At 65.2% G+C, this 56,941-nt stretch carries 54 protein-coding genes (2 of these 54 running past the window's edge); 42 read left to right on the forward strand and 12 right to left on the reverse strand.

The window, feature by feature from the left end:
* The 5 genes from zwf to C9F12_RS04665 form a co-directional block, all read left to right on the forward strand.
* Positions 1-1,353 carry the 3' portion of a glucose-6-phosphate dehydrogenase gene (gene zwf / locus C9F12_RS04645; protein ID WP_108448130.1) on the forward strand. 147 nt of this gene lie to the left of the window's left edge, so the window shows 1,353 of its 1,500 coding nt (coding positions 148-1,500); the start codon falls outside the window, past its left edge; it ends in the stop codon at positions 1,351-1,353.
* A 1-nt stretch (position 1,354) separates the two neighbouring features.
* Positions 1,355-2,038 carry a 6-phosphogluconolactonase gene (pgl, locus tag C9F12_RS04650; protein ID WP_108448131.1) on the forward strand — a complete coding sequence of 228 codons (684 nt, stop codon included), beginning with the start codon at positions 1,355-1,357 and terminating at the stop codon, positions 2,036-2,038.
* Positions 2,039-2,056: 18 nt separating this feature from the next.
* The gene (locus C9F12_RS04655) at positions 2,057-2,719 is read left to right on the forward strand and encodes a bifunctional 4-hydroxy-2-oxoglutarate aldolase/2-dehydro-3-deoxy-phosphogluconate aldolase (RefSeq protein ID WP_045991018.1); all 663 of its coding nucleotides are present in this window, start codon (positions 2,057-2,059) and stop codon (positions 2,717-2,719) included.
* 197 nt (positions 2,720-2,916) lie between these two features.
* Entirely contained in the window at positions 2,917-3,597 is a 681-nt protein-coding gene (locus tag C9F12_RS04660; RefSeq protein ID WP_108448132.1) for an NAD(P)H-binding protein, read from the forward strand.
* A 36-nt stretch (positions 3,598-3,633) separates the two neighbouring features.
* Positions 3,634-4,056 carry a hypothetical protein gene (locus tag C9F12_RS04665; RefSeq protein ID WP_108448133.1) on the forward strand — a complete coding sequence of 141 codons (423 nt, stop codon included), beginning with the start codon at positions 3,634-3,636 and terminating at the stop codon, positions 4,054-4,056.
* A gap of 51 nt (positions 4,057-4,107) precedes the next feature.
* Here the strand turns inward: C9F12_RS04665 and C9F12_RS04670 are convergent, their stop codons facing one another.
* The 4 genes from C9F12_RS04670 to edd are packed head-to-tail and all read right to left on the reverse strand — an operon-like array spanning position 4,108 to position 8,896.
* Complete coding sequence (locus C9F12_RS04670; protein ID WP_108448134.1) at positions 4,108-5,064, reverse strand: carbohydrate kinase; 957 nt, start codon at positions 5,062-5,064, stop codon at positions 4,108-4,110.
* An 18-nt stretch (positions 5,065-5,082) separates the two neighbouring features.
* Positions 5,083-6,033, reverse strand: coding sequence for a D-hexose-6-phosphate mutarotase (locus tag C9F12_RS04675; protein ID WP_108448135.1), 951 nt, complete (start codon positions 6,031-6,033; stop codon positions 5,083-5,085).
* On the reverse strand, positions 6,030-6,998 hold the full coding sequence (glk, locus tag C9F12_RS04680) for a glucokinase (RefSeq protein ID WP_108448136.1): 969 nt from the start codon (positions 6,996-6,998) through the stop codon (positions 6,030-6,032). The genes C9F12_RS04675 and glk overlap by 4 nt, the downstream gene beginning before the upstream one ends.
* Before the next feature lie 8 nt (positions 6,999-7,006).
* Positions 7,007-8,896 carry a phosphogluconate dehydratase gene (edd, locus tag C9F12_RS04685; protein ID WP_045991024.1) on the reverse strand — a complete coding sequence of 630 codons (1,890 nt, stop codon included), beginning with the start codon at positions 8,894-8,896 and terminating at the stop codon, positions 7,007-7,009.
* Between the two features lie 274 nt (positions 8,897-9,170).
* On the opposite strand from edd, the gene C9F12_RS04690 reads away from it, so the two are divergent.
* From C9F12_RS04690 to lpxL, 20 genes are all read left to right on the forward strand, one after another.
* A complete protein-coding gene (locus C9F12_RS04690) occupies positions 9,171-10,289 on the forward strand; it encodes a GNAT family N-acetyltransferase (protein ID WP_108448197.1) in 1,119 nt (372 codons plus the stop codon).
* Between the two features lie 152 nt (positions 10,290-10,441).
* The gene (locus tag C9F12_RS04695; RefSeq protein ID WP_231498460.1) at positions 10,442-11,824 is read left to right on the forward strand and encodes a sigma-54 dependent transcriptional regulator; all 1,383 of its coding nucleotides are present in this window, start codon (positions 10,442-10,444) and stop codon (positions 11,822-11,824) included.
* Positions 11,825-12,717: 893 nt separating this feature from the next.
* On the forward strand, positions 12,718-13,068 hold the full coding sequence (locus tag C9F12_RS04700; protein WP_045991026.1) for a hypothetical protein: 351 nt from the start codon (positions 12,718-12,720) through the stop codon (positions 13,066-13,068).
* Positions 13,069-13,121: 53 nt separating this feature from the next.
* The gene (locus C9F12_RS04705; RefSeq protein ID WP_108448137.1) at positions 13,122-13,634 is read left to right on the forward strand and encodes a hypothetical protein; all 513 of its coding nucleotides are present in this window, start codon (positions 13,122-13,124) and stop codon (positions 13,632-13,634) included.
* A 2-nt stretch (positions 13,635-13,636) separates the two neighbouring features.
* The gene (locus C9F12_RS04710; protein ID WP_045991028.1) at positions 13,637-14,278 is read left to right on the forward strand and encodes a hypothetical protein; all 642 of its coding nucleotides are present in this window, start codon (positions 13,637-13,639) and stop codon (positions 14,276-14,278) included.
* 75 nt (positions 14,279-14,353) lie between these two features.
* Positions 14,354-15,508 carry a hypothetical protein gene (locus tag C9F12_RS04715; RefSeq protein ID WP_108448138.1) on the forward strand — a complete coding sequence of 385 codons (1,155 nt, stop codon included), beginning with the start codon at positions 14,354-14,356 and terminating at the stop codon, positions 15,506-15,508.
* Positions 15,509-15,636: 128 nt separating this feature from the next.
* Positions 15,637-16,341: a C39 family peptidase gene (locus tag C9F12_RS04720; RefSeq protein WP_108131380.1), complete on the forward strand. Its 705-nt coding sequence runs from the start codon at positions 15,637-15,639 to the stop codon at positions 16,339-16,341.
* Between the two features lie 69 nt (positions 16,342-16,410).
* Positions 16,411-17,199 carry a hypothetical protein gene (locus tag C9F12_RS04725; protein WP_162816390.1) on the forward strand — a complete coding sequence of 263 codons (789 nt, stop codon included), beginning with the start codon at positions 16,411-16,413 and terminating at the stop codon, positions 17,197-17,199.
* 150 nt (positions 17,200-17,349) lie between these two features.
* Entirely contained in the window at positions 17,350-18,426 is a 1,077-nt protein-coding gene (locus C9F12_RS04730) for a transporter (RefSeq protein WP_231498461.1), read from the forward strand.
* Positions 18,427-18,618: 192 nt separating this feature from the next.
* Positions 18,619-18,954, forward strand: a complete 336-nt coding sequence (gene ftsB / locus C9F12_RS04735) for a cell division protein FtsB (RefSeq protein WP_045991030.1) — start codon at positions 18,619-18,621, stop codon at positions 18,952-18,954.
* Positions 18,951-19,679: a 2-C-methyl-D-erythritol 4-phosphate cytidylyltransferase gene (ispD, locus tag C9F12_RS04740; RefSeq protein ID WP_045991031.1), complete on the forward strand. Its 729-nt coding sequence runs from the start codon at positions 18,951-18,953 to the stop codon at positions 19,677-19,679. The genes ftsB and ispD overlap by 4 nt, the downstream gene beginning before the upstream one ends.
* 14 nt (positions 19,680-19,693) lie before the next feature.
* Complete coding sequence (ispF, locus tag C9F12_RS04745; protein WP_045991067.1) at positions 19,694-20,230, forward strand: 2-C-methyl-D-erythritol 2,4-cyclodiphosphate synthase; 537 nt, start codon at positions 19,694-19,696, stop codon at positions 20,228-20,230.
* Complete coding sequence (locus tag C9F12_RS04750) at positions 20,227-21,402, forward strand: tRNA pseudouridine(13) synthase TruD (protein WP_071211075.1); 1,176 nt, start codon at positions 20,227-20,229, stop codon at positions 21,400-21,402. The genes ispF and C9F12_RS04750 overlap by 4 nt, the downstream gene beginning before the upstream one ends.
* Positions 21,399-22,145, forward strand: a complete 747-nt coding sequence (surE, locus tag C9F12_RS04755; RefSeq protein WP_108448140.1) for a 5'/3'-nucleotidase SurE — start codon at positions 21,399-21,401, stop codon at positions 22,143-22,145. Before C9F12_RS04750 ends, surE begins: the two co-directional genes overlap by 4 nt.
* Positions 22,132-22,797, forward strand: coding sequence for a protein-L-isoaspartate(D-aspartate) O-methyltransferase (locus C9F12_RS04760; RefSeq protein WP_045991033.1), 666 nt, complete (start codon positions 22,132-22,134; stop codon positions 22,795-22,797). Before surE ends, C9F12_RS04760 begins: the two co-directional genes overlap by 14 nt.
* A gap of 35 nt (positions 22,798-22,832) precedes the next feature.
* Complete coding sequence (locus tag C9F12_RS04765; protein WP_108448141.1) at positions 22,833-23,786, forward strand: DUF368 domain-containing protein; 954 nt, start codon at positions 22,833-22,835, stop codon at positions 23,784-23,786.
* Positions 23,779-24,951 (forward strand): peptidoglycan DD-metalloendopeptidase family protein, encoded by a 1,173-nt coding sequence (locus C9F12_RS04770; protein WP_108448142.1) that lies wholly within the window; start codon positions 23,779-23,781, stop codon positions 24,949-24,951. Before C9F12_RS04765 ends, C9F12_RS04770 begins: the two co-directional genes overlap by 8 nt.
* A 110-nt stretch (positions 24,952-25,061) precedes the next feature.
* Entirely contained in the window at positions 25,062-26,057 is a 996-nt protein-coding gene (gene rpoS / locus C9F12_RS04775; protein ID WP_108448198.1) for an RNA polymerase sigma factor RpoS, read from the forward strand.
* Positions 26,058-26,366: 309 nt separating this feature from the next.
* Entirely contained in the window at positions 26,367-27,476 is a 1,110-nt protein-coding gene (alr, locus tag C9F12_RS04780; protein ID WP_108448143.1) for an alanine racemase, read from the forward strand.
* Between the two features lie 44 nt (positions 27,477-27,520).
* Positions 27,521-28,441: an LpxL/LpxP family Kdo(2)-lipid IV(A) lauroyl/palmitoleoyl acyltransferase gene (gene lpxL / locus C9F12_RS04785; protein WP_108448144.1), complete on the forward strand. Its 921-nt coding sequence runs from the start codon at positions 27,521-27,523 to the stop codon at positions 28,439-28,441.
* A gap of 57 nt (positions 28,442-28,498) precedes the next feature.
* On the opposite strand, the gene C9F12_RS04790 is transcribed toward lpxL, so the two are convergent.
* From C9F12_RS04790 to C9F12_RS04810, 5 genes are all read right to left on the reverse strand, one after another.
* Positions 28,499-29,851 carry a DUF2254 domain-containing protein gene (locus C9F12_RS04790; RefSeq protein WP_108448145.1) on the reverse strand — a complete coding sequence of 451 codons (1,353 nt, stop codon included), beginning with the start codon at positions 29,849-29,851 and terminating at the stop codon, positions 28,499-28,501.
* A gap of 205 nt (positions 29,852-30,056) precedes the next feature.
* Positions 30,057-31,718 carry an energy-dependent translational throttle protein EttA gene (gene ettA / locus C9F12_RS04795; RefSeq protein WP_045991039.1) on the reverse strand — a complete coding sequence of 554 codons (1,662 nt, stop codon included), beginning with the start codon at positions 31,716-31,718 and terminating at the stop codon, positions 30,057-30,059.
* A 271-nt stretch (positions 31,719-31,989) separates the two neighbouring features.
* Positions 31,990-32,205: a hypothetical protein gene (locus C9F12_RS04800; RefSeq protein ID WP_108131385.1), complete on the reverse strand. Its 216-nt coding sequence runs from the start codon at positions 32,203-32,205 to the stop codon at positions 31,990-31,992.
* A 143-nt stretch (positions 32,206-32,348) separates the two neighbouring features.
* On the reverse strand, positions 32,349-32,783 hold the full coding sequence (locus C9F12_RS04805; protein WP_045991041.1) for a PAS sensor domain-containing protein: 435 nt from the start codon (positions 32,781-32,783) through the stop codon (positions 32,349-32,351).
* A gap of 397 nt (positions 32,784-33,180) precedes the next feature.
* Positions 33,181-34,491, reverse strand: a complete 1,311-nt coding sequence (locus C9F12_RS04810; RefSeq protein WP_108448146.1) for an MFS transporter — start codon at positions 34,489-34,491, stop codon at positions 33,181-33,183.
* Between the two features lie 110 nt (positions 34,492-34,601).
* On the opposite strand from C9F12_RS04810, the gene C9F12_RS04815 reads away from it, so the two are divergent.
* Both C9F12_RS04815 and C9F12_RS04820 read left to right on the forward strand, forming a co-directional pair.
* On the forward strand, positions 34,602-34,871 hold the full coding sequence (locus C9F12_RS04815; RefSeq protein ID WP_045991043.1) for a SelT/SelW/SelH family protein: 270 nt from the start codon (positions 34,602-34,604) through the stop codon (positions 34,869-34,871).
* Between the two features lie 144 nt (positions 34,872-35,015).
* Complete coding sequence (locus C9F12_RS04820; protein ID WP_045991044.1) at positions 35,016-35,912, forward strand: DMT family transporter; 897 nt, start codon at positions 35,016-35,018, stop codon at positions 35,910-35,912.
* 16 nt (positions 35,913-35,928) lie between these two features.
* On the opposite strand, the gene C9F12_RS04825 is transcribed toward C9F12_RS04820, so the two are convergent.
* Positions 35,929-36,636, reverse strand: coding sequence for an arylesterase (locus tag C9F12_RS04825; protein ID WP_205254627.1), 708 nt, complete (start codon positions 36,634-36,636; stop codon positions 35,929-35,931).
* 136 nt (positions 36,637-36,772) lie between these two features.
* Here C9F12_RS04825 and C9F12_RS04830 point away from each other — a divergent pair, with 136 nt between their 5' ends.
* The 7 genes from C9F12_RS04830 to C9F12_RS04860 all read left to right on the forward strand — a co-directional run bounded on the left by C9F12_RS04830 (position 36,773) and on the right by C9F12_RS04860 (position 47,491).
* Positions 36,773-37,525: an ABC transporter ATP-binding protein gene (locus tag C9F12_RS04830; RefSeq protein ID WP_108448147.1), complete on the forward strand. Its 753-nt coding sequence runs from the start codon at positions 36,773-36,775 to the stop codon at positions 37,523-37,525.
* Positions 37,522-40,140, forward strand: coding sequence for an FtsX-like permease family protein (locus C9F12_RS04835; protein WP_240184173.1), 2,619 nt, complete (start codon positions 37,522-37,524; stop codon positions 40,138-40,140). Before C9F12_RS04830 ends, C9F12_RS04835 begins: the two co-directional genes overlap by 4 nt.
* A 161-nt stretch (positions 40,141-40,301) precedes the next feature.
* Positions 40,302-41,810: a polyphosphate:AMP phosphotransferase gene (locus C9F12_RS04840; RefSeq protein WP_162816391.1), complete on the forward strand. Its 1,509-nt coding sequence runs from the start codon at positions 40,302-40,304 to the stop codon at positions 41,808-41,810.
* Positions 41,811-41,951: 141 nt separating this feature from the next.
* Positions 41,952-43,337 carry a hypothetical protein gene (locus C9F12_RS04845; RefSeq protein WP_108448149.1) on the forward strand — a complete coding sequence of 462 codons (1,386 nt, stop codon included), beginning with the start codon at positions 41,952-41,954 and terminating at the stop codon, positions 43,335-43,337.
* Between the two features lie 411 nt (positions 43,338-43,748).
* Positions 43,749-45,014 carry a serine hydroxymethyltransferase gene (gene glyA / locus C9F12_RS04850; RefSeq protein WP_045991047.1) on the forward strand — a complete coding sequence of 422 codons (1,266 nt, stop codon included), beginning with the start codon at positions 43,749-43,751 and terminating at the stop codon, positions 45,012-45,014.
* A 309-nt stretch (positions 45,015-45,323) separates the two neighbouring features.
* On the forward strand, positions 45,324-46,274 hold the full coding sequence (locus tag C9F12_RS04855) for an HAD-IIB family hydrolase (RefSeq protein WP_108448150.1): 951 nt from the start codon (positions 45,324-45,326) through the stop codon (positions 46,272-46,274).
* On the forward strand, positions 46,271-47,491 hold the full coding sequence (locus C9F12_RS04860) for a glycosyl transferase (protein WP_045991048.1): 1,221 nt from the start codon (positions 46,271-46,273) through the stop codon (positions 47,489-47,491). Before C9F12_RS04855 ends, C9F12_RS04860 begins: the two co-directional genes overlap by 4 nt.
* Positions 47,492-47,691: 200 nt before the next feature.
* Here C9F12_RS04860 and dsbG read toward each other — a convergent pair whose 3' ends face one another.
* Positions 47,692-48,495 carry a thiol:disulfide interchange protein DsbG gene (dsbG, locus tag C9F12_RS04865; protein ID WP_240184174.1) on the reverse strand — a complete coding sequence of 268 codons (804 nt, stop codon included), beginning with the start codon at positions 48,493-48,495 and terminating at the stop codon, positions 47,692-47,694.
* Positions 48,496-48,653: 158 nt separating this feature from the next.
* The gene (locus C9F12_RS04870; protein WP_108448151.1) at positions 48,654-50,411 is read right to left on the reverse strand and encodes a sugar phosphorylase; all 1,758 of its coding nucleotides are present in this window, start codon (positions 50,409-50,411) and stop codon (positions 48,654-48,656) included.
* 193 nt (positions 50,412-50,604) lie between these two features.
* On the opposite strand from C9F12_RS04870, the gene nrdR reads away from it, so the two are divergent.
* From nrdR to C9F12_RS04910, 8 genes are all read left to right on the forward strand, one after another.
* Positions 50,605-51,090: a transcriptional regulator NrdR gene (gene nrdR, locus C9F12_RS04875; protein WP_045993087.1), complete on the forward strand. Its 486-nt coding sequence runs from the start codon at positions 50,605-50,607 to the stop codon at positions 51,088-51,090.
* On the forward strand, positions 51,087-52,247 hold the full coding sequence (ribD, locus tag C9F12_RS04880; protein ID WP_108448152.1) for a bifunctional diaminohydroxyphosphoribosylaminopyrimidine deaminase/5-amino-6-(5-phosphoribosylamino)uracil reductase RibD: 1,161 nt from the start codon (positions 51,087-51,089) through the stop codon (positions 52,245-52,247). The genes nrdR and ribD overlap by 4 nt, the downstream gene beginning before the upstream one ends.
* Positions 52,248-52,455: 208 nt before the next feature.
* A complete protein-coding gene (gene ribBA, locus C9F12_RS04885) occupies positions 52,456-53,601 on the forward strand; it encodes a bifunctional 3,4-dihydroxy-2-butanone-4-phosphate synthase/GTP cyclohydrolase II (protein WP_108131394.1) in 1,146 nt (381 codons plus the stop codon).
* A 121-nt stretch (positions 53,602-53,722) separates the two neighbouring features.
* The gene (ribE, locus tag C9F12_RS04890; RefSeq protein ID WP_108448153.1) at positions 53,723-54,220 is read left to right on the forward strand and encodes a 6,7-dimethyl-8-ribityllumazine synthase; all 498 of its coding nucleotides are present in this window, start codon (positions 53,723-53,725) and stop codon (positions 54,218-54,220) included.
* Entirely contained in the window at positions 54,217-54,717 is a 501-nt protein-coding gene (nusB, locus tag C9F12_RS04895; protein WP_045993083.1) for a transcription antitermination factor NusB, read from the forward strand. Before ribE ends, nusB begins: the two co-directional genes overlap by 4 nt.
* Before the next feature lie 12 nt (positions 54,718-54,729).
* Complete coding sequence (gene thiL, locus C9F12_RS04900; RefSeq protein ID WP_045993082.1) at positions 54,730-55,689, forward strand: thiamine-phosphate kinase; 960 nt, start codon at positions 54,730-54,732, stop codon at positions 55,687-55,689.
* Positions 55,686-56,159 carry a phosphatidylglycerophosphatase A gene (locus C9F12_RS04905; protein WP_045993081.1) on the forward strand — a complete coding sequence of 158 codons (474 nt, stop codon included), beginning with the start codon at positions 55,686-55,688 and terminating at the stop codon, positions 56,157-56,159. Before thiL ends, C9F12_RS04905 begins: the two co-directional genes overlap by 4 nt.
* A gap of 59 nt (positions 56,160-56,218) precedes the next feature.
* Positions 56,219-56,941 carry the 5' portion of a DUF945 family protein gene (locus C9F12_RS04910; protein ID WP_108448154.1) on the forward strand. The gene runs 534 nt beyond the window's last position, so 723 of the gene's 1,257 nt are visible here — the first part of the coding sequence; its start codon is at positions 56,219-56,221; the stop codon falls past the right edge of the window.

Below are 56,941 nucleotides of genomic sequence, written 5' to 3' on the forward strand. Positions count from 1 at the left end.
CTTTTGGGCCTGGCGCGTCAGGACATCGACCAGGAGGCCTTCCGCGAGCGCATCCATGGTTCCTTGAAGGAATACGTCAAGTCGAGCGAGCTCGATGACAAGGTGGTCGCCCGTTTCCTCGATCGCCTGTCCTTCCTGTCGGTGGACTTCACCACGGTGGAAGGCTATGGCGCCATCGCAGAGTGGCGTGAGCAGGGCGGTCAACAGCGCCCGTTGGTGGTCTATCTGGCGGTGGGGGCGAGCCTGTATGGCGATATCTGCCGCCACCTCGAGGCCAGTGGCAGCCTGGACGAGCAAAGCCGCGTGGTGGTGGAGAAGCCGATCGGCTACGACCTGGCGTCGTCGCGGGAGGTCAACGATGCGGTGGGGGCGGTGTTCCCCGAGTCACGGGTCTATCGTATCGACCACTACCTGGGCAAGGAGACGGTGCAGAACCTGATCGCGCTGCGCTTTGCCAATCCGTTGTTCGGAACCCAGTGGAACCAGAACCATATTTCCCACGTGGAGATCACGGTGGCCGAGAAGGTCGGCATCGAGGGCCGCTGGGGCTACTTCGACGAGGCTGGCCAGCTCAGGGACATGGTCCAGAACCACCTGCTGCAGCTGGTCTGCCTGATCGCCATGGACCCGCCGGCCAACCTCGACGCCGACGCCATCCGCGACGAGAAGGTCAAGGTGCTCAAGGCGCTCAAGCCGTTCACCGACGACATGATCGGACGTGACGTGGTGCGCGGACAGTACACCGCCGGCACCAGCGATGGCACCAGTGTACCCGGCTATCTCGAGGAAGAAGGCGCCAATACCCGCAGCCATACCGAGACCTTCGTGGCGATGAAGACCGAGGTGTCCAACTGGCGCTGGGCCGGCGTGCCCTTCTACCTGCGTACCGGCAAGCGCATGCCCGAGAAGCTGTCGCAGATCGTGATCCACTTCCGCCAGCAGCCGCACTATATCTTCGATCCGGATCAGCGGGCGCTGGCCGCCAACAAGCTGATCATCCGGCTGCAGCCAGAGGAAGGTATCCGCCTCGAGGTGCTGACCAAGGACAGTGGTCTCGACAAGGGCATGCGCCTGCGCCGTGGCCCGCTGCACCTGGACTTCAACAGCGCCTTCCCCAAGGCACGTATCCCCGACGCCTACGAGCGTCTGCTGCTCGAAGTCATGAAGGGCCAGCAGTACCTGTTCGTTCGCCGTGACGAGGTCGAGCATGCCTGGCACTGGTGCGACGAGCTGATCGCTACCTGGCAGGATCGTGACGAGCCGCCGCGCCGCTATCCGGCAGGCTCCTGGGGACCGGTGGCCTCCATCGCCATGATCACCCAGGACGGACGCAGCTGGTACGAGGACTACTGACATGAGCAGCGAGCAACTTTCTCCGTCTCCTCGGGAGCAACTGGCGCACCAGTTGGCGCAGACCGTGGCCACGGCACTGCGCGAGGATCTGTCGTCCCAGGATCGCGCCCTGCTGATCGTGTCCGGCGGCTCCACCCCGGTGCCGTTCTTCGAGGCACTGTCCCAGGAAACACTGCCCTGGGATCGGGTCGACGTGACCCTGGCCGACGAGCGCTGGGTCGCTGCCGAGGCCGACGATTCCAACGCCCGGCTGGTCAGGAAGCACCTGCTGATCAACCGGGCCGAGGCAGCCACCTTTGTCCCGCTCACCACCGAACACGATACCCCCGAGGAAGGCACCGACGAGGTCGCCCAGCGACTGATGGGCCTGTCCTGGCCGGCATCGGTAGTCATCCTGGGGATGGGCGGCGATGGCCATACCGCCTCACTTTTTCCTGACAGTCGCGAACTGGACCTGGCACTGAGCACCGATGCCCATGTGGTGGCGGTGCGCACACCGAGCCAGCCCCAGGCGCGCATTACCCTGAGCGCCGAGCGCCTGCACCATGCCCGCCGCCATTACCTGCACCTGACCGGTGACGACAAGCGCGCCGTGCTGGGAAGCGCCATGGCCGGTGACAACGTACGTGAACTGCCCATTCGTGCCTTTCTTAGCTGCCCGCTGGCCGTCTACTGGGCGCCCTGATTTCCTGGAGCCACGCTCATGACCATTGAAAAACAGCTTCCGTCTACCCGCACCACCGAGCTCGACAGCATCTGCCTGAAGGCCGAGGTGATCCCGGTGATCGTCATCGATCGCATCGAGGACGCCGTGCCCATGGGCCGCGCCCTGGTCGAAGGTGGTCTCAGCGTGCTCGAGGTGACCCTGCGCACCGACTGCGCGATCGAGGCCATCGCCCGGCTGAAGAAGGAGCTGCCCCAGGCCAGCATCGCCGCCGGTACCGTGCTGACACCTGCCCAGTATCGTCAGGTCGAGCAGGCCGGTGCCGACTTCGTGGTGACCCCGGGCGCCACCGAGGCGCTTTACCGTTACGGCGTCGAGAGCCCGGTGCCGATGTTGCCGGGGGTGGCCACCATCTCCGAGCTGATGACCGGCTGGCAGTACGGCTATCGTCGCTTCAAGTTCTTCCCGGCCGAAGCCAGCGGTGGCGTCAAGGCGCTCAAGGCCTTCGCCGGCCCCATCGGCGAGGCTCGCTTCTGCCCCACCGGCGGCATCAACCTGGGCAACGCCTCCGAGTACCTGGCGCTGCCTAACGTCATGTGCGTGGGCGGCTCCTGGCTGACCCCGAAGTCGCTGGTCGACGCCGGTGACTGGGACGCCATCCGCGCCCTGGCCAAGGAAGCCGCGGACCGTTTCCATCACTGAAGCCATCACCGAATGCTCGATGACGAAGCGGCGCTGGCCGCTTCGTCGTGACACCTGAGCTCTCTGCACCGGAAGGGCGTCATGCCTATCCATGTGCTCTCTCGACAGCTGGTGCTGTCCTTGATCCGGCCTCTGGCCGGATTTTTTTTATCCGCCGCCATGGGATGATGGTTGCCTGAGCGAGCGGAGAAAAACCTATGAAACTGTTGATACTGGGCGCGACGGGGTTGGTGGGTAGTGAGGTGCTGCGCCAGGCATTGGCCCATCCCGACGTCACCGAGGTGCGGGCACCGGTGCGCCGACCGCTGACGCTGGCGCACCCAAGGCTAGCCGCCCCGGTCGTCGATTTCGCCGATCTGGAGTCACTGCGACCGGACAAGACTGGACGAGGTGATGCACCGGCGCCGGCGGGGAATGACGAGTGGTGGAAGGCGGATGGCGTGATCTGCGCACTGGGTACCACCCTCAAGGCCGCCGGCTCGCGAGAGGCCTTTCGACGTGTGGATCTCGAGTTGCCGCTGTGGTTTGCCCGCCACGCCAGAGCCGCCGGTGCCGCGCGTTTTGCCTTGAACTCGGCACTGGGCGCCGATCGCGGCTCACGCTTCTTCTATTCCCGGGTCAAGGGCGAACTGGAAGCCGCAATGACCAAACTCGACTACCCGAGCCTGACTCTGGTCAGGCCGGGCCTGATCGACGGCGAGCGCGCCGAGGTGCGCCACGCCGAGCGCCTGGGGCTCGCGCTTTCTCGCGGTCTGCGTCCGCTGCTGCCACGCCAGTGGCGTCCCAGTCCGGTGGCCCGCATCGCCGAGGCGCTGGTGCAGGGCGCCATCAGCGCGCCTGCCGGAAGGCATCTGGTGGAGGCCAGGGACCTGGCCTGACCCAAGCCGTCAACGCAGTGATGGAATAGGCCGTCAATGAACCTAGGATTGCTTTACCGCGTGCTTGGACTACCAGGATTGCGCTTTCTGCTTCTGGTGGTGGGGTACAGCGTCGGTCATGAGATCGCCGATGTCCTGGGCAGGGAGTACCGGGGTGGTGTGTCCTGGGGGATGACCCTGGGCTACTACTCGTGGGGGGTTGTGTTGCTGTCGCTGGTCGAAGGAGTCGTGGTGTACCGCTGGTCGCGGCGCTGGGTCAGGCTCGAGTGGTTGGCGGCAACGATCACCGCGGCCATCGTGCTGACCTTCACGGGGATCCTGACTGGACACTCGGGCGCATGGGCGCACCCTTATCGTCTGGCCTGGTTCCAGGGCTGCGCGGTGGCTGCCATCTTTCTGCCGCTGATCGTCCACAGGCTGGTCAATCGCTGGCGCCATGCCAGGGCGGGGAGGCGATAGGCCCTGGCATGGCGGCGGGGGACTTTCGGGTCACCCGAGGTTGTCGTGATGTCAGCTGTCGATCACGTCTTCGCGGCGCGGCAGGGCCGCGTAGGCGCCGGGGCGCGTCACCGCGTGGGCGCCGCAGCGACAGGCCAGGGTCAGGGCGCGTTCGAGGAAGGCCTCGTCGTGCTGCCAGTTGGGGCGCTGCCAGTCGTGGTCGGCCAGCGCCGCTAGCAGACCGCCGATAAAGGCATCGCCACCGGCGGTGGTATCGACCGCCTTGACCGGCGGCGGTGTCATGCGCTTGACGCCCTGGGTGGTGTGGGCGGCGACCGCACCGGGACCATCGGTGATCACGATCAGGCGAGCACCGGCGGCCAGGCGTTCGGCCAGCCAGTCGTCACGCGGGTGGTCACCCCGCAGGGCGTCGAGTTCATCGGTGGACAGCTTGATCAGGTCGGCCTGGTCGAGCAGGCGGGTGACCAGGCCGACGTCGATGCTGTGCTCGGGCCAGAGGTTGTGACGCAGGTTGGCATCGACGCTGACCAGACAGCCTGCCCGGGAGGCCATCTCGGTGATCGCCAGGGAGGTAGCGGCGATGGCATCGTCCGTAAGGCTGTTGCTGCACAGGTGGACGATGGCGGGCTCGCTGAACACCCCATGGGGCAGATGCTCGGTGCGATACAACAGGTCGGCGGCGGGAGGACGATAGAAGTCGAAGGTGCGCTCGCCGTCTGCGTCGCGGGAGACGAAGGCAAGGGCGGTGCGGGCCTCGCGGGTGCGCGACACGCCGGAGACGTCGACGCCGTGGTGCTCGAGCTCACGGGCCAGGAAGTCGCCGAAGTGGTCGTCGCCCAGCATGCCGAGAAAGCGACTGGTCAGACCCAGTCGCGCACAGGCCACGGCCACGTTGGCCGGCGCGCCACCGGCGTAGGGGGTGAAGGTCTCTGGTCCCTCGGCGGCATCACCGAGATGGCTGGAGAGCATATCGACCAGGGCTTCACCAAAGGCGATCACGGGGGTCATGGCGGGATTCCTCGTCGATCAGTGGTTGTCGGCCAGCGACAGGGTGGTGCCGAGCATATGCTGGGCGCCGGGTACCAGCCACACCGGATCGAGGCGGGTGTTGGCGGACTCGACGCACAGAAAACGGCGGGCGGCGTCCAGCGGGGTGTCCGGGTTGGGTGTCTCGCCGGGATTCCACACCACCACCGAGTCGCTGTTCTGGCGAGCCACTCGCAGGCGGCGCTGGCCGTCATCGAGCACCACCTCGGCGTTGGAATGATAGATGCGATCGACGCCTTCACGGACCCCGAGCTCACCCACCTGCTCGCTCTCGGCGAAGCCCTTGAGCTTGTCCAGGTAGCGGGCCCCGACGAGGCCTTCGACGCGGCAGGCGAAGACCTGATCCACCGCCAGATAGCTGTGCAGGGCGGCGGTCATCTTCACCGGCGTCTCGCCCAGGTGCTCGGTGATTAGCTCCACGTGCAGACGCTGGGCGTTGGCCTGGACCACCGCACGGGGATGCAACTGGCTGTGCAGGCGCTGTGGCAGTGACAGGTGCACCTCGACGCCGTCTTCGTGCTCGTCCACCGCGTCCAGTTGCCAGTCGGCCTTGCGCGCCGGGCCGTGCATCGGGCCGGAGCGGTCGGGGGACTCGTCGGCGGTGTTCTCGTCGGCGAACCACGGCCAGCACAGGGGGATGCCGCCACGAATCGCACCCGGCACGTCCTGGGGCGTTGGGGTCACCCACAGCCAGCCAGCGGGCACCAGCGGATCATCCGCACCGCTATCGACGGTGGCTTTGGCGGGAGAAGCGCCTGCGGCTCGCGTGGGGTCGGACGCAGGTTGAAAGTGAAGCACCTGGGCGCCCTGCAACGAGATCGCCAGCTGGCCCCAGCTCTCGTTGGCCACCCAGATGTCGCGGCCGGCCCAGTGGATGTGCCCCTGGCCCTCTACCTCGTCGATACGTGTCTTGAGCGTTGCCGGAATCATTCGACCTCCTCGTTGTGGAGCGCCTCGGCGGCGCCCAGCAGCCCCGTCCACGGGGCCGTGACCACCTGGATGGAGATGGCTTCGTTGTAAGGGCGCATCCTTCCCTTGTTGCAGAAGGCGCTGAGAAACCCACTGTGAGGCAGCCAGTCGATCAGCCGTGGCACGATGCCACCACACAGGTAGACGCCGCCTCTCGCACCCAGGGTCAGCGCAGCGTCGCCCGCCACGTCGCCGAGGATCTTGAGAAAGCGCAGAATGGTATCACGCCCCAGCGGGTCGCCGCGGTTGGCGGCCTCGGTGACCTGAGCCGGCGTGCTGGCGCTGGCCTCCAGACCATCGATCTCGGCCAGTACCCGATAAAGGTCCAGCAGTCCCTGGCCGCACAGGATGCGTTCCACACTGACGCGGCCATAGCGACGGTGGAGGCGTCGATAGATCTCGAGCTCCTGTTCGTCGGTGGGCGCGAAGCTGGCATGGCCACCCTCGTTGGGCAGTGGCACCCAGGCGCGCCGTGCCGGGAAGAGGCCAGCCATGCCGAGGCCAGTGCCCGGTCCGATGACCAGTCGAGCGGCGTGCCCTTCGGCCTCGCCGGTCTGGATGCTGACCAGATCATGCGAATCGACGTGGGGGACGCCGAGCGCCTGAGCCATGAAGTCGTTGATGACCTTGAAGTCATCCAGGGCAAGGTCACGCTTGACCTCGCCCTTCAGAAAGCTCCAGTGATTGTTGGACATGCTGACCCGTTCAGCGTGCACCGGACAGGCGAACGCCAGGCACGCCTCCCGCGGGGCCTTCTCGCCGCTGGCGCCCACCCGCTCGAGGTAGTCACGGGCAGCTTCCACCACGCCGGGATAGCCGGCACAGGGCAGGGTCAGGATGTCGTGGGGGGCAGTCTTGCCCGGCGACACCAGCGCGAAGCGTGCGTTGGTGCCGCCGATGTCCCCGATCAGCGCTTGGCGTGTCATGGGCGAACTCAGGCGTCCTCGTCGTGGATCTGTCCCTGCTGGCGCTCGAGGTCGTCGGCCTCGAAGCCACCGAAGACGCCGGCGCCTTCCTCGGCGCCCATGGCCAGGTGACGGTAGCCGCCGAACAGCTCGCGACCCAGACCCACATGGTAGTGATCCAGTTCGGCCACGCGCTTGGGACGATCCCGCCATTCGGCGTCGCTGAGCACGACAGACAGCTCGCCCTTGTCGGCGTCCAGGCGCACCACATCGCCATCACGCAGCCTGGCCAGCGGGCCACCGTCCAGCGCCTCCGGGGTCATGTGGATGGCCGCAGGTACCTTGCCCGAGGCACCGGACATGCGCCCGTCGGTGACCAGGGCAACCTTGTAGCCGCGATCCTGCAGGACGCCCAGGTAGGGGGTCAGCTTGTGCAGTTCGGGCATGCCATTGGCCTTGGGGCCCTGGAAGCGCACCACCACGATGACGTCACGGTCGAGATCGCCGGCGTCGAAGGCGGCCTTGAGGTCGTTCTGTTCCTCGAAGATCTTGATCGGCGCCTCGACGACCCGGTGCTGAGCCTCTACCGCCGACACCTTGATGACGCCACGGCCGAGATTGCCCTCGAGCACGTTGAGGCCACCGGTGGCGGCAAAGGCGTTGGATACCGGGCGCAGCACGTCCGGGTCGAGGCTTTCCAGGGGGCCTTCGCGCCACACCAGCTTGCCATCCTCGAGGAAGGGCTCCTGGGTGTAGGCGGTCAGGTCGGTGCCGAATATCGTCGGGATGTCGCCGTGGATCAGGCCCGCACCGAGCAGCTCCCTGATCAACAGGCTCATGCCGCCGGCGGCCTGGAAGTGGTTGATATCGGCCTGGCCGTTGGGATAGACCCGGGTCAGGCTGGGCACCGCGGAGGACAGCTCCGAGAAGTCATCCCAGTTGATGGTGATACCCGCCGCCGCGGCCATGGCCACCAGGTGCATGGTGTGGTTGGTGGAGCCGCCGGAGGCCAAGAGGCCGACCATGGCGTTGACGATGGCACGCTCGTCGATCTGGCGATAGAACGGACGGTAGTCGCCGCCGGGCTCGGTATTACGGATCGTCTGTTCGGTGGCGAAGCGAGTCAGCGCTTCGCGCATGTCGGTACCGGGGTTGACGAAGGAAGCGCCCGGCAGGTGCAGCCCCATGAACTCCATCATCAGCTGGTTGGAGTTGGCGGTGCCGTAGAAGGTGCAGGTACCGGGGCTGTGGTAGCTCTCGGACTCGGCTTCCAGCAGCTCGTCACGGCCGACCTTGCCCTCGGCGAACAGCTGACGGACGCGGGCCTTTTCCTTGTTGGGCAGGCCGCTGGGCATGGGCCCGGCCGGGATGAAGGTAGTCGGCAGGTGGCCGAAGCGCGCCGCGCCGATGAACAAGCCCGGCACGATCTTGTCGCACACGCCAAGATAGAGGGCGGCGTCGAACATGTTGTGCGACAGGCCCACGGCGGTGGCCATGGCGATGACGTCGCGGGAGAACAGCGACAGCTCCATGCCCGGCTGGCCCTGGGTGACGCCGTCGCACATGGCCGGCACACCGCCGGCGAACTGGGCGGTAGAGCCCATCTGACGGGCGCTTTCGCGAATCACCTCGGGAAAGGTCTCGAACGGCTGGTGCGCTGACAGCATGTCGTTGTACGACGAGATGATGCCAAGGTTGGCGCTATTCATCAGCTTGAGCTGATTCTTGTCCTCGCTGCCGCACGCGGCAAAGCCGTGGGCGAGGTTGCCGCAGGACAGTTCGGAGCGATGGACGCCGCGACGATGCTGGGCCTCCATGCGCTCTTCGTAGAGGGCGCGCCTTTGCCGGGAGCGCTCACGGATGCGCTCGGTGACGCGGGCGACGGTGGGATCGAGCGAAGAAGCTTGCTGGCTAGCCATGGTCAACCTCAGACGTGTTGATGCGGGTCAGGTACGTAACTTTACCAAATAAAAAGCCAATTTCCTCCCCCTTGACCGAGTGCTTTGGTCGAATATGTAGTTTTTTTACAGGGAGTGGCCGGTGGTCGCCGCCTTCGACGATCTCGGCGACGAGCACCTCCAAAGTCTGGCACTCTGTGGCTGAATCGCAAAGCGCAAGGAGTGGGTTGTGACGCCATCATCCCCGCAGCAAGAACAGGGCGGCCACGCCGAGGAAGGTCTTTCGGTCAAGTGCCTGGAGGCTGTCGCCGAGGTGCCGGCCGAGCACTGGAACGCCCTGGTGGACCCGGACCATCCCTTTGCCCGTCACGAATTTCTCGATGCACTGGAGGCCACCGGTGCGGTGGGGGAGGGCACCGGTTGGCAGCCTCGACATCTGACGCTGTGGCGAGGGGCGCGACTGGTAGGCCTGCTGCCGTACTACCTCAAGGAGCACTCCTGGGGCGAGTACGTGTTCGACTGGAGCTGGGCGGATGCCTGGGAGCGTGCCGGGGGGCGCTACTACCCCAAGGCGGTGAGCGCGATCCCCTTCACCCCGGCGCCAGGCCCGCGCCTGGCACTGGCAGAAGGTGAAGACGAGCAGACCGTCATGGCCATGCTGGCGAGCCAGTGGCAAGACGACCCCGGGCTATCGGGCTGGCATCTGCTGTTTGCCGAGGACTCGGAGGTGGCCGCCTGGCGACAGGCCTGTCCGGGCCTGATCGCCCGAAGCGGCGTGCAGTTTCAATGGCGAGACGAGGGCTTTGGCGACTTCGAGGGATTCCTGGCGGCGATGACCTCGAAACGGCGCAAGGAAGTAAGACGCGAGCGTCGCCGTGTCGCCGACCAGGGCATCGAACTGCGGCGCCTCGAGGGCAGCGAGATCGACGAAGCGGCGATCCGCCACTTCTTTCGCTGCTATCGCATCACCTATCTCGAAAGAGGTGCGACAGGATATCTAAGCGAGGTATTTTTTCAGCGGCTTCGCCGTCTTATGCCGGAAAACCTTGTGCTTGTTCAAGCTTTTGTCGAAGGCCGCCCGGTGGCCGCCGCGCTCTGCCTTCAGGGAACCCGAACCCTCTACGGTCGCTACTGGGGCAGCGAGGTGCTGGCCGACTGTTTGCACTTCGAGGCCTGCTACTACCAGGGTATCGAGCACTGCCTGGCGCGAGGCCTCGACTGCTTTGACCCCGGTACCCAGGGTGAGCACAAGGTGTCTCGGGGCTTTGTCCCCCGCCGGCTGACGTCCTTGCATCATGTCAATGATCCCCGCCTCAACGATGCGGTAGCGCGATTTTGTCAAGAGGAAGCCCGACAGCTCGAACTGTATGTGGCGGCGGCCCACCGTGGACTACCGTTTCGAGGTAGAGCGTAATACGGTGCTATGATTCAACCGATACTCATGTGAGATAACGATTACATTACGCAGGCGCAGATAGATCGAGGGCGGTCGGGTTCGTCGTCGCGTTGGCGCGACAGTCCGATCGTTGCTGGTGTCTGCGGGCGGTTGGGTTCAGGGGACAGGCGATGGACGTCAAGCAACGTTGCAGTTGGTGGATCGGCGACCCCGGTGGTCGTGCCGGCCACCTGCTGGAGGGATTGCAGTCGAGTGGCTGGCAGATGCATCCGCTGGTGTCGCCGCTGTCGGATTGCCGCTTGCAGCCTGATGACCCTTGCCGGGTCGGCATCATGGTACTGGAGGACCTGTCCTGTCAGGACCTGCGCCATCTGGAACCGCTGATCCTGAAAAGCGAAAGGCCCTGGATCGCGGTCGGCACCTCGGATCAGTGTGACGATCCCGAGATGCGTCGCATCATGGCCCACCTGAGCCACTCGCTGGTGTCGCCCCAGGTGGATCTGCTACGCCTGTCGATCCTGATGGAGCACGCTGCGGAACTGTCGATGCTGCAGCAGCGCGACCGTGAAGAACAGCGCATGTCGGCCGCCGCCGAAGACAGCGAGTACGAGTTCGTCGGTACGACGCCGGTGATGTGGAACCTGTTCAAGACCATCCGCAAGGTGGCGGTGGTCGATGCTCCGGTGTTCATCAGCGGGGAGTCCGGTACCGGCAAGGAGCTGACGGCTCAGGCCATCCACGAGCGCTCCACGCGTTCACGCCAGCCCTTTCACGCCATCAACTGCGGCGCCCTGCCCGAGCATTTGATTCAGTCAGAGCTGTTCGGCCACGAGAAGGGCGCCTTCACCGGTGCCTCGCAACGCAAGATCGGTCGTATCGAGGCGGCCGACGGTGGCACCCTGTTTCTCGACGAGATTGGCGACCTGCCGCTGGAGCTTCAGGTCAACCTGCTGCGCTTTCTGGAGATGCGCTGTATCCAGCGCGTCGGTGGGCTCGAGGATATTCCGGTGGACGTGCGTATCGTCGCCGCGACCCACGTCAATCTCGAGCTGGCGGTGAAGGAGGGACGCTTTCGGGAGGATCTCTATCACCGACTCAATGTGCTCCAGGTGCAGGTACCTGCCTTGCGCGAGCACTCGGAAGATATCGAGATCCTGGCGCGTTTCTTCTTCGAGCGCTTCTCCTGCGAGAAGGCCTCCTGTCTGAAAGGCTTTTCCCGAGAGGCGCTGTCGGTGATGCAGCGCTACCATTGGCCCGGCAACGTCCGCGAGCTGATCAATCGGGTTCGTCGGGCCATGGTGATGTGCGAAAACCGTCTGATCCAGCCCGAGGACCTCGGCATCGAACGGCGTGGCTTGAACCGCCACCAGATAACGCTTGAAGAGGTTCGCGAGGAAGCCGAGCGTGATGCGCTGCTCTCGGCGCTGGGGCGCAACAAGTACCGGGTCAACGCCGCCGCCAAGGAACTTGGCGTCTCCCGGGTGACCATCTATCGGTTGCTCGACAAGCACGGTATTTCACGTACGCCTCCCCAGGAGGCTGCCTTCTCCTGACGGCCTGGTGCCATCGATTCTGTTCGAGCGATAGTGAAGAGGCGTTATCGGCAGGTCTCTCCTCGCAGCGCTCTCTTCTCTCTATATGACATCTCGGCTATATGACCTCTCGGCAAACCACTCTTTGATAGCCCCGCTGCAAGCGGGGCTTTTTGCATCCAGGTTCCAGTGCTCTGCTATCTGGGGGCTTTCTATCGCCCTGGCATCTGGGTCCTTCTATCACCCTGGTATCTGCGTTCTGACATCCGGATCCGATTATCGACGTTGAGAGATCGCGGCAAGATTTCGACGCTATGCGGACGAAGCTGATGCTTCGTACTGCCGAAAAATGGGCCTGGCGCAAAAGTGTTGCTTTGTTGAAACATTGGCCAGAAGGACAGTGTTGAAGTGGTGAATTTCTAAAAAACACCTTTTATATCAGTATATTGCTTGTTGATGGGTCAGGTTTAACTGTGCTCAATCATGCGATTTCTGACATTTCTCCCCCATCCGTACAAGGTGCCGGCTTCCCTCGTAACGCGAATGTCGTCCTTGAACACACCCTGCCACATTTTTTTGCTGTTTCTTCTGAAACCCCCGCCTCGCGGGCCCTTCAGCACGATAGTGCCAGGCTGTCAGCGTCGCTTTGCCTGTTTGTCGCTATCGCTCAGTTCTGTGCTGTACCAGTAACGGTACTTTTTGGAAAACCAATGAAAAAACAGATAGTTGTCGATGTTTTGTGCTGTTTTTCCTCATCGGCTGAAGGTGCGTTGTTTCATCCGCTTAACACTCTTCATTTCGCACAAAAATAAAAATGCCTATAAATCAGCAGATTACAAGTTGGCACGGCGATTGCTCTGTTCTTTGTGCAGGAGAAGCACTGCAACGGGAACAGGACCCGAGGAGACGCCGACATGAACCAGACGATCGCAAACAGCCGGACCCTAGTCCTTGGCGCGTCCATCGCGATCGGTGTGGCGCTGGCCGCCACCGGATCCATGTCGGCCCGATCGGACACCGCGATGCTCGACGAGCAGCAGGTGTTCGGCGCTCCCGGGGAGCAGCACCTCGTCAATGACGGGGCGCTGGACACAATTCGAGGCCGCTTCGTGCCGGAGCAGGGAATCGACGCCGACGGCGTCATCCTCTGGGACGAACGGCCGGGACGAGGTGCCGGAGGCGGGGGCGACGACAGCAGCCATCGCGCAGCCAACGGGCTGAACAACCGTCAGAGCGCCAACGTCACTACGCAACGGGACTGGTGATCACCATGGGACACCTGAAGCACAAAGAAGGGCAAGGGGGAAGCGGGAACGCCGTGACGTGCCAGTGGCGTCTGGCCCTGGCCGCAGCGGTAGTAGCGGTGGGCCTGGTCGGTGTGGGGACCGACCAGAGCCTCGGCGCCGATCTTCGCCCCGGCGTCCAGCCCGGCGAGATCATCATGCTGCGGGAGGTCGAGACTGCGCCATTCGGCTATGTCAATCGTGACAGCGGACCGATTCGCGGGCGTGCCGACCTGATGCACAGCAGCAACATGGCGCGCAGCGCCACCGGCAGCGTTCACACCCGCATGGGTGGGGTCTCCGCGATCATGCTCGATGACACCCGGGCGGCCAGTATCTCCGCCGGCGTAGGCCGCGGCATGAGTCAGATGCACCGCGCCCTGGGTACCGGCGCCAATCTCGGCACCGGACCCCTGGGCAGCAGCAATCGGGTAGCGACCTCGGTCGGTGGCGGATCGGCAGCCGGTGGCAGCGTGATCGGGGCGACCTCGGGTATCGCCAATACCGTGACCGGCGCGCTGGCGCCCCTGACCGGCGGGAGGCGCTGATCATGCGGATCTTCAAGCCTTCATTCGTGCCGGTACGGCTGACTCGCAGCCTGGTGCTCACCGCCGCCTTCGGGCTGGTGATGGTGAGCCCGGACCCGGCCCAGGGCCAGGACCTGAGCGGCCTGCGCAGCAGCAGCGTGATCAGCGGACAGGCGCTCAGCGGTGTCAGTGGTGTCGCGGCGGCCAACCAGGCCGCGGGCAACCAGAATCTGCAGTCCAACAGCGGCGCCCTGGCCATCGGTGACGGCGCCACCATCAACAATCGTCTGGTGCAGCAGGTGCGCATCGACGAACGACTCGCCGGCATGGAGGTGGGCACCGCCATCAGGGAGGGCGCCTTTAGTGGAGCCTCCGGGTGGATGTCCGTCAACCAGGCGGCGGGGATAGGCAACCTTCAGAGCAACAGCTTCGGCATGGCTCTGGGGAGCACGGTCAGCGGCCTGAGCGACGACAGTCTGCAACAGGTGCTGGCACCAAGGCAGGGGCTGAATGGGTCGAGCAGCAATGGCTCCGACAGCGCCATCCGGAATCTCGAGATCGATGAGAGTACCTTCGGGGGCGCCAGAGGAGTGATTCAGGTCAACCAGTCAGCCGGCACGGGGAACGCCACTCGCAACAGCTTCAGCTATCGCTTCAACCAATAGAGCAAGCGTGGAAGACAACGAGTGACGTCAATAAAAGCAGTGAAAAGACAGTACGGTTCATTCAGGAGAACGATCATGAAAACTTTCGAAAAAGCACCGCTCGCTCTGGCCATCTCTGCACTTCTGGTCGCACCGGCGGCACTGGCGGACAACAGCTTTGACACCGATTCCTACATGGATTCCGACGTCAACAACCGCTACGACGTTCATATCAAGAACGATTCCCACACCTACAAGCGGCTGGGTGCACTCGGTGGAGCCCTGATTACAGATGATAACTACTCCGGCGCCACCGTGGACAGCAAGCAGTTCAGCGACAACAACTATGCCACGCAAGACCTGACCACCAATGACGCGACCCTGGGCGGCAATGCCCTGCAGGGTGCCGCCGGTAATATCGGTGCCAACGTGGCCGCGGGTGACAACAACCAGCAGGCCAACGACGCCGCGCTGTCGTCTTCCGACGCGGCCACCGTGTTCGGCCAGGCGGCCTCCTTCTCCTTCCAGTCCAACTCCAACAACATGACTGGTATCACCGGCAGCCCGAACACTGCCCTGATGGGTGGCAACGCCCTGCGTAACGCCAGCGGCAACGTGGGTGTCAACGTCGCGGCCGGTATCGGCAACGCCCAGCACAACAGCCTGGCGGCGGCGGTCAATACCGCCAGCGGCAGCGCCGATGCCACCACCGGCGGCGTCCAGGCCAGCTACAACAACAACACCACCTCTGCGGGTCAGGTCGTGACGCTGACCGATACCTCTGCGTTTGTTGCAGGTGTGGCCTTGGGTGGCTCATACGAAGGCGGCGGTAGCGGCACTTACGGTGGCAACTGGGAGCAGACCAACAACGTCTATCCGGAAATCTGGCAGGGCGGCGACAGCCATCCCGGCGGCGAGTCCCTGTGGGGCCATGCTGACTTCGACGACCAGGGGCCGGACGGCAACGAGGGTCGTTTCAAGGGTGAGGAAGGCGGTGAGCTTGGCTTCACCGAGAGTGGCAGCATCGCCCTGGGTGGTATCGCCGTGGGCGGCAGCGTCAACACCACTCAGATGCTGGTCTATCAGGAAAATGCCGCGACACTGGGCGGCAATGCCCTGCGCGGCGCCACCGGCAACATCGGCGTCAACATCGCCTCCGGCACCGGCAACATGCAGCGCAACTCGCTGTCGATTGCCTCCAGCATGGCGAATTCCAGCAACACCGGTGGCGTGAGCGGCGAAGCGCGGTAATCCGCTCGATCCAATCGGTACTTCCCCGGCCCTTCTGGGCCGGGGATTTTTCCAACAAGACACGACCGCCAAAGCTCACCAAGAAGCTGGCCAATACGACACTCACTTCTGGATACGGGGGACAGGTCATGACACTGCCACGCTGGCCGCTGGCCGCGGCACTGGCCATCGGCCTCGCACTACCACTCGGCAACACCCAGGCTGCCACCATTCGCCTGGGAGGGATTGTGCCGGGGACGGTGATCAACAAGGACGTGCAGTCCATCCGTGAGCGTCGCTACGAAAATCTGGTCGAGCAGCGCACCGACTTTTCCTGTGGTGCCGCTTCGCTGGCCACCCTGCTCAAGTACGCCTACCAACGTCCCGACACCACCGAGCACGACGTGCTGGCGGGGATGCTGGAGGTAGCCGACCTGGAGCTGGTACAGCAGCAGGGCTTCTCCCTGTTGGATCTGAAGAACTATGTCGAGACCCTCGGCCTGCGCGGGCGTGGCTATGAAGTCGACGCCGAGACCCTGGATGACGTCTCGATTCCGGTGATCGTCCTACTGGACCTCAACGGCTACAAACACTTCGTGGTCATGAAGAAGGCCAGCGCAGATCGCGTCTATATCGGTGATCCGGCGTTGGGCAACCGGGTGATGTCCCGGGACGAATTCATGGCCGCCTGGAACAATATCATCTTCGCGGTGGTGGGCGACGGCTTCGATCGCTATACCGCCTTGCTCGATCCGCGCCAGCCTTTGACGGCGCATCGAATGAAGGACGTGTTTTCGCCCGTCTCACGCGAGCAGATGATCGACTTCGGTTTCCGTCACGCTGAACTGTTCTGATAACGATAACGCTCTTTCGGCAAGGCTCAGCGGCGAGCAGGAAGGCGCCGTCGATCAGGGGGCAACACCATGATGGGACATGACAGGGGACCAGGGCTGAAATACTGGGCAATGCTGTTGGCATTGTCGTTGGCTCTGGGCGCACCGGCGGCATTGGCTGCCACCACAGACTTTGACCGCTTCGAGGGTTTCAGCGAGGCGCGTCAGCTATCCGATAGTGAACTGGGACAACAGCGCGGGCGCTTCGCCGATAAGGGGCGCCTGATGTTTTTCGGGGTGCAGATGGTCAGCGAATGGCGCACCGCGGCGGGGGATCATCTATCTGCCGGGGCGCAGATGCTGGGTGATCTGAGTCGAGGCCAACCCACGGTGAGCTTCCAGCCCACCATTACCGTGGTGGAGAGCGCCGCGGGTCTGGCAAGTCTTGGCAACGGTGCAACGATAGTCGATCGGGGCACCGCCAACGCCTCCGGCGTGGTGCAGTCGATCCAGGCGGGGGGGGACTTCAACGTCGCCGCCAATGACCTGGTCATCGATGTCATGGACGCCTCGAGCTTCGGTGGAGTGAGCCCGGACACCAGCGGCAATCTGACCCGCTCCATCGCCGGCAGTACCATCGCGGTATCCGCCGTCGGCAACAATATGAGCGTATCCGTGGATATTCCGGGTATGGGCAGCATCAGTCAGGCCATCGTGCCCGGCGGCGGGCTGAATCAGGCGATCCAGCTGTCCAGCAACCTGCAGCAGGTGCGCAACCTGACCCGGCTGCAGCTGTATATGGGTAACCAGGCCGGGGTAGGGGACAGGTCGGTACCCGGCATGCTCAGTGGCATCAAGTCTGCAGCGGCGCTGCGTTGACAGTTATGGAGCAATTGACCGCCGTAAACGCACAATCTGACTACACTTTACCAGGAGTGTCGGGGGACTCTGCTGGAAGGGGAGCAGAAGGGCGCAGTAGACGCTCGACAAGAAGTACAAACGATTTCATTCGGGGACAAGGAGATCGACGTGAATATCGTCATCAACAGGACGCTCTGCCCGCCGTTGGCGGGCCTTTTACTGGCCGGTGCTGCGGCGCCTGCCCTTGCACAACAGACCGTCGGAGCCGAACAGCAAGAAGCGCTGGAATCCCAGGAGGCCTCGCGCAGCGTGCAGGATATTTTCCGCGAGGAGCACGCGCTGTTTTCCGATCGCCTGACCATCGAACCCGGGATCACCTACACCTACTCGGATCGGGATAGCCTGGCACTACGCGGCTTTCTGGCACTGGACGCCATCTTTCTCGGCGAGCTGAATCTCGACAATGTCGAGACCCACATTACCACCCTGGATATCAATACCCGTTATGGCCTGACCGATCGGCTGGAAGCCAGCATCAATGTGCCCTTCGTCTATCGCACCACCACCATCCAGTCCATCGGTGGTGAGTTCTCCACAGAACGCAATGTGGAGGATGACGTCGATGAAGCCGGGCTAGGTGATATCTCGGCGAGCCTGTCCTACCGGCTGCTGCCGGAGACCGTGGAGAGGCCCGACGTGGTGGTCAGTCTGGGGGTGCGTGCGCCCACCGGCAAGGACCCCTACGGCATCGAAATCGAGCAATCCGATACCGCCGGTAACCTGTCGGTTCCCAAGGAATTGCCCACCGGCAACGGCGTCTGGGGCGTGACTGCCGGGGTGTCGGTACTCAAGACTCTGGACCCGGCCATCGTCTTCGCCAACCTGGGCTACACCTACAATATCGAGGAAGATTTCGACGATATTTCGGCGGGTGAGGGTGATCAGCGCGCCGATGTGGATCTGGGTGACAGCATCAGCGCAGGCTTCGGTACCGCCTTTGCCTTGAATGAGCGGCTGAGTCTGGCGTTGTCCTACTCCCACGAATATATCCGCAAGACCGAGATTACCCCGGAAGGTGGCAACGAGACCGAGGTTATCGGCAGTGACGCCACTATCGGGGTGTTCAATATCGGTGGCACCTACGCCATGACCGATTCCACCTCGGTGGTCACCAACCTGGGCATCGGCATGACCGATGACGCCTCGGATATCAGCCTGACCTTCCGTATGCCGTTCCAGCTATAGAGCGGTTGGCATTTAACCAGCGCAAGAACGCTCGCCAGTGAGTCGGCCGACCCTCGGGGTCGGCCGATTGCGTTGGTGCCTCTGGTCTTGATGCGCTCTCCTGGCCATCGTGACATGGGCCGACCCGCGACTCGCCCCCGACCGGGCGGCGATGGCATACTAGGCGCCGAATCGAATGTCGACGGTACCTGCATGCTCAAGACCTTGGCGATAGTGCTGCTGGCACTGCTCGCCCTGCTTCAGTATCGACTGTGGCTGGGCCAGGGCGGTGTCATGGAAATGAATGAAGTCAGCGGGCGGGTGGCGGCGCTGGAGGCGGAAAACCAGCCCCTGCGCGATCGCAATGCTCGCCTTAGCGCCGAGGTGGTGGACCTCAAGACCGGTCTCGATGCCATCGAGGAACGCGCTCGCAGCGATGTGGGCATGGTGCGCACCGACGAGCAGTTCTTCTGGGTGCCCGGGGTCGAGACCGACGTCGCCCCGGTGGCCCAACCGACACCGGGATCTGCCCAGGGGGCCAGTGAATGAGCCGACTGTGGCTGATCGTGCCGGCGGCGGGCGTCGGCAAGCGGGTCGGCGGGACCTGCCCCAAGCAGTATCTCGAAGTGGCGGGGCGACCGGTGCTGGCGCATACCCTGGCGCGGCTGCATCAGAGCTTTCCCGAGGCGCGGCTGTGCCTGTGCCTGGCGCCCGATGACGACTGGTTCGACCCGGCGCTGGTCCCCTTTACCGACTGGCAGCGGGTGGCCGGCGGCGCCGAGCGCGTGCACAGCGTGGTCAATGCCCTGGCGGCGGTCGCCGCCCAAGGCGCCCCCGATGACCTGGTGCTGGTGCACGACGTGGCGCGCCCCTGTGTCAGCGCCGATGACCTGTCACGGCTCTACAACGCTGCCCTCGCGAGCCCTGACGGGGCGCTGCTGGCCTCGCCGGTGGCGGATACCATCAAGCGTGACGATGGCCAGGGGGCGGTGGCGAACACCGAGGACCGACGGGGTCTGTGGCAGGCCCAGACGCCCCAGGCATTTCGCTTTGCTCTGCTTCAGGAAGCTCTGGCCCGGGCGCTGGCGCCGGACGGCATCGGTGTCGGCCGGATCACCGACGAGGCGTCGGCGGTGGAGGCCCTGGGCCGCGCGCCCCGACTGGTCGCCGGTCGCCGCGACAATATCAAGATCACCCACCCCGAGGACCTGCGCCTGGCCGAGTTGATCCTGGCCGGCGACGCGGTGCTCCGGGATCTGCACGAGAGTTCATGAACATGCTGCTGCCCCTGCGCATAGGCCACGGCTTCGACGTCCATCGCTTCGGCGAGGGTGACCACCTGATGATCGGGGGCGTGCGACTGCCCTTCGATCGGGGGTTCGTGGCGCACTCCGATGGCGACGTTCTGTTGCATGCCATCAGTGATGCGCTGCTGGGCGCCTGCGCCCTCGGTGATATCGGTCACCTGTTTCCGGATACCGACCCTGAGTGGAAGGGCGCCGACAGTCGCGACCTGCTGCGGCGGGTGGTGGCACGGGTGGCGCAGGCCGGCTACCGGGTGGCCAACCTGGACGCCACCCTGATGGCCCAGGCGCCGAAGATGGCACCGCATCTCGGTGCCATGCGCGACGCCCTGGCCGAGGACCTGGGCATCGACAGGGGCGCCATCAACGTCAAGGCCACCACGACAGAGCGTCTCGGCTTCACCGGGCGTGGCGAGGGCATCGCCGCCGAGGCGGTGGTGCTGATGGCGGCCATTGACAATGATGCCACCAGCGCCGCCGGGGACCCTGGCGCCAGTGTCACGAGGGCCGAATCGACATGAGCGATGCCATCGTCTGGCCCCCGGACTGGCCACGCTATCTGGACGAGCGTTTCGGCGCCCCGATGGCTGGGCGTTACCGGGAAACCCCCGAGGATTTCCAGGTCGAGGAGGACCTTGGGTTCGCTCCTGAGGGCCAGGGCGAGCACCTGTGGCTGTGGATCGCCAAGCGTGACACCACCACCGCCAGGGTCGCCTCGACCCTGGCCCACCAGTGTCAGGTGAGTCGCCGCGACGTCGGTTATGCCGGCATGAAGGACCGCACGGCGGTAACGCGTCAGTGGTTCTCGGTGCATCTTGCGGGGCGTGAGGCGCCGAAAGATCTCGACGCACGACTGGCGGCGGAGGGCTATGTGGTCGAGGCCGCCAGCCGTCATCCGCGCAAGCTCAAGCGTGGGGTCCATCGCGGCAACCGCTTTCGTCTGAAGCTGACCGGCGAGGTGGCTCGGGACCCTGGGCTCGAACAGCGCTTCGAGGCCTTGGTGAGCGACGGGGTGCCCAACTATTTCGGGCCCCAGCGGTTCGGTCACGAGGGGCGCAACCTGAGCAAGGCCTGTGCGGTGCTCGAGCGCGGCTGGCGCAAGCGTGATGACCGCGAGGGCATGCTGTTGTCCGCCGCTCGCAGCTACCTGTTCAACGCCCAGTTGGCCGAGCGTCTGCGCAGGGGCTGCTGGCGAGAGGTGCTGGCCGGCGATGTGATGATGCTGGAAGGTACCCACAGCCTGTTCGACGTGGAAAGCCCCGATGACGCCTTGAAGGCGCGCCTCGAGCAAGGCGACATCCATCCAGCCGGGGTACTCTGGGGGACCGGTGGCAGTCGCGCCCGGGAGCGAGCCGAGGCGCTGGAGCAAGACGTCCTGGCCGAGGCGCCGGCGCTTTGCGCCGGACTCGAGAAGGCCAGGGTCAAGGCGTCCCGACGGGCGTTGAGAGTCATGCCCACCGAGGCCCGTCTATGGCGTCAGGGCGACGCGGTGTGGCTCGAGTTCCGCTTGCCCGCCGGGGCCTTTGCCACCGCCGTGCTGCGTGAGCTGATGGATCACCCCACCTTGAGCTTTCGCAACGCGCCGTCCGTCGACGAGCCTTTAGTGAAGGAGCCTGTGGCCAGGCAGCCTGGGGAAGAGCTGACCGGGGACGCGCAACCAGTGGCCGAGCAACACCAGGGAGATACACCATGAGGAGACTGCTGCTATCCAACGACGACGGCGTCAACGCGCCTGGCTTGAAGGCCTTGCATGACGCCCTCAGCCCCTATGCCAAGCTCAGGGTGGTCGCCCCCGATCGTGATCGCAGCGGTGCCAGCAACTCCCTTACCCTGTCGCGTCCGCTGTCGCTCAGCCCCATGGACAGCGGCTTCTACAGCGTCGACGGTACCCCCGCCGACTGTGTCTATCTTGGCGTCAACGGCGTCTGGGACGAGACGCCGGATCTGGTGATCTCGGGTATCAACCATGGCGGCAACCTGGGCGACGACGTGCTCTACTCGGGCACCGTGGCGGCGGCCATGGAAGGGCGCAATCTGGGCATGACGGCCATCGCCGTGTCACTGGTCGGGCACCGCTACTTCGAGACCGCTGGCCGGGTGGTGGCGAGCCTGGTAGGGGCACTGGAGCAGCTTTCGCTGCCGCCGCGCAGCCTGCTCAATGTCAATGTGCCGGATGTGCCGTGGGAGGAGCTGCGCGGCTTTCGCGTCACTCGCATGGGCTATCGTGGCCCCGCCGAACGCCCCATCGAGACGCGCGATCCCCGTGGACGGTTGCGCTACTGGATCGCCCCGGTGGGGGAAAATGCCGACGATGCGCCGGACACGGACTTCGCCGCGGTGGCGGAGGGTTACGTCTCCATCACCCCGCTGCAGACCGATCTGACCCGACACGCCGCACGCGATGATGTGCAGGACTGGCTTGATGCGCTCACCTGATCTCAGAGGCGTCGGCATGACGTCCCAGCGGACCCGGGACCGCATGGTCAGCCGCATGCGCGAGCAGGGCATTCGCTCGTCTCGCGTGCTCGAGGTAATGGCGCGGGAACCTCGCCACCTGTTCCTTGACGAGGCCCTGGCGCATCGTGCCTACGAAGATACCGCGCTGCCTATCGGCCATGGCCAGACCCTGTCGCAGCCCTGGATCGTCGGACGCATGAGCGAGCTGATCCTCGAGCAGGCGCCCGAGCGAGTGCTGGAGGTGGGCACCGGGTCAGGCTACCAGACGCTGATCCTGGCACGTCTGGTGACGGAACTCTGGTCGGTGGAGAGGATCAATGCTCTGCATCGTATCGCCGCCTCGCGCCTGCGCCTTTTGAAAACCTACAACGCGCGCTTGAGGCTGGCCGACGGCGGGCACGGGTGGCCCGAGGCCGCCCCCTTCGACGCCATCCTGCTGACCGCCTGCGCCAGCGAACTGCCCGAACCTCTGCTGTCCCAGCTGGTGGACGGCGGCGTGCTGATCGCGCCGCTGGAAGGGCACGATGGACGCCAGTGGCTGACCCGCGTGCGGCGCGAAGGAGAGCGCTTTGAATTCGAACGGCTGGAGCCGGTACGCTTCGTGCCGTTACTTGAAGGAGTAATTCGTTGAAACATTCGCTAGGCCTCTACCTCCGGGGTGCGGGCATGGGGGCGGCGGATGCCGTCCCGGGAGTCTCCGGTGGCACCATTGCCTTCGTCACCGGCATCTACGAGGAGCTGATCCACACCATCAAGCGCTTCGGTCCCAGTGCCTTCGGGGCGCTGAAACAGGGCGGCGTCAGGGGGCTCGTTGCTCACCTGAACCTGCGCTTCCTGCTTCCGTTGATGGCCGGCATCCTGACCAGCCTGATCACCGTGGCTCACCTGGTGGTGTGGCTGCTGGATAGCCATCCGCTGCTGCTCAACGGCTTCTTCTTTGGCCTGGTGGCGGCGTCGGCGCTGGTGGTCGGCAAGCACCCGGCCGACTGGCGCTGGTGGCACATGCTGCCGCTGGCGCTGGGACTGGTGCTGGCCCAGGCGCTGCCGTCGCTGATGCCGCTGGTCAATGCCCTCGGCAGCCCCTCGCTGGTACTGGTCGTCGGTGGCGCCATCGCCATCAGCGCGATGCTGTTGCCCGGCGTCTCGGGCAGCTTTCTCTTGTTGAGCATGGGCCTCTACGACGTGGTGATGCAGGGGATTCGTGGTTTTGATGTGCCGCTGCTGGGGCTGTTTGCCCTGGGGTGCCTGGTTGGCCTTTTTACCTTTTCCCGTCTGCTGTCGTGGCTGCTGCGGCGTCATCACACCGCCACCCTGCAGCTGCTGGTCGGGTTCATTGTGGGCTCGCTGCCGATCCTCTGGCCCTGGCGGGAGCTGACGCGCTATCAGCTAGGCAGTGACGATCAAGTCATCCCGCTGGACTATCGCTATCTGGCCCCCTGGGATTATTCTGCGGTGACCGGAGAGGCCGCGCAGCTGGTGGGGGTGACGCTGCTCGCCATCCTCGGCATGCTGGTGGTCCTCATCGTTGCCAGGGTCGGCGCTTCGTCCGCCGCCCGCGAAGACGCCAACGCTAGCCGCTCGACGCGGTCAGCCGACAAGGAGACACCACACGATGCATAAGACTCTCGTCATCTCCAGCCTGGCGCTGGTCCTGGCCGGCTGTGTCAATCAGCAGGGCCCGAGCCAGCCGGTCCAGGTTCAGGACCTGTCGTCGGCCCGTGCCGCACAGGTGCCTGCGCAGTACACCGTCGAGTCCGGCGATACGCTGTATGGCATCGCCTGGCGCCACGATATGGACTTTCGCGAACTGGCCCGGATCAATAATATCCAGCCTCCCTACCGCATCGACGTCGGCCAGACGCTGAGCCTGTCGGCCAACGGTCAGGCCCCGTCGTCGGGCGCCGGCGGCCAGCAGGTGGCGGGCGCGCAGGCAGGCCAGGGCGCAGGGCGGGGCGGGGCGGTGGCAACGCCCCTCGGCCAGGAAAGTCAGAACGCTCAGCCCTCCTCCGAGGATCTCGAGTGGCTGTTGCCGGACGGCAGCACCGAGACCGTGAGCGCGAGTACCGAGCAGATCAGCGGTACCGCGGCCCAGGGCGCGGCCGCCGTGGCCGGTGTCAGCGCGACCGCTCCGGGACCGGTGTACGACTACGACACCCCCGGCGCCGATGGTAGCCTGAGCAGTCAGGATGAGGCCGAGCGCGCCCAGCGCGAAGCCGAGGAGTCGGTGGTGGCGGCCGCCGAGGAAGAGGCCAGGGCACAGCAACAACAGCAGACCGAGGCTAGCGATTCTGCACAGTCAGAAACCGTTGCCGCCAACGCTTCACAGGACAGCGGCAGCAGCAGCCAGGCCACGTCTTCCAGTGGCAGCGAAAGCGCTTCAAGCGGCGGATCCCGGACCTATACGCCGGTCGATGAGGTTCCCTGGCAGTGGCCGGCCGATGGCCAGATTGTCAGCCAGTTCGGTGAGAGTTCGAGCATCACCGCCGGCATTGATATCGGCGGTCAAAAGGGGCAACCTGTCAGAGCGGCGGGACCGGGCAAGGTGGTCTATGCGGGCAGCGGTGTGCGGGGCTACGGCAAGCTCATCCTGCTCAAGCATAACGATGAATACCTGAGTGCCTACGCCCACAACGACAGTCTCAAGGTCAGCGAGAACGATGTCGTCGAGGCAGGCCAGGTCATCGCCACCATGGGGGATTCCGACGCCGAGGACGTACGCCTGCATTTCGAGGTGCGCAAGGACGGCCAGCCGCAGGATCCGACGAAATATCTTCCTTCCCGTTGAGAAACGGCAGTTTCTCCAGGATGAGCGTCACACAATAATAATCTTTGGCGTTGATCGTAGTGGGTGACGACAACGCCGGGTCGCAACCACGGGGTAGCTATACGATGAGCATGCTTGAACGGGATCTTCAGGATGTGAATCTCGAAACGGTAGACGAGGCTGACGAGGACGCCGTCGAGGACGTGACGGACGAGGTCGAAGAGGTCGAGGAAGCCGACGACGAGACTCAGGCGTTCGAGAAGGCGCTGGGTCGCGAGGATCGCTATGCGCGCCAGAGCCTCGACGCCACCCAGATCTACTTGAACGAGATCGGCTTCTCGCCATTGCTGACGCCGGAGGAAGAGGTCTATTTCGGCCGTCTGGCGCGCAAGGGCGACCCCCAGGGGCGGGCTCGGATGATCGAGTCCAATTTGCGCCTGGTGGTGAAGATCGCGCGCCGCTACCTCAATCGCGGCCTGACCCTGCTGGACCTGATCGAAGAGGGCAACCTCGGCCTGATTCGTGCGGTGGAGAAGTTCGATCCGGAGCGCGGCTTTCGCTTCTCGACCTACGCCACCTGGTGGATTCGCCAGACCATCGAGCGGGCGCTGATGAATCAGACCCGCACGATTCGCCTGCCGATCCACGTGGTCAAGGAACTCAACATCTACCTGCGCGCCGCCCGTGAGCTGACCCAGAAGCTCGATCACGAGGCCACCGCCGAAGAGATCGCCGAACATCTGGACAAGCCCGTCGAGACCGTCAAGAAGATGATGGGGCTCAACGAGCGGGTGTCTTCGGTCGACTACCCCATGGGCGGCGAGAGCGACAAGCCGTTGATCGAGACCCTCACCGACGACAACGAGCAGGGGCCCGAGTCGACGCTGGTCGATGGTGACGTCAAGGCCCACGTCAATCACTGGCTGGCGGAGCTTACCGAGAAACAGTGCGAGGTGGTGGTGCGACGCTTTGGCCTTCGTGGCCACGAGGCCGCGACCCTGGAGCAGGTCGGCGAGGAGATCGGCCTGACCCGCGAGCGGGTGCGCCAGATTCAGGTCGAGGCGCTCAAGAAGCTGCGCCGGATGCTCGACAAGCAGGGCCTGTCGCTGGACGCGATCTTCGAGTAGTCCCGTCAGCCTGGCGTGACCAGAGCGCTGTCGGCGGCGGTACCCGGCAAGCAGATGATATCAGCGCATGCTGGGGCGCTTGGATAGAGGCATGGTCCCGACCTTCAAGACTGATCCCGTGAGACGTATCCGTAAGCGCCAGGCCAAGCCTGGCGCTTTTTTAGTGGTTATGTCTGTGGGTCATCATGTTTATGGGGTAACCGACTATGTTGCAAGGAATTTATGGTTCTATATGCCATGAAATGACCATTTCTATCGAGCATAATATGGCGATATCGCTAGCCTCTGCCCACTGACCTCGGAGTCCCCATGTCTCGCCCCCTGATCGCCGATATCGACCTGGATGCCCTGCGCCACAACTACCGGCTTGCCGCGGGCCTGGCCCCAGGCAGCCTCAGCGTCGCGGTGCTCAAGGCGGACGCCTATGGCCATGGCGCCGTCGCCTGCGCCAGGGCCTTGTCCGGCGAGGCGCCGATGTTTGCGGTGGCAGCGATCGAGGAGGCGGTCGCCCTGCGCGAGGCCGGCATCGAGGAGCCCATCGTGCTGCTCGAGGGGATCTTCAGCGCCGATGAGCTGGCCCAGGTGGAGGCGCTTGGTCTGGGCATGGCGATTCACAGCGACTGGCAGCTCGAGGCCGCCCTGGCACGGCGCCCGGCCCGGCCCATCCCGGTGTGGCTGAAGGTGGACTCTGGCATGCATCGGCTGGGCTTCCCGCCCGAGCGGGCCGAAGCGGCCTGGCGGGCGCTCGAGGCGGCCCCCGAGTGTGTCTGTGATCTTCACCTGATGAGCCACTTCGCCACCGCCGACAGTACCGATGCTGGCTACTTTCAACGTCAGCGTGAGTGCATTGTGGCGCTGGCCGAGCGCCTCGACGCGCCCACCTGCCTGGCCAACTCGCCAAGTATTCTTGCCCAGCCCTCGGCCCACGGTGCCATCAACCGTCCGGGAGTGATGCTCTACGGGTCCGACCCACTGGAGGTCGCCAACAGCGCAAGCCAGCAGCTTGCACCGGTGATGAGCCTGCGCAGCGAGATCATCGCCGTGCGCGAGCTTCCCGCGGGGGAGCCGGTGGGCTACGGGGGGCGCTTCGTCACCTCTCGGCCCTCGCGTATCGGGGTGGTGGCCTGTGGCTACGGCGACGGCTATGACCGCCACGCGGTGGACGGCACTCCGGTGCTGGTCGACGGCAAGCGCACCCATGTGGCCGGCAAGGTGTCGATGGACATGATGACGGTGGACCTGAGCGAACTACCCGAGGCAGGCATCGGCAACGAGGTGGTGCTGTGGGGCCGCAGCCGTCACGGTGGCGTACTGTCGGTGGATGAAGTGGCCCGATTCTGCGACACCATCAGCTATACCCTGTTGACCGGGGTGCTGCCACGGGTGCCCAGGCGGTACAATGGCGCCGTTAGCGACTGACGGCCTGGCTCGTCGGTCGTCCTGATCGACCGACGAGGGATCGCATGTCCAAGGACACAACGACCGCGCCACGTTACTGGACCCAGCCACGCTACTGGCCGACCTACCTTGCCATCACCGCCATGCGCGCCAGCGCCTGGTTGCCGTGGCGCTGCAAGCTGGCGCTGGGCCGATTGATCGGACTGGCCGCCTGGCGTTTCGCCGGGCGTCGCCGTCATATCACCGAGACCAATATTCGCCTTTGCTTTCCCGAACTCGACCCGGCGGCCCAGGCCCGCCTGGTCAAGCAGAGCTTTCTGGCCAACGGCATCGGTATCTTCGAGACCGCCACCGGCTGGTGCCGGGATCCCGAACATCTGCGCCACCGGGTCACCTTCAAGGGCCAGGAGCATATGGCGAGGGTCCAGGCCGAAGGCAAGGGCGCGCTGATCATCGGCATCCACTTCTCCACCCTGGATCTCGGCGGCGCCCTGCACTCGCTGTTCTTTCCCGCCGACGTGGTCTATCGCCCCCACGACAATCCGGTGTTCGAGCGTTTCATGACCCGTGCCCGCAACGGCATCTTCGGTACCGCCATCGATCGTCATGACCTGCGTGGCGTGGTGCGACGGATCAAGGCCGGTCACCACGTCTGGTACAGTCCGGACCAGGACTTCGGCCGTGACGCCAGCGTGTTTGCGCCCTTCTTCGGAGTCGAGGCGGCGTCGATCAAGCTGACGGCCAAGATCGCCAAGATGACCGGCGCGCCGGTGATGCCGCTGATCTTTCATCGCAATCCCGACAATCGCACCTACAGCCTCGAATACCTGCCCGCCCTGGATAACTTCCCCAGCGGTGACGAGGTCGCCGACGCTGCCCGTATCAACGCGGTGATCGAGGCCGCGATTCGCCGCCATCCCGAGCAGTATCTGTGGATGCACCGGCGCTTCAAGACCCGCCCCAGGGGCGAGGCCAAGATCTACTGATGGACCCGCCTGGCGGGGCTTGCCGGCTTGGCCGCGGGCGCCCCGTCGGTCCAGGCGTCAACCGATCTGCTCGAGGCGCGCCGCCAGGCGTTCTCGCATGGGGGTCAGGTCGAGGCGGTGCGCGCCTCTTTCCAGGCGTTCCACGATAAAGGCCTGATCCATCGGGTCGCTGGCGCCGTCCGCCAGCGCCTGGCCGACCCGCTGAGCCATCCGCTGAATGCTGGGGAGCTGGTGTTCCCCGGCGAACAGTGACTGGGTCTTGAGCGACTTGAGCAAACCCAGCAGGGTGCTCTGGTCCTCGGCGCCGTAGGACAGGATCGGCACGAACAGGCGGTGCAGCAGGCTGTCGTAGCGTTCCACCGGCCAGGTCACACGGCGCTTGCCGTCACCGTCGACCATGGTGTTGGCCGGCTGCCACTTGAGGTAGCGGCACAGCAGATCGGTCATCCGGTGCAGGCACAGCCTGGCGGTGCCGGGGTCGTTGATCCCCGGGGACAGCGCCTTGATCGCCACTTCCATCATCTGGGTCAGTCCGTGGACGAAGTGCTCGTCGATGGATTCACCGTCGAGATAGGTGAGGGTGGAGAGCACCTCGTCGCACCACTCCTCGTTGGGCGTGTCCTCGCATTCCAGGATAGCAATGGGCAGACCTTCCACCACGTAGTCGCCGAAGCGAAACTGCAGATGCAGCACGCCACCGATGCGCTCGGCAAGCTCCGCCAGTCGCTCGAGGTTGGCGTTCTGCACATAGCCCGCCATGCGCGCATGGATCTCGTGACACTGGGCGCTCGGCGGTGCAGCCGAGGGCAGGTAGCGCCAATGGTCATCGGTTTCCTTGTCGTGCAGACGCTGCATGCTGGCCAGGGTGGTGCCATGGAGCCCGGAGATCACGGCGTCGATCTGGATCGACTGGGAGGCGTTGTGGATGAAATAGACGAACAGCGCCAGGCAGTGCAGCACCATGGCACAGGCCAGATAGATGGCGAGCGAACGCCAGGCGGCTTCGCCGTCGTCGACCTCCGGCACGATCAATAGAATCAGGATGAACAGGATGGTGCCCAGGTAGTGGCCGAGCACCCACTGATTGGCGCGCTCCGATACCAGCCCGAATACCAGCTTGTGGGAAAAGTTGCCGCCGGCCTGGGACAGCACCGACATCACCATGGAAAAGCTGAACACCATCAGCGAGATCATGCCGCCGAGCATCGCCGCCAGCAGTGACTGGGCGCTGCCCGGGGCGGTGAGACTGAGCTTCTGGATCACCTCCGGCAGCGAGGTGTCGCTGATCGGTGGGGCCAGCGCCAGCAGGCCGAGCAGACCGTAGACCAGGGCTGCCAGGGTCGGCAGGTAGGCGATGCTGGTATAAAAGGCGCGAATCAACCGCACCGGATGGAAGGTCAGCGATGACATGGCAGGGACCCTGTCAGGTAGCGGTGGATGGGATAGGTCGATGTCGACGACAAGATGCGTCGCATGTGGCTCTTATCGCTTCAAGCGTGCTGTCATGCAAGTACGCCGGTAAACGCTGGCGGCAGCGGAAAGACTGGAACTGCACAAACGACGACGCCACCGGCGTGGGCCGGTGGCGTCGTTGCAGTGCGCAGTGCTTGTCGTATCAGGCGTCGATACGCTTGTACTTCATCCGATGCGGCGTGTCGTCACCGACGCGCTTCTTGTGGTCGGCTTCGTACTCGGTGTAGTTGCCGGCGAAGAACTCGACGTGGGACTCGCCTTCGAAGGCCAGGATATGGGTCGCGATGCGGTCCAGGAACCAGCGATCGTGGGAGATCACCATGGCGCAGCCGGGGAAGGCCAGCAGAGCCTCTTCCAGCGCACGCAGGGTCTCGATATCCAGGTCGTTGGACGGCTCGTCGAGCAGCAGCACGTTGGCGCCCTGCTTCAGGGTCTGGGCCAGCTGCAGGCGGCCGCGCTCACCACCGGAGAGGTCCCTGAGGAACTTCTGCTGGTCATTGCCCTTGAAGTTGAAACGCCCGACGTAGGCCCGTGAGGAGACCTCGTAGCCGTTGATGTTGAGGATGTCCTGTCCATCGGACACCGCTTCCCACACCGTCTGCTTGTCGTCGAGGGCGTCGCGCATCTGCTCGACGTAGGCGATGTCCACCGTCTCGCCGAGCACCACTTCGCCGGCGTCCGGCTTCTCGCTGCCCTGGATCAGCTTGAACAGGGTGGACTTGCCGGCACCGTTGCCGCCGACGATACCGACGATGGCACCCTGGGGGATGGTGAAGCTCAGGTCCTCGTAGAGCAGCTTGTCGTCGAAGCGCTTGGACACCCCGTGGAATTCGATGACCTTGTCGCCCAGACGCGGACCCGGCGGAATGTAGATCTCGTTGGTCTCGTTGCGCTTCTGGAAGTCGCCGGACTGCATCTCCTCGAAGCGGTTGAGGCGCGCCTTGCTCTTGGCCTGACGGCCCTTGGCGTTGGAGCGAACCCACTCGAGCTCGTGCTTGATCGCCTTCTGACGCGAGGCCTCGGCCTTGGCTTCCTGCTCCAGGCGCTTCTCCTTGGCTTCCAGCCACTGGGAGTAGTTGCCTTCGAAGGGGATGCCCTGGCCGCGGTCGAGCTCGAGGATCCAGCCGGCCACGTTGTCGAGGAAGTAGCGGTCGTGGGTGATCGCCACCACGGTACCGGAATAGTCGTGGAGGAAGCGCTCGAGCCAGGCCACGGACTCGGCGTCCAGGTGGTTGGTCGGCTCGTCCAGCAGCAGCATGTCCGGGTTGGACAGCAGCAGGCGGCACAGCGCCACGCGGCGACGTTCGCCACCGGACAGGTGGCCGACATTGGCCTCCCAGGGCGGCAGCCGCAGTGCCTCGGCGGCGACTTCCAGCTTGCGCTCCAGGTTATGGGCGTCGGCGGCCTCGATCAGGTTCTCGAGCTTGGCCTGTTCGGCGGCCAGCGCGTCGAAGTCGGCGTCCGGTTCGGCGTAGGCCGCATAGACGGCGTCCAGCTTGGCCTGGGCTTCCTTGATCTCGCCCAGTGCCTCCTCGACGGTCTCGCGCACGTTCTTGGTGTCGTCGAGCTCGGGCTCCTGGGGCAGGTAGCCCACGTTGAGGCCCGGCATCGGCCGTGCCTCGCCTTCGATCTCGGTGTCCACGCCGGCCATGATCCGCAGAAGGGTGGACTTGCCGGCGCCGTTGAGACCGAGCACGCCGATCTTGGCCCCGGGGAAGAAGGACAGGGAGATGTCCTTGAGGATCTGCTTCTTGGGGGGCACGACCTTGCCCACCCGGTTCATGGTGTAGACGTATTGCGCCATGGGAACTCGCTAGTGTTGGGGAAACGATCACCACCGGCGCTGACGGACGCCCTGGGCGTCGACAGCATAGCCAGACGTGGACGATGCCGCGTTTCCACTGGGGTTCGCGGAAAAAAAGCTGGTCACAGATGATAGAGCCGGAGGCGCACAAACGCCAGCCGTGTGGCGAGATCGAGGGGCGCCCCACGCAAGGTGAGGGGATTCGCCAGGCGAGAGCGAATGGCGGGGGCGATGCACTGACCGCCCCGGGAAAGACAGGTGGCGCTGGGTGCTATTCCTCTTCTTCTTCCTCTTCCTCGTCATAGCCCCAGTCGTCATCGATGGCCTGGCGCAGGCGACGTTCCTCGAGCAGGGCTTCCACTCGTCGGCGGGCGCGCAGGGTGTCAGCACGGTTGGAAGGACGACTGCGGGAATAGTCCTCGTCGTTGACCGCCTCCTGATCAGAGAGGTCGAGGTAGGCATCATCGAGAAGGGAATCACGGCTCATGTGAAATCTCCCATGGCCAGAGCGCCGAAGCGCGTCTTGTCACACCATGCTTCCGACGGCGGGAAGCGCCAACAGAATCCGAGGACTCTGTTGGCTATATAAGCGGGAATCGAGAAAAGTGCAAGAGGGAGGCGTGGACTGGCTCAGGCGCTGTCGGCGCCGTCACGCAGGCGATCGATCTCGGCCAGGTTGGCCACACGTTCGCTGACGTCCTTCTGGACGCCGATGAAGTAGACCAGCTCGTCACTTTCGTCCAACACCGGGGTCAGTGACAGCTCGTTGTAGAACAGGGTGCCGTCCTTCCTGTAGTTGCGCAGAACTTCGCGGCAGGGGCGCAACTCCTTCAAGGCCTTGCGCACGACGTCGAGGGCCGGCTGGTCGGTATCGTCGTTCTGCAGGAAGCGGCAGTCGCGGTAGAGGATCTCGTCCGCGCTGTAGCCGGTCAGGCGCTCGAAGCCCTGATTCACGTAGATCAGAATATGCTCGTCGCCTTCCTTCTCGGCCACCACGATCCCGTCTTCCGAGGCGTTGACGATGCGTTCGAGCAGTTCCGGGGCGATCATGTTCGGTCGTGTCATGGGACGTCCTGTTGCGGGCTTGGCGTTACACCCTTGTTGCCTGGTAATCAGGGGCCGGGGATTCAGGGGCCAGGATGTGCACCAAACCGGTGGTCTCTCAAAGACGGTTTGTGCGCAACCTCGGGATGTAATGATGGCTCTAATCGGCAAAATTTGATGCTAAGCATGGCCAGGCGGCGAGATTAAATCAATGGTCCGCTAAGGAAACGCTGCATAAATTGCTGCGCTCGACATCTCGACCGCCGGCGGTACTCAGGGTCCTCATTTAACCCCTGTAAACTCGAATCCTTGCGTTCCGGCGGCAACCGACCTGTCATCGCTCGCGACATTTCTTCAGCGCTTCCTGTCGTCTTTGCTGTGGCGGTAGTGTGGAGCGGACGCTGAGGCTGCCCTTGCGTCACTCTACCTCCGGCAGGCGCAGCGCGCTGAGGGCGGCCAGGGCGGCGGTGGCGGCCAGCACCAGCAACAGCGGGCCGGCGCCGAGCCATTGCGCCAGAGCGCCGATCACGGCACCGACGATCAGCATCAGCACGCCAGTGATGGTGTTGGACAGGGCCACATAGAGGGCACGATTGTCGGCGCCGGCCATGTCGACGATGTAGGTCTTGCGACCGAGGCGAATGCCCGAGTGGACGATGACCAGCAGCGCGTAGACCAGGGCGTAGGGCCAGACACTTGCGCTCATCGACTCGGGCAACCAGGCCAGCGATGCCCCCAGCAGGCAGCACAGGGTGGTACCGATGGCACCGTCGCGCATCACCGTTTTGCTGGAGGCATCCGAACGCTTGCCCCAGATGGGGCTGGCGACCATGCCGGCGACCCCGGATACCACGATCAGAAGTCCCAGTCCGCCAAGTTCGGTGCCGCCGTTGTCCTGGGCCATCAGCGCGACATAGGGCAACGCCAGGGCGCTGGACAGCAACAGGGCGCGGGTCAGATTGAAGTTACGAAAGGCGGCGTCGTCGCGCATCAGGGCGAGGCCGGTCTTGACCGAATCCCAGGCGTTGGCGCCGCCGTCGGTGGCGCCTTCCGCTTCTTCGATGGCGGCGGCGCATAGCGCATTGAGGGTCCATCCCAGCGCCGCCACGCCAAGCAGCACCGCCAGGGCGAGCTCGCCGGGGCGGTCGTCGAACAGCACCAGCACCGCACCGGCGGCCAGGGTCACGGCGCCCGCCACGCTGCCGCTCCAGCCCATCAGGGTCCCGCGACGTTGCTTGGAGATGGTCTTGCCGAGCACGTCCTTGGTGGCGATGGACGACAGCCCCCGGGCCAGCGACAGGGCGACCAGGGCCAGCAGTACCAGGCCGCCGCCAACACCGCCGGAACCGATCAGGGCAAGAACCGACAGCGCCGCGGCGGCCAGCGCCTGGAGCAATCCACCGACCACCCAGACGCCCTTGCGCCGGGGTTTCAGGCGGATAAATCCGGCCACGAACAGTTGGGGCAGCAGGGCGCCGGCCTCCCGAATCGGCACCAGCAGGCCGACCATCCAGGTCGGCGCGCCGATGGCGCCCAGTAGCCAGGGCAGGACCAGACGGGCGCTGGAGAGTTCGTCGGCGAGCTTGTTGCCGAGCGACGCCAGCAGATGCAGGAAGAAGTTGCGCGGCTGCTCATCGCAGGCGCTGTCCGGGATGTCCTTGCACAGGCGACTGTCCTCGTCGCCGGTGAGCCACTCGTAAAGTCGCGTCTGGGTTTCGCCACTGGCCATGGAGGCTGTCCTGACTGTTATGATCGAGGTTTGAGGGAATACGGTGTACACGCTGCCTTGCAGCGCGTCGCCGGTGTTTCCACCTACGTGCTGGAACAGGGAGGCTGAACGTGGCACGCATTCGGATTATCTACTGTACGCAATGTCAGTGGCTCTTGCGTAGTGGCTGGTATGCCCAGGAGCTGCTCTCGACCTTCGGCGAGGATCTCGAGGAGGTGACGCTGGTGCCTTCCCACGGCGGACATTTCGAGATCCGGCTGGATGACGAGACGCTGTGGGAGCGCAAGCGAGATGGCGGCTTTCCCGACGTCAAGACGCTCAAGCAACGGGTCCGCGACGGCATCGCTCCCGAGCGCGATCTGGGCCATCTGGACCGTTGAATGTTGCCGATGGTCATCCTGTGTTGACGGTCTGAACGCGGGCTCGATGGCGTCATCCTGATTGACCGCGTCGCTGATTGGCGTGGCCATGGCCCGCTGCTCCTTGCCCTCATCCTTGTCCTCATCTTTACCCCAGGGAATGTCATGACAACTGATCGACAGGCCATGGCCTTCGGCCTTGGCGCCGTGGCGTTGTGGTCCACGGTGGCCACCGCCTTCAAGCTGGCGCTTGCCCATATGAGCCCGCTGGAGCTGATGTGGCTGGCGGCGCTGGTGTCCTGGGCGCTGATGAGCGTGCTGATGCTGCGGCGCGGACAGCTGCATCAGGCACTTCGTCGCGGCTGGCGCACCGCTGTGTGGGCCGGGCTGATGAACCCGGTGGCCTACTACCTTGTGCTGTTTGCGGCCTATGACCGGTTGCCCGGACAGGAGGCCATGGCGCTCAACTACACCTGGGCGCTGGCCATGGCGCTGCTGGCGGTGCCGATCCTCAAGCAGCGGTTGACGCCGATGGACGTGGTGGCCGGCCTGGTGGCCTACGCCGGGGTCTGGGTCATCGCCACCCGCGGCCAGGTTTTTGACGTGGCCTTCGCCGATCCTCTGGGCGTCGCACTGGCGCTGGTGTCGACGCTGATCTGGGCGTTGTACTGGCTGTTCAATGCCCGCGACCGGCGTCCTCCGCTGGTCGCCCAGTGGCAGAACTTCAGCGTCGGGGTGCCGGTGCTGACGCTGCTGATGGTGCTGGGGCCAGGCTTTCAGTGGCACGGCAGTGCCGCCCTGGGCGCGGGCATCTATGTCGGACTGTTCGAGATGGGCGTCGCTTTTGTGCTATGGCAGGCGGCGATGCAGCGGGTGTCGCGCACCGCCAAGGTCTCCAACCTGATCTTTCTGTCACCGCCGGTGTCGCTGATGCTGCTCTACCTGGTGGTGGGCGAGCCGATACTCCCCTCGACCCTGATCGGACTGGTGCTGATCCTGCTGGGGCTTGGGCTGCAGCAGTGGCAGAAGGCGCCGGCTCACGTCGAGCCATCCTCCTCGTAGGGGCCCGCGGAGCGCCTCAGGAGGCGCTCGCTTGCTCGCTGCGTTCTTTGCTTTCCTTCTGGCTGGAGGGCTGGGTCGACACCGCCTCGGTCCCCGGCGTCTCGGTCTCGTCCAGCAGGGGCGCAAGGCTCGGCCAGACGTTGTCGAGCAGCCTCGGCTGGGCCTCGGCGGTGGGGTGGATGCCGTCGTCCTGCATCAGCTCGGGGTCCAGCGCCACCCCTTCGAGCAGGAAAGGCACCAGCGGCACCTCATGGGTGTCGGCCAGTTCTCGAAAGACCCCGGTGAAGGCCTGACGGTAGGCGTCGCCGTAATTCGGGGGAATATCGATACCCAGCAGCAGCACCTGGGCGCCGGCGGCCTGGCTCTTTTCGATCATGCCTTCGAGGTTTGCCGACATCTGGCTCGGCGGAAGACCCCTGAGTCCGTCATTGCCGCCCAGCTCCAGCAGAACGATGTCCGGGTCGTGCTGTCGGAGGAGTTCAGGGAGACGGGTGGCGCCCCCGCCGGTGGTTTCGCCGCTGATGCTGGCATTGACCACCTCGGCGCGGTGCGCCACTCGCTCGGCCAGCAACGCCACCCAGCCGGCGTCCCGTTCGATGCCGTAAGCGGCGCTCAAGCTGTCGCCCACCACCAGCAAGGTCGGCGGGGCTGTGTCAGACTGGGCCCAGACCGACCCCGGCACAAGGGCGGTCAAGACGCAGGCCATCATCAGTGTCTTCAGCATCCGCCTGGCGGGCGTTGCCCGGCGATCCTGCGCTCGTCTTCCTGACGTCGTGGCATCAGCAGCGCCGAAGCGCGAGGCTCCAGAAAAAAACCGCCGTGCCGCCCCAAACGTCCAAGTCCCAGGGAATGCCATCACCATGTCGCTGTCTCCTTCCGAGAATACCGTCCCGACCACCGTGCTGCGCGCGCGAGGCCTGTCCAAGCGGGTCGCCAGCGGAACGCGGGAACTGACCATCCTGCGCGAGCTTGAGCTCGACGTACAGTCCGGCGAGAGCGTCGCCATCCTCGGCCAGAGCGGTGCCGGCAAGTCGACCCTGCTGGCGCTGCTGGCCGGTCTCGATACGCCGAGTGCCGGCGAGCTTGCGATGTTCGGTACATCGCTTGCCGAGCTAGACGAGGACGGTCGCGCGGCGCTGAGAAACACCCGAGTGGGCTTCGTGTTTCAGAACTTCCAGTTGCTGCCGACCCTGACAGCGCTGGAAAACGTGCTGCTGCCGACCGAGCTGTCGACCCTTGCCAACCGTGAGGCCCGTGCCACCGACTGGCTCGGTCGAGTGGGGTTGGGCGAGCGCCTGGATCACCTGCCCAAGCAGCTGTCCGGCGGCGAACAGCAACGGGTGGCGCTGGCGCGGGCCTTTGTCACCGGCCCCGAGCTGGTGTTTGCCGATGAACCGACCGGCAATCTCGACCCGGACACCGGGGAGCGCATCATTCAGACCCTGTTCGAGCTCAACCGTTCCGAGGGCACCACCCTGGTGCTGGTTACCCACGACCACGCTCTGGCGAGGCGCTGCGATCGGTGTCTGCGCCTGGCCGACGGCCAGCTCACCGAGGTGACATCCAAGCTTCCAGCCGAGGCGCCAGACGCCCAGCGGGAGGCCTCGGCATGAGTGAGCGAAGCTCCACGGCGAAGGGCCAATTGGGACGTCAGCTGGTGATGGCGGCGCGCTCTCTGCGGCGCGATCTTCGTGCGGGTGATGTACGCGCCTTGCTGGTGGCGCTGACCCTGGCGGTGGCCGCCTCGACCATGATGGGGTTCTTTCTCGACCGGCTGGAACGTGGCCTGACCCGTCAGGCCAGTCAGATGATGGGCGGCGATGTGGTGCTGGAGCAGTCCGATCCCTTCGCTCAGGAGATCCGGGAGCGTCTGGAAGGCGCCGGCATGCGCCTGAGCGACCAGGTCGACCTGGTCTCCATGGCCAGTCGCGATGGCGCCTTTCAGCCGGTCAGCATCAAGGCGGTGGACGAAGACTATCCACTCTACGGCGTGTCCCGGGTCGACCAGGGCGCCGGCGTCGAGGAGCTCGCCAGTGGCCCTGCGCCAGGCGAGGTGTGGCTGGCGCCGAGGCTCGAGACGCTGCTGGACATCGAACTCGGCGATAGTCTGACGCTGGGCAGGGGCGAGTTCCAGGTGACCGGCTGGATCGAGCGGGAGGCCGACCAGTCTGCCGGCTTCGGCAGCTTCAACCCGCGGGTGATGATGCACGTCGACGACGTCGAGGCGACCGGCCTGATCCAGCCCGGTTCGCGCATCGAGTTCGAGATCCTCGCCGCCGGCTCGCCCCAGGCGGTGGAGACGCTGTCGCCCTGGCTCGCCCGCCTGCGCGCCGACGGCGTCGAGGTACGTGACGTGCGCGAGGACCGGCCGCGGCTGGGCTCGGCGCTGGAGCGAGCCGAGACCTACCTGAGCCTGGCCGGTCTAGCCGCCGTGCTGCTGGCCGGGGTGGCGGTGGCCATGGCGACGCGGCGCTACGTCGATCGCCATCTGGATACCGCCGCGCTACTGCGCTGCTTTGGCGCTTCCCAGCGGGACCTGGCGCGTATCTTCACCTTCCAGCTGGCCGGTCTGGCGCTGGTGGCCTCGCTGCTCGGCGCGCTTCTGGGGCTGGCGGGGCAGGCGTTGCTGCTGGGCTTGATGCAGCGTTTTCTGCCGCTGGAGCTGCCTCCTCCCGGAGCGTTGCCGTTGTGGCTGGGTGTGCTGACGGCACTGGCCGTGCTGGCCGGCTTTGCAGGGCCGACCCTGCTGCGCTTGAAGCGGGTTAGCGCACTCAAGGTACTGCGCCGGGAGCTGGACCCCTTGCCCGCCTCCGGCTGGTCGCTGCTGCTGGCGGCGGCGCTGGCCTTCGGTGCTCTGCTTTGGCTGTACTCCGGCAGCCTGGGGCTGGCGGCCGGGCTCTTGGCCGGCGGCATGGTGGCGCTGGGTGTACTGTGGGGCCTGGCGGGCTTGATCCTCGATGGACTGTTGCGTCTGGCTGCGCGGCTGGAGGGTGGCGATCCCGCTGGTCTGCGCGGGGCGTTGCGTCTGGGCGCTCGGCAGTTGGCGCGCCGTCGCAACGCCAGCCTGGGGCAGATGCTGGCATTCGCGGTGACCTTCTTCGCCATGACCATGATCGCCCTGGTGCGGGGCGATCTGTTGACCACCTGGCAGGCGCAGTTACCCGAGGACACACCCAATCATTTCGCGATCAATATCCAGCCCGGCGAGCGCGACGACTTCGAGCAGCGGCTCGAGGCCATCGCCGAGGCCAGCAGTGATCTCTACCCCATGGTCCGCGGGCGTATCACCGCGATCAACGGCCAGCCGCCGAGGCAGGCCGTGCCCCCCGAGGCGAGGGGAGAAAACGCCCTGCGCCGGGAGCTCAACCTGACCTGGCGGGAGGACCTGCCGAGCGGCAATCGTCTGGTGGCCGGCGAATGGTTTGCCTCGCGCGCCGAGGCCGGCGGCTGGCTCGACGAGGTGGACGCCCAGCCGTCCTCGGCGCCCGCAGGCGATGACGTCGCCGAGACGGCGCCGATCTCCATGGAACGAGAACTGGCAGAACGTCTGGGGCTGGCGCTGGGGGATCGTTTAAGTTTCACCATCGGCGCCGACACCCTGGTCGGTGAGATCACCAGTCTCCGCGACCTCGATTGGGACAGCTTCAAGCCCAACTTTTACGTGATCTTCCCACCTGGTGTGCTGGAACGCTACGGCCATAGCTACATCACCGCCTTCTATCTGGAGCAGCAGCAGAAGCGCGAACTGGGGAGCCTGGTCCAGGCCTTCCCGGGGGTGACGCTGCTCGACGTGGATGCCCTGCTGGGGCAGGTCCGTGAGGTGCTGGGGCACGTGACCCGGGCGGTGGAAGTGGTGCTGGCCTTCGTGCTGCTGGCCGGGGTCAGTGTGCTCTACGCCGCGTTGATCGCCAGTCAGCCGGTACGTGCCCACGAAAGCGGCTTGTTGCGCGTCTTTGGCGCAGGTTCGCGTCTGCTCGCGCGGGTGCAGTGGGCTGAATTTGCCGTTCTGGGACTGGCCAGCGGCCTGATGGCGGCGCTGCTGGCGGAGGTCGCCACGGCCGCGTTATATCTGCTGTGGCTGGATCTGCCGCCGCGGGTGCATCCCTGGGTCTGGCTGCTGGTCCCGACGCTCGGCGCTGTGGTACTGGGTCTGGTAGGGCATCTGTTGTCCCGTGGCATTCGGCGACAGGCGCCGGCGGCGAGCCTGGGGCTGCTGGGCGAGGCCTGAAAGGCGAATCATCATGAAAGGGCGACGCGTCTCACGAAACGCGAAGCGCCTCATGCAAAGCGATGCGCCTCATGAAAAGCGATGCGCCTTATGCAAAGCGAAGCGCCTTATGCAAAGCGAAGCGCCTTATGGAAAGGGAAGTGCGTCATGAAGGAGCGACGATGACCAGGACCAAGGTGGCAAAGGGAAAGAAGCGGGGCTCAACCAGCAACGCCTCTCGCAAGAACGCCTCCGGCAAGACCATGTCCGCCGAGGAGTGTCAGCGGTTTCGCCTGCTGACGGCCCAGCTGGAATTGGCCCAGCGAGCGGATCGGGCAGTGGTAGTGCTGGTGGCCGGCCACGCCGCCACCGGCAAGGGCGAACTGATCAACCTGCTCAACCACTGGCTGGAGAACCGGTTGACCGAGGTGCACGCCATGGTGCCCGGCGACGAGGAGCGCCGGCGACCTTACTGGTGGCGATTCTGGCGACGTCTTCCAGGGCGTGGCCGGCTCGGGGTGTTCGTCCATGGCTGGGTCGGCGATGCGGTGCTGGCGCGGGCCTCCCGCGCCTTGGGCGAGGGCGCCTACAATGACCGCATCGAACAGATGCGTCAGTTCGAGGCGGAGCTTGCCGCCGACGGGGTTCGCCTGGTCAAGCTGTGGCTGCAGATCGATGCAGACACCCAGCGACAACGACTCGAGGCCTGGGCCGCCGACCCGGCCAGTCGCTGGCAGGTCACCGACGAAAAGTGGCGCCGCCACGCCCAGCATGGCCTGCTCGATGAGCTTGCCCGCGACCTGCGTGCGCGCACCCACTGTCGCCACAGTCCCTGGATCGAGCTCGACGCGAGCCCCGGCAACGACCTGCTGCCCCAGGTGGCCGAAGTCCTCGAGAAGGTCATGGCAAGCCCTGTCCCGGCCCTCGAGCGCCCCGAGACTCCCCCACTGAATGCCATCGCTCCCCCTCGGCTCGACGCCCTCGAGCATGACGATCCGCCCCCACGACTCAAGAAGCGCGACTACAGCGAGCGCCTGGCCGACGCCCAGGCCAGGCTGGCCCAGCTGGCGCGCAGTGCCGCGCGCCAGGGAGTGCCGTTGGTGGTGGTATTCGAGGGCCATGACGCTGCCGGCAAGGGCGGCGGCATCCATCGCCTGACCTCGGCGATGGATGCTCGTCAGTACCGTGTGCATCAGATCGCTGCGCCCACCGAGGAGGAGCGCCTGCACCCGTGGCAGTGGCGCTTCTGGCATCGCCTGCCCCGCGATGGCCGGGTGGCGATCTTCGACCGCTCCTGGTATGGCCGGGTGCTGGTGGAACGGGTCGAGGGCCTCGCCGATGAGCGGGACTGGCGACGCGGCTTTGAAGAGATTCGCCAGTTCGAGGCGCGCCTGCTCGAGCACGGCACCGTGCTGGTCAAGCTGTTCCTGGCCATCGACAAGGACGAGCAGCTCGAGCGTTTCGAAGCCAGGGCCGAGACTCCTCACAAGCGGCACAAGCTCACCGACGAGGATTGGCGCAACCGCGAGCGCTGGGACGACTACCAGCAGGCCATCGACGAGATGTTCGCGGAAACACATGCCCCTGGCGGCGAGTGGGTGCTGATCGACGCCAACGACAAGCGTCGGGCGCGCCTGGCGGTGATCGAGGAGGTGAGTCGGCGGTTGTCGGCGCGCCTGCCGCTGGATTGAGTGACCGATGTCCTGTCAACACTGCTGAAGGCCTGTCGACGGATTCGTTCAGGCGCTACAGTGAAGGCTGACACAACTGCCGTATCGGCAAAGATCGTTGGTGTTTGCCAGGTTCTATTTTCACACCGGAGGTGAAAGTTCATGAAGTGCCGTCTGTCTTCCCGCCACGCCGTTCCTTTCGTGGCGCTGCTTTCTCTGGGGGCGAGCGTCGCCCAGGCCGACGCCGAACGTCTCGAGGCCGACCTGCGTGCGGCCCTGGAGCGTGAAGGTACCCTCGAGATCGGCGAGGTATCCGATGAGCTGTTCGGCAGCACCACCAGTGCCGAGAACCTGACCCTGACCGGCGACAACGGCGAACGCCTGACCATCGCGCGCTACCTGGTCGAGGGCGACTACGACGCGCCGGAAGAAGTGGTGCTCGAGGACATCGAGCTGGTCGACCGGGGCGCCAGCATGCTGCTCGAGCGGCTGGTGTTCGAGGAGCCCGGCCAGCCTGTGCTCGATCTGCGTGATCTGCCCTGGGATGAAGACAACCCGCTGGCCGGGATTAGCCTGGAAGGACTGGTGATGGATCAGCGCCAGGGCAAGGTGGGGGCGGACCTTCCCTGGGGCGACTATCCCGGACGCATCGAGATCCAGAGCCTGGGCGCCAGCGACGTCAGCGCCGATGCCATCGGCAGCCTGACGCTGACCGGGATGAGCGGCTCCAGCGACAACTTCGAGGAGCTCGGGGCCGGAACCTTCTCGCTGCCGTCACTCAGTCTGACCGGTCTCAAGGGGCTTGCGAGCGACGCGCCCACGGTGGACGCCCTCGAGCTCGAGGACCTCGAGATCGCCACCGATCGCCTGGTGGCAAGCCTTGAGCATCTGGTGGCCGACGGCGACATGAACGACGGCGAGTACAGCGGGCGCATGGACAACCTGAAGGTGGATCTGGCCAGGATGATCGAGCTGGCGCCGGTGGACGAGCGCACCCAGCTACGCCTGGTCAGCAACGTGCTGACCGATGGCTCCGGACAGCTCACCCTGGACGCCGACATGGACGGTACCTGGGAGGCCAGCGGTGCCAATGGCCAGGTGGCCAGCCGTTTCGAGATGACCGCAGCCGATGCCTTCCGCCTCGGCTTCGACAGTGACCTGCCGGTAAACCTGCCCAAGGGCCAGGGCCCTGCGGCCTACTTTGCCGGCCTCGAGGACTGGACCGAGCTGGACACCCAAGGCGGCGACGTCTCGCTCAGGCTCAGCGATCTGGGCGTGTTCGGGCGTATCGCACCGGTGGTGGCGGCGACCCAGGGGGTGTCCGAAGACGCCCTGCTCGAACAGCTCAGGACCCAGTCCGAAGGCTTCGGCATCATGATGGGACCGCAGATCGGCGCGGTGCTCACGGGGCTGGTGCAGATGATGGCCGGCGAGGCCAGCGAGATGTCGATCGACCTCAGCCTGCCACCCAGTCGACAGCTCCAGAAGCTGGCCCAGGACCCGCTGGGGCTGCCACAGGCTCTGTCCATGGAAGTCACGATGGACTAGGGCTTGTCTGAAAAGTGCCTGCGCTCGGTAATACGGCGTTAAAAATCGGATCAAAATGCTCATTTACACCCCGTAAACTGCGCTTTCTCACCGATTTTTGCCTTGTCTAACCTTCGCTCGTCGACTTTTCGGACAGCGCCTAGGGCTTGGCGGAAAAGTGCCTGCCGCTCGTGGACTTTTCGGCCAAAGCCCGGGCTTGGCAGAAGGGTGATGGCGCCCGCCGGCGTGTCGGACTGAGCCTGGAAAAGAGCGCCCGGCGGGCCACGCTTCAGTCTGACTGAAGCCAAGATGAGAAATCATGCAGCAGCCCATGATGGTCTTTCATGTGAAAGCGGTCATGGGCTGCGCTATGATGGCGGCCCGCTTTTCGCGATTGCCCCTTGAATCCCCCGCTGCGAGGTTATGCCGCCGATGTTCAGCCGTGATATGCAGATTGCCGGTTTCGATGATGCCCTGTTCGATGCGATGCAGAAGGAAGTCGCCCGTCAGGAGGCTCACATCGAGCTGATTGCCTCCGAAAACTACGCCAGCCCCCGGGTGATGGAAGCCCAGGGTAGCCAGCTGACCAACAAGTACGCGGAAGGCTATCCCGGCAAGCGTTACTACGGTGGCTGCGAGTACGTCGACGTGGTCGAGCAGCTGGCCATCGATTATGCCAAGGAGCTGTTTGGCGCGAGCTACGCCAACGTCCAGCCGCACTCCGGCTCCCAGGCCAACGGCGCGGTCTTCCAGGCCCTGGTCAAGCCCGGTGACACCGTGCTGGGCATGAGCCTCGACGCCGGCGGTCACCTGACCCACGGCGCCCGCCCGAACTTCTCCGGCAAGCACTACAATGCCGTGCAGTACGGCATCGACGAGTCCGGCCGCATCGACTACGACGAGGTGGCCCGCCTGGCCCGCGAGCACCAGCCGAAGATGATCATCGCCGGTTTCTCCGCCTACTCGCAGATCATCGACTGGGCACGCTTCCGCGAGATCGCCGACGAGGTGGGTGCCTTCCTGCTGGTGGACATGGCCCACGTGGCCGGCCTGGTTGCCGCCGGTGTCTACCCGAATCCGCTGCCCCACGCCCATGTGGTCACCACCACCACCCACAAGACCCTGCGCGGTCCCCGTGGTGGCCTGATCCTGTCCGCCGAGAACGACGCCGACATCGAGAAGAAGCTGCAGTCTGCGGTCTTCCCCGGTGGCCAGGGCGGCCCGCTCGAGCACGTCATCGCGGCCAAGGCGATCTGCTTCAAGGAGGCCATGGCGCCCGAGTTCAAGACCTACCAGCAGCAGGTGGTCAAGAACGCCCAGACCATGGCCAAGGTATTTATCGAGCGTGGCTACGACGTGGTCTCCGGCGGCACCGAGGATCACCTCTTCCTGCTGTCGCTGATCAAGCAGGGCCTGACCGGCAAGGACGCGGACGCGGCCCTGGGTCGTGCCCACATCACCGTCAACAAGAACGCCGTGCCCGGTGATCCGCAGAGCCCCTTCGTGACCTCTGGCCTGCGTATCGGTACCCCGGCGGTCACCACCCGTGGTTTCGGCGAGAGCGAGTGCGGTGATCTGGCTGGCTGGATCTGCGACATCCTCGACGTCATGGCCAAGGGCGAGTCCACCGAGGCCATCGAGGCCGAGGTCAAGGCCAAGGTGGAAGAAGTCTGCACCCGTCTGCCGGTCTATGGCTGAGGGCCCGGCTGAGTGCCCGGCGGGGTGACCCGCCCGCCTGAGGCCATCAAAGACACCCCCGAGAGCCCCGCTCTCGGGGGTGTCGTCGTTCTGAGGCTGTGTGCTTGCAGCGGGGCGTCGGCAGACGATGCACCATTGTGGTGCCTTATCCTGCACCGGGCACGGCCGCGCCCGCCCCGGACCTGACGGGGCCTCGTTGCGCTGACGTCTACCTTCCCGTCATCTGCTTGTTTTCCCGTTGCTCTTCTCAGCGCTGGCGCAGCCCTTGCTTTGTATCTCGGTGAACCCTTTTGATGCGAAGGTCCCACCATGCACGCCAGCACGACCCCCCGAATCGGTGCCTTCGACGGGCCCAGGCTGCTGTTCACCGACCTGGATGGCTCGCTGCTCGACCACCATGACTACGGCTGGAAGCCCGCCGAGCCCTGGCTCGATGCCCTGCGTGAGGCCGGCGTCGCGGTGATCCCGGTGACCAGCAAGACCCGCAGTGAACTGCTCGGCCTGCGCCAGCAGCTCGGCCTCGCCGATCGCCCCTTTATCGCCGAGAACGGCGCGGTGATCGCGCTGCCCCCCAGCTGGTGTCACGCCCGACGTGAGGGACAGCCGGGCCCGGATGGCCTGGTGATCCGCACTCTCGGGGTGGATATCGGGCTGATTCGCCGGCGGGTGGCGATCTGGCGTGAGCGGCTGTCCGCGCGCTTTCTGACCATGAGCGAGATGGCGCTGGAGGACGTGGTGGCCTTCACCGGTCTGGATGAACAGGAGGCTCGCCTGGCACGCCTGCGCGAGGGCAGCGAGCCGCTGTTGTGGGAAGACGACGAAGCGCTGCTGCAGCGCTTTCGCGAGGGCCTGGCCAGTGACGGCCTGCGCATGACGAGGGGCGGGCGCTTCTGGCACGTGCTCGGCGACACCGACAAGGGCCAGGCGGTGCAATGGCTGTGCGCCCGCTTCGAGGCGCTCAAGGGCCGACGCCCCGAGACCCTGTCGCTGGGCGATGGCCCCAACGATGTCGCCATGCTCGAGGCCACCGATGCGGCGGTGGTGATTCGTGCCCGCCATAGCCTCGACGTGTCCCCGTGCCAGCCGCGCTTGTATCGCAGCGAGGCGCTGGGCCCCAGGGGCTGGGCCGAGGGGGTTGCGCACTTCTGGGGAGAGCAGGACGCGGCGGAGCCTGCCAGCAGCGCTGAGGCCGGCAGCGTAGATGCCGGCGGCGCCGACGACAAGGATCATCACAAGCTGGGCGAGGAGGGTGAGGCATGAGCGATTTCCACCAGAACGGCATCATCACCGACTTTCACAACCTGACCCGGCGCAAGGTCGAAGACCTGGAGGCGGATCTGGAGCGCTTCGGCCGCCAGCGCCCGCTCGGGCTGATCCTGCCGTCATTGTACTCGGAGCTGGAAGGACCGGCGCTGGATGCCATCGTCGAGTCGCTTGCTCAGGCGAGCTATCTGTCGGAGATCGTGATCGGCCTCGATCGTGCCGACCGGGACCAGTTTCTGCGGGCACGCGAGTTCTTTTCGCGCCTGCCCCAGCACCATCGCATCCTGTGGAATGATGGCCCGCGCCTGAGCGCGCTGGACGCGCAGCTGGCCGAGGAAGGCCTGGCGCCACAGCAGCCGGGCAAGGGCCGCAACGTGTGGTTCTGTGCGGGCTATGTGCAGGCCTCCGGGCGCACCGCTGCGGTGGGGCTGCATGACTGCGATATCCTGACCTATGACCGCGGCCTGCTGGCACGGCTGATGTATCCGGTGGCCCACCCACGCTTCAACTACGCCTTCTGCAAGGGCTACTACCCGCGTATCGCCGAGGGCAAGCTCAACGGCCGGGTCTCCCGGCTGATGGTGACCCCGCTGCTGCGGGCGCTGAAGATCATGCACGGGCCCTTGCCTTACCTGGACTACCTGGACAGCTATCGCTACCCGCTGTCGGGGGAGTTCTCGATGCGTACCGAGGTGCTGGACAACATCCGTATCCCCGCCGACTGGGGGCTGGAGATCGGGGTGCTGTCCGAGGTCCACCGCGACCACTCCACCAATCGGCTGTGTCAGGTGGATATCGCCGACGTCTACGACCACAAGCATCAACCGGTGTCTGCCGATGACGCGGCCACCGGGCTCAACCGCATGAGCCTGGATATCGCCAAGGCGCTCTATCGCAAGCTGGCCACCCAGGGTGTGGGTTTCTCGTCGGAAGGCTTTCGTACCCTCAAGGCCACCTACTATCGCCTTGCCCTCGACCTGATCGAGGCCTACGACCACGACGCCACCATGAACGGGCTGAGCCTGGACCGTCATGCCGAGGAGCAGGCGGTGGAGCTGTTTGCGGCAAATCTGATCGAGGCCGGTAACGCCTTTCTCGACAACCCCAGGGAGAAGCCCTTTATCCCCAGCTGGAACCGCGTGCGGGCGGCCTTGCCGGACCTGCCCGAACAACTTTATAGCGCGGTGGAGGCCGATAACGCGGGGGATGTCTAAGGCTTTGACGAAAAGTGTCTGCGCTCGGTAATACGGCGTTAAAAATCAGGTCAAAATGCTCATTTACACCACGTAAACTGCGCTTTCTCACCGATTTTTGCCTTGTCTAACCATCGCTCGTCGACTTTTCGGATAAAGCCTAAATCGCGCTGGCACCAGGCCCCGCCCGGGGCCTGGTGCCAGCGCCTTGATGAACCCTGTCAGTCGGGCTCCGGCCCCATGATGGTATGGAACAGTTCTTCGCTGGGCAGGCCTTGGCTCATCTCGAGCTTGCCTTCGTTGCGATAGACGATGCCCGGGGTCGCCACCATGCCGAAGCTGCGAAACAGTTCATGGTTGCTCTGCAGGCGTTGCTCCAGGTCTCTGGGCAGTTGGCGCATGGGCTCAATCGGATCGCCGCTCTCATGGGCGCGGAGGGCGGCCTGAGGGTCTTCGGCGGCCAGCATCGTGACCGCCTGGCGCGGACTTTCGGGGTCGAGGATACCGACCATCACGTGGCGTAGCTGGACCTGGCCGCTTTCGACGAAGGGCCGGCTTTGCTGCCACAGGCGGGTGCAGTAGGGGCAGTTGGGATCGGTGAACACATAGACGATGCGCTCGGCGTCGGGATCGCCGTCGGCGATCCAGGCGCTGTCCTCAAGGCTCTGCCAGGTGGTCTCGTCCTGGGGCCCGCGTACCAGGCGCTCCAGCGGCGCCTCCGACAGATTGTTGGCGTCGGCATCGATCAGATTGCCGACGATGGCGTGCTCGCCATCCTCGGTGACGAAGATGGTCATCGGCTGTCCGCGATGGCTGGCGGCGAAGCCGCTGAGCCCACCCGGCGCGTCGAATTCACCGTGCACCTCAAGACCTTCCTCTTCCAGCGCCTCGATGGGGGCGGGGTGGTCCTCGGCCTCGACGCTGGACAGTGGCATCAGGCCGAAGGCCACCGCCGCCAGGGTCATGAAGGAACGCTGATGGCGGGGCAGGTCGGGCAGGCGGGGCAGTCGGGGGCGGCGGGGCATGTCGTTACTCTCCGGCATCTTGTAGGACGAATCCCGCGACAAGCGAGAATCACTCGCACTAGGACAGCAGCAAACGCCTTCGGTTCGACCGCTGACGTCGCCGGGCAGTGAAAGCGCCAGGGCCGCGCTGTTGTGCGATACACCGAGCGTGCGGCGACTTATCTGTCGGTGCGCACCAGCCACAGTGAACGATAGGGGGCCAGGGTGTCGACGGGCTGCCAGGCGCCCCCTTCCAGCAGGTCCTGCCAGCCGGACTGGTCGAGGCCGTCCAGTACCAGTGGCTGAGGCCGATCGGTGACGTTGTGAATGGCCAACAGTCGACGGCCATCGTCCAGGGGGCCGCGCTGGATCGCCAGCAGCTCCGGTGGTGTGGGGATGACCGTCTGGGCCGCATCGGGGTGGAAGCAGGGTTCCCTGCGACGGATCTCGAGACGGCGGGTGAGGGCGAAGAACACCTCGCGGGTCGGCGTGTGACGGCTGTCCAGCAGAGGTTCCAGCTCCTGGCGGTCCCAGCGCTTGCGATTGATCGAACGCAGGCGTCCGCTGCGTTCGACCCCGTCGTGGTCGTTCTGGGTGGCGGTCAGGCAGTGCAGGTAGACGCCGGGGATACCCTTCAGCACCAGCATCAGGTGCTGGCTCAACAGGAAGCGCTCGACCTGCCACGGGTCGGGTCCGCGCCGGGTCCCGCTCATGGCATCGAACCAGGTGATATTGAGCTCGTAGGGGCTGTCGCTGCCGTCGGCCTGCCGGCGCATGCTGACGAAGCCACCGAAGCGCTGCATCAAGGCGACCAGGGCGTCGATCTCGTGGCCTTCCAGCCAGCCTTCCAGCGGGCGCACACCAATGCCATCGTGGCTGGCGGTGAAATTCAGATAGCTGCAGCCGGCGGGGAGCTCGGGCAGGCTGTCGAGCCAGCGCGCCAGGGTGCCGGCCTCGCCACTGGTCAAGGTGTGCAGCAACAGAGGTGGCAGCGGGAACTGGTAGACCAGGTGGGCCTCGTCGGGCGGCGTGTCCTGTCGCTCCAGGCCGAAGTAGCTGATGTTCTCGGCGTGGGGCACATTGGTCTCGGTGATGATCAGGGTGCCGGGGGCGACGTGGTCGACCACCGCCCGCAACAGCCGCACCACCGCGTGGGTCTCGGGAAGGTGGATACAGCGGGTGCCGGGGCGTTTCCACAGGAAGGCGACGGCGTCCAGCCGGACGATGCGGGCGCCCTGCTGCAGGTAGAACAGCAGGATGCCGACGAATTCGATCAACACGTCGGGGTTGGCGAAGTTGAGGTCGATCTGGTCCTCGGAGAAGGTCGCCCACAGGTGACGAACGCCACGGCGGGTACTGACGGGGACCAGCAGCGGCGAGCTGCGCGGACGCACCACCTCGCTGAGATCGGTATCGGGGTCCATCTCGATGAAGTAGTCGCGCCCGGGCAGGTTGCCGCCGAGATAGTCGGCGAACCACAGCGATTCCCGCGAGACATGGTTGAGCACCAGGTCCACCATCAGATCATGGTGACTGGCCAGGCGCCGGATATCGCGCCAGTCGCCCAGTTTCGGGTCGACCTCGCGATAGTGGATCACCGAGAAGCCGTCGTCGCTGCTCCAGGGGAAGAAGGGCAGCACATGGACACCGCTGAAGACGGTCTTCAGGCGCTTGCTCAGGAACTCATCGAGTACCGCCAGGGGGGGCTTGTCGGCATCCAGCAGCGAGTCGCCATAGACGATCAGCCACTGGTCCTGCTCGCTCCACAGCGTCTGGCGTGCACCATGACGGTGCCTCAACCCGGCCCCCTGCGCGTCGATCAGGCGCAGCAGACGGCGCAGGACCTCTTCGCTGCGTGCACCATAGAGAGGCGCGAGCAGCTCTGCGGCACGCTGGCGAAAGTCGTCGGGTTCCAGGGGGGAGAGGTGGCTTGCCATGGTGTCCTCCGCAGGCGTGGGGGCGCCTTGCCCCGTGAGCGCTCGCCATTTCATTGACGGCTAGAAAGAAAGTATCAAGCACAGGGCGTGCCAACTCAGCTGAAATCGCGGATGACCTGGGCCATTGCGCTGGGCGGGGCTGGCCTCAGCCGTTACACTATGGCGACATATTTTTCCTGCCGGACTGTCCGCTATGCATTGCCCCTTCTGTGGCGCCCAAGAGACCCGAGTGACTGACTCCCGGCTGGTCGCCGAAGGTGATCAGGTGCGCCGACGGCGGCAGTGTGCTGGCTGCGGCGAGCGCTTCACCACCTACGAGACCGCTGAACTTATCATGCCACGGATCATCAAGGCCGATGGCTCGCGGGAGGTGTTCGACGAGATCAAGCTGCGGGCCGGCATGCTGCGGGCGCTGGAAAAGCGCCCGGTCAGCGCCGAGTCGATCGAGGCGGCGGTGGAACGTATCCGCCAGAACCTGCGCGCACGGGGCGAGCGCGAGGTCCAGGCGCGGGTGGTCGGTGAAGAGGTGATGAATGCCCTGAAGCGCCTCGATCAGGTGGCGTATATCCGCTTTGCCTCAGTCTATCGACGGTTTCAGGATATCGACGAATTTCGCGCCGAGATCGACCGCCTGGCCCAGGAGCCGAGTTTCTCGCCCGACACCGGGGAGAGCACATGAATCCGACGGACATCACGCCAGGCCAGGATGAAGCCTGGATGGCCAGGGCATTGAAGCTGGCCGAACGCGGTCGCTACACAACCATGCCCAATCCGAGGGTCGGCTGCGTACTGGTCAAGCACGGCAAGCATCTGGCCGACGGCTACCATCAGCGCGCCGGGGAACCCCACGCCGAGGTCCATGCACTCGAGGCTGCCGGTGAGCACGCCCGAGGCGCCACCGCCTACGTGACGCTGGAACCCTGCTCCCACCAGGGGCGCACAGGGCCTTGCTGCGATGCCTTGATCAAGGCCGGTGTCGCCAGGGTGGTGGTAGCCATGCAGGATCCCAATCCTCAGGTGGCGGGACGCGGTATCGCACGCCTGCGTGACGCCGGGGTCGAGGTAAGGCTCGGTTGCCTCGAGGCGGACGCCCAGGTATTGAACGCCGGCTTCGTGTCGCGCATGACCCGGGGGCGTCCACGGGTCAGCCTCAAGCTCGCCATGAGCCTCGACGGCCGTACCGCCATGGCCTCCGGCGAGTCCCAGTGGATCACCGGTGCCGAGGCTCGGCGTGACGTCCAGCGGCTGCGGGCTCAGAGCTGCGCCATCCTCACCGGGGTGGATTCGATCATCTTCGACAACTCGCGGCTGACGGTGCGTGCCGATCAGCTCGGGCTCGATGACGCCGAAGTCATCGCCCGACGCCAGCCGCTTAGGGTCGTGGTGGACTCGCGCCTGCGCATGCCGCTGGCCGCTGCCTGCCTGAGCGAGCCAGGGGAGACGCTGGTGGTCTGCGTCGAGGGCAGCGAATCCCCTCGCAGAGACGCGCTGATGCGCTCCGGCGCGCGGGTGCTGGAGATGCCAGCAGGCGACGACGGCCGCGTCGATCTTGGCGCACTGCTCAAGTGGCTCGGTGACGAGGGCGGCTGCAACGAGCTGTTGGTGGAGACCGGCGCGACCCTGGCAGGTGCCTTGATGGATGCCTGTCTGGTGGACGAGTTGCGTCTTTACATGGCGCCGACCCTGCTCGGCTCCGACGCGCGCGGGCTGATGGCGTTGTCGGGCATCGAACGCATGGCCGAGCAGCGGCCTCTGGAAATTCTCGATATCCGTGCCCTCGGCAAGGACTGGCGTATTCTGGCGCGCCCGGCGCTGGCCGCCTGCGCCGAGCACTGATTCGACGAAAGTCGCCGGGGGATCGCAGTAGCGGGGCTTCATATAAGCGGCGCCCAACGCGGAGTCGCAGTGTCCGATCTTGATATAAGCGGCGCCCGACGCCCTGTCAGGTCTTTGTCTTTGACTGGCGCCCGACGCCGCGCCACGGTACCCTGACGCGGTTTCTGGCCGCCGTCGCGAGTGGCCATTTTAGATCCAGGGAGCATACATGTCGCAGTCTTCCAGCGGGGGCCTGGCCCCTATTGCCGAACTCGTCGAGGATATCCGCCAGGGCCGTATGGTGATCCTGATGGACGACGAGGATCGGGAAAACGAAGGTGACATCATCATGGCCGCCGAGAAGGTCGAGGCCTGGCACATCAACTTCATGGCGGTTCACGCCCGTGGTCTGATCTGCATGCCGATGACCCGGGAGCGCTGCGAACAGCTCAAGCTGCCGCTGATGGTGCAGGACAACGGCTCCGGTTTCGGTACCAAGTTCACCCTGTCCATCGAGGCCGCCGAAGGGGTCAGCACCGGCATCTCCGCTGCTGACCGCGCACGCACGGTGCAGGCCGCCAGCGCGCGCAATGCCAAGGCAGAAGACATCGTCCAGCCCGGCCACATCTTTCCGCTGATGGCCGAGCCCGGCGGCGTGCTCAGGCGCGCCGGCCACACTGAGGCGGCCTGCGATCTGGCCGCCCTGGCCGGTTGTGATCCCAGCGGTGTGATCTGCGAGATCATGAACGACGATGGCAGCATGGCCCGACGTCCTGAGCTCGAGCGCTTCGCCGAGACCCACGGGATCAAGATGGGCACCATCGCCGACCTGATCCACTACCGGATCCACAACGAGCAGACGGTAGAAGAGGTCGAGCGACTGCCGGTGACCACCGCCTACGGTGAGCTGACCGCCCACGTCTTTCTCGACCGCACCCACAAGGTGCACCACCTGGCGCTGGTGAAGGGCTCGCCGAGTCCGGACAGCGTGACCACGGTGCGGGTGCATCTGGCCAACGAGATGCGTGACCTGATGTGCCTGGTTAAGGGCGAGGACGCCTCCTGGCGCGCCCACCAGGCGCTGGAAGAGGTGGCGCGGGCCGAGCAGGGTGTCTTCGTGCTGCTCGATGACATGCGTCCGCATCAGGACCTCAACGATATGCTGCAGGTGTTCCTGGAGCGCCGCCGCACCGCTCGCGGCAGCGAGTCCGACGGCGCCGGCAACTACCTGACCATCGGCACCGGCTCCCAGATCCTGCGCGAGCTCGGTGTCGGCAGGATGCGTCTGCTGAGCTCACCGTGGAAGTTCTCCGCGCTGTCGGGTTTTGATCTCGAGGTGGTGGACATCGTCTCGCCAGGTGATATCAGCGGTTGATTCACGCCGGGCGAGGCAGTAATGCTGGCGTCCGGTGTTTCGGTTTTTACCAGGGGACAGGCCCTTTGACAGGGTCACCCCGACTACCGGCCCCAGGCCGGTACATTCAGGAAGATTCAAGATGCAACCTATTTCCCAAGTCGAAGGCAGCTTCGTCGACGTCCAGGGCCGCTACGTGATCGTCGTGGGCCGCTTCAATCACCATGTGGTAGATAGCCTGGTCGAGGGCGCGGTGGACAGCCTGGTGCGCCACGGGGTGGACATGGAGATGATCGACATCGTCCACGTCCCTGGCGCCTGGGAACTGCCGCTGGCGGTCAAGCGTGTGCTGGCGGTGGCGCGTCCCGACGCCGTGGTCGCGCTCGGCGCGGTCATTCGCGGCGGTACCCCGCACTTCGAGCACGTGGCCGGCGAGTGCAATTCCGCGCTGTCGCGGCTGCAGCTGGAGTTCGACACCCCGGTGGCCAACGGTGTGCTGACGGTCAACTCCATCGAGCAGGCCATCGAGCGGGCCGGCACCAAGGCCGGCAACAAGGGCGTCGAAGCCGCCATGGCCGCCATGGAGATGGTGTCGCTGCTGCGTCATTTTGGTGACGATGCCGAGGAGGCGTCCGCATGAGCCGCGAACAGCGTGCGCCCAGCAAGGCCCAGCAGTCTCGCCGTGCGGCTCGCGAGCTGGCGGTGCAGGGACTTTATCAGTGGCAGATGACCGACAAGTCCATCACCGCGGTCGAGGCCGAATTTCGCAGCCAGGTGCCCGATGACGACCTGGAGGTGCACGAGAACTGGCTCAAGGTCATGGAAATCGCCGATCTGGCGCTGTTCCATGAGCTACTGCATAACGTCGCACGCTACCGCAAGGAGCTCGACGCCTCGATCTCGCCGCTGCTGGACCGCCGCCTCGAGGACATCGATCCGATCGAGCTGGCGATCCTGCGCCTTGGGGCCTACGAGCTGTCCAAGCGTCTGGAGGTCCCTTATCGGGCGGTGATCAACGAAGGGGTCGAGCTGGCCAAGTCCTTTGGCGCCACCGATGGCCACAAGTACATCAACAGCATTCTCGACAAGCTGGCCATCAAGCTCAGAAGCGCCGAGGTCAGTGCCCGTCGCCGCTGAAGGTCGCGCCTGATGTACGGAGAATTCGAACTCATCGAGCGCTGGCTGGCGCCCACGACGGGCGAGCCCGGCAAGGCCTCCGGCGTCTCGCTCGGGGTGGGTGACGACGCCTGCCTGATGCGCCCTGCGCCAGGGCACGAACTGGTGGTCAGCGTCGACACGTCGGTGGAAGGGCAGCATTTTCCCGAAGACGCACCGCCGCAGGCGCTGGGGCATCGCGCCCTGGCGGTGAGCCTGAGTGATCTGGCCGCCATGGGCGCGCAGCCGCGCTGGTGTCTGATGGCGCTGACGTTGCCCGAGGTGGAAGAGCAGTGGGTGGCAAAGTTCGCCCAGGGCTTCCATGCTGTGTGCGACGAGGCGGACATGACCCTGGTCGGGGGCGACGTCACCCGGGGCCAACGCGCCGTCAGCGTCACCGTGATGGGTGAGGTACCCACGGGCGAGGCGCTGCGTCGTGACGGTGCCCGCGCCGGGGACGTGCTGGCGGTCACCGGTGCGCTGGGTGGCGGCGCCGGGGGACTGGCGGCCTGGTACGAGGGTCAGCGAGATCTTGAGTCACCGCTGCTTGCCCGCTACCTGTTGCCCCAGGCGCGCTGGCAGGCAGGTCTGGCGCTGCGGGGACTGGCCAGCGCGGCCATCGACGTCTCCGACGGGTTGCTTGCCGACCTTGGTCACCTGCTGAAAGCCAGCGGTGTCGGGGCGCGTCTTGACGCCGAAGCGCTGCCTCTGGCCGAAGGGCTCGTAGAGGCCCTCGGCACCGAGGCGGCCCGAGAGGCCGCCCTGACCGGCGGCGACGACTACGAGCTGGTCGTGGCGCTGCCGTCGGCGGCGTTCGATCGGGCCCGCCTGGCACTGGCGGAACTGGGGCTCGCCTTCGTTGCCATCGGCCAGGTCACCGCGTCGCCGGGGATACAAGGGGTGAATGCCTCTTCGCTGCCGGGGTGGCAACATTTCCACGGAGGGACATCGTGAACAAAGCACCGGCTAGCGTGTGGCGTCGACCGACCCATTTTCTTGCCTTCGGGCTGGGCAGCGGGGCGGCGCCCTTTGCCCCGGGGACCTTCGGGACCCTGGCGGCCATTCCCTTCTACTGGCTGTTGTCCGAGCTGACCCTGGGCTGGTACCTGGTGATGATCGCCATCACCTTCGTCTGGGGTGTCTGGCTGTGCGACAAGACGTCCCGGGACCTCGGCGTGCACGACCACTCCGGTATCGTCTGGGACGAGTTTGTCGGCTACTGGCTGACCATGGCGGCGGTGCCCTTTTCGTGGGAAGCGGCGCTGTGGGGCTTCGTTGTCTTTCGCGTATTCGACGTGATCAAGCCCTGGCCCATCCGCTGGGCCGATCGTCGCGTCGCCGGCGGCTTCGGCATCATGGTCGATGATGTCATGGCCGGCGTTTACTCCTGGTGCACCATGCACCTGTGGTTCTGGCTACACTGAACAGCGTATCGTCACGCCGACGGGGGCAGGGAGGCTCCTCTCGGCAGAGAGGGCAAGGAATGCGCAAGGAACGATGGATCGTACCGGTGGTGGTGGTGCTGGCGCTGGCCTGGGCGGTGGCCCAATATCTCGCCAGTCTGCTGTTCGAGCGCGAACTGGAGAGGGCGCTTGCCGATCTCGAGGCGCGCGGTGACCTGCGAATCTCGCGCGACGACGTGGAGCAGGGCTGGCTGCGTTCCTCCGGCGTGTTGCATGTGGCTCCCCTGATCGGTCACGCCTGGCATCTTGCGATTCCCTATGAGGCACGCCACGGCGTACTCGATACCAGCGTCTTTGGCCGGCTCGACGTACACGTCGGCGACGCCGACCGGCGCCTGTTCGGTGATGCCATGCCGGCAAGCCCGCCCCGCTGGGAAGCTCACTACCGCACCCTGGGGGGCACCCTGCAGGGGGAGTTGCGGCTGGCACCATTTCTCATCAGTCAGTCTCCGTCCGGTGAAGCGCCTCGCTCGCTGCAATTCTCCGGTGGACGTATCGCCTTTGACGGAGTCTATGGCGACTGGCGCACCCAGGTGCTGCTGGAGGCGATCGAGTTGCGCGATGGAGACGCGGTGCTGGAAATCGGCCCGCTCCATCACGAAAGCCGTTACGCCTATACCCCCGGGGCCCTGCACTTCACCCAGCAGGACAAGCTGACCCTGGACGCCGTCAGTCTGCGTCACCCTCAGGTCAACCTGGATGGCACCGAACTGGTGCTCGAGGCCCGCACCCTGCTGGATGAC

Origin of the sequence: Halomonas sp. BN3-1 (genome assembly GCF_003056325.1) — a bacterium.
Lineage (GTDB): Bacteria > Pseudomonadota > Gammaproteobacteria > Pseudomonadales > Halomonadaceae > Halomonas > Halomonas litopenaei.

Coding starts and splice junctions, on each gene's coding strand:
- pgl (WP_108448131.1), top strand. CDS start 1,355: ATGAGCAGCGAGCAACTTTCTCCGTCTCCTCGGGAGCAACTGGCGCAC.
- C9F12_RS04655 (WP_045991018.1), top strand. CDS start 2,057: ATGACCATTGAAAAACAGCTTCCGTCTACCCGCACCACCGAGCTCGAC.
- C9F12_RS04660 (WP_108448132.1), top strand. CDS start 2,917: ATGAAACTGTTGATACTGGGCGCGACGGGGTTGGTGGGTAGTGAGGTG.
- C9F12_RS04665 (WP_108448133.1), top strand. CDS start 3,634: ATGAACCTAGGATTGCTTTACCGCGTGCTTGGACTACCAGGATTGCGC.
- C9F12_RS04670 (WP_108448134.1), bottom strand. CDS start 5,064: ATGACCCCCGTGATCGCCTTTGGTGAAGCCCTGGTCGATATGCTCTCC.
- C9F12_RS04675 (WP_108448135.1), bottom strand. CDS start 6,033: ATGATTCCGGCAACGCTCAAGACACGTATCGACGAGGTAGAGGGCCAG.
- glk (WP_108448136.1), bottom strand. CDS start 6,998: ATGACACGCCAAGCGCTGATCGGGGACATCGGCGGCACCAACGCACGC.
- edd (WP_045991024.1), bottom strand. CDS start 8,896: ATGGCTAGCCAGCAAGCTTCTTCGCTCGATCCCACCGTCGCCCGCGTC.
- C9F12_RS04695 (WP_231498460.1), top strand. CDS start 10,442: ATGGACGTCAAGCAACGTTGCAGTTGGTGGATCGGCGACCCCGGTGGT.
- C9F12_RS04700 (WP_045991026.1), top strand. CDS start 12,718: ATGAACCAGACGATCGCAAACAGCCGGACCCTAGTCCTTGGCGCGTCC.
- C9F12_RS04710 (WP_045991028.1), top strand. CDS start 13,637: ATGCGGATCTTCAAGCCTTCATTCGTGCCGGTACGGCTGACTCGCAGC.
- C9F12_RS04715 (WP_108448138.1), top strand. CDS start 14,354: ATGAAAACTTTCGAAAAAGCACCGCTCGCTCTGGCCATCTCTGCACTT.
- C9F12_RS04720 (WP_108131380.1), top strand. CDS start 15,637: ATGACACTGCCACGCTGGCCGCTGGCCGCGGCACTGGCCATCGGCCTC.
- C9F12_RS04725 (WP_162816390.1), top strand. CDS start 16,411: ATGATGGGACATGACAGGGGACCAGGGCTGAAATACTGGGCAATGCTG.
- ftsB (WP_045991030.1), top strand. CDS start 18,619: ATGCTCAAGACCTTGGCGATAGTGCTGCTGGCACTGCTCGCCCTGCTT.
- ispD (WP_045991031.1), top strand. CDS start 18,951: ATGAGCCGACTGTGGCTGATCGTGCCGGCGGCGGGCGTCGGCAAGCGG.
- C9F12_RS04750 (WP_071211075.1), top strand. CDS start 20,227: ATGAGCGATGCCATCGTCTGGCCCCCGGACTGGCCACGCTATCTGGAC.
- surE (WP_108448140.1), top strand. CDS start 21,399: ATGAGGAGACTGCTGCTATCCAACGACGACGGCGTCAACGCGCCTGGC.
- C9F12_RS04760 (WP_045991033.1), top strand. CDS start 22,132: ATGCGCTCACCTGATCTCAGAGGCGTCGGCATGACGTCCCAGCGGACC.
- C9F12_RS04765 (WP_108448141.1), top strand. CDS start 22,833: ATGGGGGCGGCGGATGCCGTCCCGGGAGTCTCCGGTGGCACCATTGCC.
- C9F12_RS04770 (WP_108448142.1), top strand. CDS start 23,779: ATGCATAAGACTCTCGTCATCTCCAGCCTGGCGCTGGTCCTGGCCGGC.
- rpoS (WP_108448198.1), top strand. CDS start 25,062: ATGCTTGAACGGGATCTTCAGGATGTGAATCTCGAAACGGTAGACGAG.
- alr (WP_108448143.1), top strand. CDS start 26,367: ATGTCTCGCCCCCTGATCGCCGATATCGACCTGGATGCCCTGCGCCAC.
- lpxL (WP_108448144.1), top strand. CDS start 27,521: ATGTCCAAGGACACAACGACCGCGCCACGTTACTGGACCCAGCCACGC.
- C9F12_RS04790 (WP_108448145.1), bottom strand. CDS start 29,851: ATGTCATCGCTGACCTTCCATCCGGTGCGGTTGATTCGCGCCTTTTAT.
- ettA (WP_045991039.1), bottom strand. CDS start 31,718: ATGGCGCAATACGTCTACACCATGAACCGGGTGGGCAAGGTCGTGCCC.
- C9F12_RS04800 (WP_108131385.1), bottom strand. CDS start 32,205: ATGAGCCGTGATTCCCTTCTCGATGATGCCTACCTCGACCTCTCTGAT.
- C9F12_RS04805 (WP_045991041.1), bottom strand. CDS start 32,783: ATGACACGACCGAACATGATCGCCCCGGAACTGCTCGAACGCATCGTC.
- C9F12_RS04810 (WP_108448146.1), bottom strand. CDS start 34,491: ATGGCCAGTGGCGAAACCCAGACGCGACTTTACGAGTGGCTCACCGGC.
- C9F12_RS04820 (WP_045991044.1), top strand. CDS start 35,016: ATGACAACTGATCGACAGGCCATGGCCTTCGGCCTTGGCGCCGTGGCG.
- C9F12_RS04825 (WP_205254627.1), bottom strand. CDS start 36,636: ATGCTGAAGACACTGATGATGGCCTGCGTCTTGACCGCCCTTGTGCCG.
- C9F12_RS04830 (WP_108448147.1), top strand. CDS start 36,773: ATGTCGCTGTCTCCTTCCGAGAATACCGTCCCGACCACCGTGCTGCGC.
- C9F12_RS04835 (WP_240184173.1), top strand. CDS start 37,522: ATGAGTGAGCGAAGCTCCACGGCGAAGGGCCAATTGGGACGTCAGCTG.
- C9F12_RS04840 (WP_162816391.1), top strand. CDS start 40,302: ATGACCAGGACCAAGGTGGCAAAGGGAAAGAAGCGGGGCTCAACCAGC.
- C9F12_RS04845 (WP_108448149.1), top strand. CDS start 41,952: ATGAAGTGCCGTCTGTCTTCCCGCCACGCCGTTCCTTTCGTGGCGCTG.
- glyA (WP_045991047.1), top strand. CDS start 43,749: ATGTTCAGCCGTGATATGCAGATTGCCGGTTTCGATGATGCCCTGTTC.
- C9F12_RS04855 (WP_108448150.1), top strand. CDS start 45,324: ATGCACGCCAGCACGACCCCCCGAATCGGTGCCTTCGACGGGCCCAGG.
- C9F12_RS04860 (WP_045991048.1), top strand. CDS start 46,271: ATGAGCGATTTCCACCAGAACGGCATCATCACCGACTTTCACAACCTG.
- dsbG (WP_240184174.1), bottom strand. CDS start 48,495: ATGCCCCGCCGCCCCCGACTGCCCCGCCTGCCCGACCTGCCCCGCCAT.
- C9F12_RS04870 (WP_108448151.1), bottom strand. CDS start 50,411: ATGGCAAGCCACCTCTCCCCCCTGGAACCCGACGACTTTCGCCAGCGT.
- nrdR (WP_045993087.1), top strand. CDS start 50,605: ATGCATTGCCCCTTCTGTGGCGCCCAAGAGACCCGAGTGACTGACTCC.
- ribD (WP_108448152.1), top strand. CDS start 51,087: ATGAATCCGACGGACATCACGCCAGGCCAGGATGAAGCCTGGATGGCC.
- ribBA (WP_108131394.1), top strand. CDS start 52,456: ATGTCGCAGTCTTCCAGCGGGGGCCTGGCCCCTATTGCCGAACTCGTC.
- ribE (WP_108448153.1), top strand. CDS start 53,723: ATGCAACCTATTTCCCAAGTCGAAGGCAGCTTCGTCGACGTCCAGGGC.
- nusB (WP_045993083.1), top strand. CDS start 54,217: ATGAGCCGCGAACAGCGTGCGCCCAGCAAGGCCCAGCAGTCTCGCCGT.
- thiL (WP_045993082.1), top strand. CDS start 54,730: ATGTACGGAGAATTCGAACTCATCGAGCGCTGGCTGGCGCCCACGACG.